The organism is Streptomyces cyaneofuscatus (assembly GCF_042718795.1).
In the GTDB taxonomy this organism is placed as follows: Bacteria; Actinomycetota; Actinomycetes; order Streptomycetales; family Streptomycetaceae; genus Streptomyces; species Streptomyces cyaneofuscatus_A.
This window is the reverse complement of sequence record NZ_JBHXOX010000004.1, coordinates 287,334-329,269: the sequence shown is the minus strand read 5'-3', so window position 1 is coordinate 329,269 and position 41,936 is coordinate 287,334. Positions and strand designations below refer to the sequence as shown.

35 protein-coding genes and 4 pseudogenes are annotated in these 41,936 nt (G+C 71.6%); 26 read left to right on the top strand and 13 right to left on the bottom strand.

What is annotated here, in order from left to right; genetic code table 11:
• Nucleotides 1-134 precede the first annotated feature (134 nt).
• Nucleotides 135-488, bottom strand: a complete 354-nt coding sequence (locus tag ACFWRT_RS06190) for a PRC-barrel domain-containing protein (protein WP_380951420.1) — start codon at nt 486-488, stop codon at nt 135-137.
• Nucleotides 489-850: 362 nt separating this feature from the next.
• On the opposite strand from ACFWRT_RS06190, the gene ACFWRT_RS06185 reads away from it, so the two are divergent.
• Entirely contained in the window at nt 851-1,432 is a 582-nt protein-coding gene (locus ACFWRT_RS06185) for a MarR family winged helix-turn-helix transcriptional regulator (RefSeq protein ID WP_380951419.1), read from the top strand.
• Nucleotides 1,433-1,596: 164 nt separating this feature from the next.
• On the top strand, nt 1,597-2,184 hold the full coding sequence (locus ACFWRT_RS06180; RefSeq protein WP_380951418.1) for a hypothetical protein: 588 nt from the start codon (nt 1,597-1,599) through the stop codon (nt 2,182-2,184).
• Between the two features lie 24 nt (nt 2,185-2,208).
• Here ACFWRT_RS06180 and ACFWRT_RS06175 read toward each other — a convergent pair.
• Nucleotides 2,209-2,358: pseudogene (locus ACFWRT_RS06175) on the bottom strand (DUF5713 family protein); the annotation flags it as partial.
• Nucleotides 2,359-2,607: 249 nt separating this feature from the next.
• On the opposite strand from ACFWRT_RS06175, the gene ACFWRT_RS06170 reads away from it, so the two are divergent.
• Genes ACFWRT_RS06170 through ACFWRT_RS06160 form a run of 3 tightly spaced genes read left to right on the top strand, consistent with a single transcriptional unit; the run spans nt 2,608 to nt 5,708 of the window.
• The gene (locus tag ACFWRT_RS06170; RefSeq protein WP_030574566.1) at nt 2,608-3,765 is read left to right on the top strand and encodes an acyl-CoA dehydrogenase family protein; all 1,158 of its coding nucleotides are present in this window, start codon (nt 2,608-2,610) and stop codon (nt 3,763-3,765) included.
• Between the two features lie 39 nt (nt 3,766-3,804).
• On the top strand, nt 3,805-4,692 hold the full coding sequence (locus ACFWRT_RS06165; protein ID WP_380951417.1) for an acyl-CoA thioesterase: 888 nt from the start codon (nt 3,805-3,807) through the stop codon (nt 4,690-4,692).
• 38 nt (nt 4,693-4,730) lie between these two features.
• Entirely contained in the window at nt 4,731-5,708 is a 978-nt protein-coding gene (locus ACFWRT_RS06160) for a cation diffusion facilitator family transporter (RefSeq protein WP_380951416.1), read from the top strand.
• Nucleotides 5,709-5,759: 51 nt separating this feature from the next.
• On the opposite strand, the gene ACFWRT_RS06155 is transcribed toward ACFWRT_RS06160, so the two are convergent.
• Together ACFWRT_RS06155 and ACFWRT_RS06150 are read right to left on the bottom strand one after the other, a co-directional pair.
• Nucleotides 5,760-5,921 carry a DUF1905 domain-containing protein gene (locus tag ACFWRT_RS06155; RefSeq protein ID WP_380951415.1) on the bottom strand — a complete coding sequence of 54 codons (162 nt, stop codon included), beginning with the start codon at nt 5,919-5,921 and terminating at the stop codon, nt 5,760-5,762.
• Between the two features lie 129 nt (nt 5,922-6,050).
• The gene (locus ACFWRT_RS06150) at nt 6,051-6,866 is read right to left on the bottom strand and encodes a phosphatase (protein WP_380951414.1); all 816 of its coding nucleotides are present in this window, start codon (nt 6,864-6,866) and stop codon (nt 6,051-6,053) included.
• A gap of 292 nt (nt 6,867-7,158) precedes the next feature.
• Between ACFWRT_RS06150 and ACFWRT_RS06145 the strand changes: the two genes are divergently transcribed.
• A complete protein-coding gene (locus tag ACFWRT_RS06145; protein WP_380951413.1) occupies nt 7,159-8,871 on the top strand; it encodes a glycosyltransferase family 2 protein in 1,713 nt (570 codons plus the stop codon).
• Nucleotides 8,872-8,895: 24 nt separating this feature from the next.
• Nucleotides 8,896-11,943, top strand: coding sequence for an acyltransferase family protein (locus tag ACFWRT_RS06140; RefSeq protein ID WP_380951412.1), 3,048 nt, complete (start codon nt 8,896-8,898; stop codon nt 11,941-11,943).
• A 41-nt stretch (nt 11,944-11,984) separates the two neighbouring features.
• Here the strand turns inward: ACFWRT_RS06140 and ACFWRT_RS06135 are convergent, their stop codons facing one another.
• Nucleotides 11,985-12,557: a TetR/AcrR family transcriptional regulator gene (locus tag ACFWRT_RS06135; protein ID WP_380951411.1), complete on the bottom strand. Its 573-nt coding sequence runs from the start codon at nt 12,555-12,557 to the stop codon at nt 11,985-11,987.
• Nucleotides 12,558-12,711: 154 nt separating this feature from the next.
• On the opposite strand from ACFWRT_RS06135, the gene ACFWRT_RS06130 reads away from it, so the two are divergent.
• Nucleotides 12,712-13,626, top strand: a complete 915-nt coding sequence (locus tag ACFWRT_RS06130) for an NmrA family NAD(P)-binding protein (RefSeq protein WP_380951410.1) — start codon at nt 12,712-12,714, stop codon at nt 13,624-13,626.
• Nucleotides 13,627-13,863: 237 nt separating this feature from the next.
• Here ACFWRT_RS06130 and ACFWRT_RS06125 read toward each other — a convergent pair whose 3' ends face one another.
• Entirely contained in the window at nt 13,864-14,457 is a 594-nt protein-coding gene (locus ACFWRT_RS06125; RefSeq protein WP_380951409.1) for a DUF418 domain-containing protein, read from the bottom strand.
• Between ACFWRT_RS06125 and ACFWRT_RS06120 the strand changes: the two genes are divergently transcribed.
• Entirely contained in the window at nt 14,438-14,947 is a 510-nt protein-coding gene (locus tag ACFWRT_RS06120) for a hypothetical protein (RefSeq protein WP_380951408.1), read from the top strand. The two genes, ACFWRT_RS06125 and ACFWRT_RS06120, sit on opposite strands and share 20 nt — an antisense overlap.
• A 212-nt stretch (nt 14,948-15,159) precedes the next feature.
• On the opposite strand, the gene ACFWRT_RS06115 is transcribed toward ACFWRT_RS06120, so the two are convergent.
• Both ACFWRT_RS06115 and ACFWRT_RS06110 read right to left on the bottom strand, forming a co-directional pair.
• On the bottom strand, nt 15,160-15,825 hold the full coding sequence (locus ACFWRT_RS06115; protein WP_380951435.1) for a GOLPH3/VPS74 family protein: 666 nt from the start codon (nt 15,823-15,825) through the stop codon (nt 15,160-15,162).
• 111 nt (nt 15,826-15,936) lie between these two features.
• On the bottom strand, nt 15,937-16,560 hold the full coding sequence (locus ACFWRT_RS06110; RefSeq protein WP_128844493.1) for an SACE_7040 family transcriptional regulator: 624 nt from the start codon (nt 16,558-16,560) through the stop codon (nt 15,937-15,939).
• 118 nt (nt 16,561-16,678) lie between these two features.
• Between ACFWRT_RS06110 and ACFWRT_RS06105 the strand changes: the two genes are divergently transcribed.
• The 6 genes and pseudogenes from ACFWRT_RS06105 to ACFWRT_RS06080 all read left to right on the top strand — a co-directional run bounded on the left by ACFWRT_RS06105 (nt 16,679) and on the right by ACFWRT_RS06080 (nt 24,274).
• The gene (locus ACFWRT_RS06105; protein WP_380951407.1) at nt 16,679-18,301 is read left to right on the top strand and encodes a carboxyl transferase domain-containing protein; all 1,623 of its coding nucleotides are present in this window, start codon (nt 16,679-16,681) and stop codon (nt 18,299-18,301) included.
• Between the two features lie 7 nt (nt 18,302-18,308).
• Nucleotides 18,309-20,255, top strand: a complete 1,947-nt coding sequence (locus ACFWRT_RS06100; RefSeq protein ID WP_380951406.1) for an acetyl-CoA carboxylase biotin carboxylase subunit — start codon at nt 18,309-18,311, stop codon at nt 20,253-20,255.
• Nucleotides 20,252-21,226 (top strand): hydroxymethylglutaryl-CoA lyase, encoded by a 975-nt coding sequence (locus tag ACFWRT_RS06095; RefSeq protein WP_380951405.1) that lies wholly within the window; start codon nt 20,252-20,254, stop codon nt 21,224-21,226. Before ACFWRT_RS06100 ends, ACFWRT_RS06095 begins: the two co-directional genes overlap by 4 nt.
• Nucleotides 21,227-21,233: 7 nt before the next feature.
• Nucleotides 21,234-22,400, top strand: a complete 1,167-nt coding sequence (locus ACFWRT_RS06090) for an acyl-CoA dehydrogenase family protein (protein ID WP_380951404.1) — start codon at nt 21,234-21,236, stop codon at nt 22,398-22,400.
• 144 nt (nt 22,401-22,544) lie between these two features.
• Nucleotides 22,545-22,747, top strand: a pseudogene (locus tag ACFWRT_RS06085) (YdcF family protein); the annotation flags it as partial.
• A 117-nt stretch (nt 22,748-22,864) separates the two neighbouring features.
• Entirely contained in the window at nt 22,865-24,274 is a 1,410-nt protein-coding gene (locus ACFWRT_RS06080; RefSeq protein WP_380951403.1) for an eCIS core domain-containing protein, read from the top strand.
• A 510-nt stretch (nt 24,275-24,784) separates the two neighbouring features.
• Here the strand turns inward: ACFWRT_RS06080 and ACFWRT_RS06075 are convergent.
• The 3 genes and pseudogenes from ACFWRT_RS06075 to ACFWRT_RS06065 all read right to left on the bottom strand — a co-directional run.
• Nucleotides 24,785-25,003 (bottom strand): annotated as a pseudogene (locus ACFWRT_RS06075) (fibronectin type III domain-containing protein); the annotation flags it as partial.
• 55 nt (nt 25,004-25,058) lie between these two features.
• Nucleotides 25,059-25,610 (bottom strand): DUF1707 SHOCT-like domain-containing protein, encoded by a 552-nt coding sequence (locus ACFWRT_RS06070; RefSeq protein WP_380951402.1) that lies wholly within the window; start codon nt 25,608-25,610, stop codon nt 25,059-25,061.
• Between the two features lie 100 nt (nt 25,611-25,710).
• Nucleotides 25,711-26,154 (bottom strand): winged helix-turn-helix transcriptional regulator, encoded by a 444-nt coding sequence (locus ACFWRT_RS06065; RefSeq protein WP_380951401.1) that lies wholly within the window; start codon nt 26,152-26,154, stop codon nt 25,711-25,713.
• A 191-nt stretch (nt 26,155-26,345) separates the two neighbouring features.
• Between ACFWRT_RS06065 and ACFWRT_RS06060 the strand changes: the two genes are divergently transcribed.
• From ACFWRT_RS06060 to ACFWRT_RS06025, 8 genes are all read left to right on the top strand, one after another.
• Complete coding sequence (locus tag ACFWRT_RS06060) at nt 26,346-27,788, top strand: MFS transporter (protein WP_380951400.1); 1,443 nt, start codon at nt 26,346-26,348, stop codon at nt 27,786-27,788.
• Entirely contained in the window at nt 27,785-28,426 is a 642-nt protein-coding gene (locus ACFWRT_RS06055) for a GNAT family N-acetyltransferase (protein ID WP_380951399.1), read from the top strand. The genes ACFWRT_RS06060 and ACFWRT_RS06055 overlap by 4 nt, the downstream gene beginning before the upstream one ends.
• Nucleotides 28,427-28,584: 158 nt before the next feature.
• Nucleotides 28,585-30,006, top strand: coding sequence for a VCBS repeat-containing protein (locus tag ACFWRT_RS06050; protein ID WP_380951398.1), 1,422 nt, complete (start codon nt 28,585-28,587; stop codon nt 30,004-30,006).
• A gap of 356 nt (nt 30,007-30,362) precedes the next feature.
• Nucleotides 30,363-31,250, top strand: a complete 888-nt coding sequence (locus ACFWRT_RS06045; protein WP_380951397.1) for a siderophore-interacting protein — start codon at nt 30,363-30,365, stop codon at nt 31,248-31,250.
• Between the two features lie 169 nt (nt 31,251-31,419).
• Nucleotides 31,420-32,868 carry a pyridoxal phosphate-dependent decarboxylase family protein gene (locus tag ACFWRT_RS06040; protein ID WP_380951396.1) on the top strand — a complete coding sequence of 483 codons (1,449 nt, stop codon included), beginning with the start codon at nt 31,420-31,422 and terminating at the stop codon, nt 32,866-32,868.
• Nucleotides 32,852-34,129 carry a lysine N(6)-hydroxylase/L-ornithine N(5)-oxygenase family protein gene (locus tag ACFWRT_RS06035; protein WP_380951395.1) on the top strand — a complete coding sequence of 426 codons (1,278 nt, stop codon included), beginning with the start codon at nt 32,852-32,854 and terminating at the stop codon, nt 34,127-34,129. Before ACFWRT_RS06040 ends, ACFWRT_RS06035 begins: the two co-directional genes overlap by 17 nt.
• Nucleotides 34,126-34,695, top strand: a complete 570-nt coding sequence (locus ACFWRT_RS06030) for a GNAT family N-acetyltransferase (protein ID WP_380951394.1) — start codon at nt 34,126-34,128, stop codon at nt 34,693-34,695. The genes ACFWRT_RS06035 and ACFWRT_RS06030 overlap by 4 nt, the downstream gene beginning before the upstream one ends.
• The gene (locus ACFWRT_RS06025) at nt 34,692-36,470 is read left to right on the top strand and encodes an IucA/IucC family protein (RefSeq protein ID WP_380951393.1); all 1,779 of its coding nucleotides are present in this window, start codon (nt 34,692-34,694) and stop codon (nt 36,468-36,470) included. The genes ACFWRT_RS06030 and ACFWRT_RS06025 overlap by 4 nt, the downstream gene beginning before the upstream one ends.
• 66 nt (nt 36,471-36,536) lie before the next feature.
• Here the strand turns inward: ACFWRT_RS06025 and ACFWRT_RS06020 are convergent.
• Nucleotides 36,537-37,892 (bottom strand): annotated as a pseudogene (locus ACFWRT_RS06020) (family 20 glycosylhydrolase); the annotation flags it as partial.
• A 183-nt stretch (nt 37,893-38,075) separates the two neighbouring features.
• Here ACFWRT_RS06020 and ACFWRT_RS06015 point away from each other — a divergent pair.
• The 3 genes from ACFWRT_RS06015 (at nt 38,076) to glmS (ending at nt 41,298) form a co-directional block, all read left to right on the top strand.
• Entirely contained in the window at nt 38,076-38,966 is an 891-nt protein-coding gene (locus tag ACFWRT_RS06015) for a DUF4429 domain-containing protein (RefSeq protein ID WP_380951392.1), read from the top strand.
• 141 nt (nt 38,967-39,107) lie between these two features.
• Nucleotides 39,108-39,383, top strand: a complete 276-nt coding sequence (locus tag ACFWRT_RS06010) for a hypothetical protein (RefSeq protein WP_003968990.1) — start codon at nt 39,108-39,110, stop codon at nt 39,381-39,383.
• Between the two features lie 85 nt (nt 39,384-39,468).
• Complete coding sequence (gene glmS, locus ACFWRT_RS06005; protein ID WP_380951391.1) at nt 39,469-41,298, top strand: glutamine--fructose-6-phosphate transaminase (isomerizing); 1,830 nt, start codon at nt 39,469-39,471, stop codon at nt 41,296-41,298.
• 107 nt (nt 41,299-41,405) lie between these two features.
• Here glmS and ACFWRT_RS06000 read toward each other — a convergent pair whose 3' ends face one another.
• Nucleotides 41,406-41,927 (bottom strand): universal stress protein, encoded by a 522-nt coding sequence (locus ACFWRT_RS06000; protein ID WP_030574663.1) that lies wholly within the window; start codon nt 41,925-41,927, stop codon nt 41,406-41,408.
• Nucleotides 41,928-41,936: the final 9 nt, after the last annotated feature.

Here is a 41,936-nt window from a genome sequence, read left to right as displayed (position 1 = left end):
CGCCCCGCGTCGGGTCCGCCGCCGCCCCCCCCGCCCGGCCGGCCCCCGGGACGGGCCGGGGCGGGCCCCGGGGGGGGGGGGGCCCCCCACCCTCCGCCCCCCCCCCCGCCCGTCTGCGTCTGTCGTTGTCAGGATCAGACGCGACGGTGGCGCCCGTAGTACTCGCCGGTCGTGTTGTGGAAGTCCGCGTCGCCGACGTGCTTGTCCTTGTCGAACTCCGGGGCGTCCTTGATCTGGTCCTTCGTGAGGTCGATGTAGACCTTCTGGTCGTCCGTGTCGATCCGGCTCACCGTGCCCGCCGGGAGCAGGACGTGCTTGCCGAAGATCCATACGCCGGTGTCGACCACCAGGTACGAGGACGTGACGTCGTCGGAGTGCTTGTCGACCTTGCCGATGCTGCCGTCGGTCGCCTCGACCTTGTAACCGATCAGGTCGGTGCCGACGGTGTGGCCGACGGCCGGCTGGTAGCCCCACAGGTTCTCAGACATAGAAAACTCCTTCGATCGCACCTGAATGAATTGCGTTCAGCGGACCGTGCACCCCCTGAAGAAGGCGCTCTTTCCGCCGTGCTCACTTCCTGAGCAACCGCTGACAGCCTCGTGCCCTGCGCCCTCGGCACCATGCCTGCGAACTCGTGCGTTTTTCGATCCATTTCGCGGGAATTCGATGTGCCCGCGTAGCGCCCCCGCGCAACCCAGGAAGAATCATGGGTTTCGGAACGGCTGGGGCGTCAACGCTAAGAAGAACATGCACGTAGGCGCGGACAGGGCCGTAGCTCGACCGAGGGTGTTCCAGCATGGGCGTAGAGCGTTCCGGCCCTGATCAGAGGCTCCGTGATGTGGCGCGGGCCATGCGTGGGGTCATCGAGCTGCTGGAGGTCTACTGGACGCGGGTTCCCGACGGGTTCTCGCCCGTCAGCGTGTCCGCGCCCCAGCTTCGGGTCATGTACGTGATCGAGCGTCGGGAGGGCATCAATCTGCGGCAGCTCAGTACGGAACTGGAGGCGGCACCGTCGTCGGTGAGCCGGTTGTGCGACCGGCTGGAGGCCATCGGCTTCGTACGGCGGTCCTCCAGCGCGGCCAGCCGACGTGAGGTCGAGCTGCGGCTGACCGCTCAGGGGCGGGTGCACCTGGACCGGCTGCGGGCCCGGCGGGAGGAGCGGCTGACGGCCGTTCTGGCGCGGGTGTCACCCGCCTCGCGGGCGCTCTTCATGGAGGCCGTGGAGGCCATCCGCGTCGCGCTCACCGCCGCCGTACGGACCGAGCCGGCCACACCGCCCGGATCGCCCGAACCGTCTGGCCGGTCCGGACCGGCCGCACGGCCCGGACCGGCCACACCGCCCGAGCCGCCCGACACCACCGGGGTGGAGCGGCCACCGGGCGACGGGCGACGGCGTGCCCCGGACGACGGGAGGGAGCGGCGGACCGGCTGACCGGCGCCGTGGCGCGGAGCAGAGCGGTGTGCGGGGTGACCGGAGGCGCAGCCCCGCCCTCCCCCTCGCGGGTGATGCGGAAGAGGGTGATCTCCCCCGCGCGGGTAGCGAACTCGGCTCTCCGGGGGGATTTCTCCGTGTGCCCGCGTCGCGACGATGGGGTCATGACGCTGAAGATCCTTCACCGGCCACCGCCCCCGTCCGCCCAGGACACCGAGCGGCCCGTGCCCCGCTGGGCCGTGCGCCTGGCCTACGCGCTGCCGCTGCTCCTGCTGCCGTCCTGCCTGTGGCGGCTGCCCTTCGCCCTGCACTTCGAGATGGGGCAGGTCCAGGAGGGCGGCATGCCGGCCTACTGGCTGAGCATCCCGTACGTCCTCGGGCTCAGCGTGCTGACGGAAGTCATCGCGGTCCTGACCATCGGGCTGGTCCGGGGGTGGGGCGAGGTGGCGCCCGTCTGGATACCGGTCATCGGCGGCAGACGCGTCCGGCCCTTGGCGGCCGTCGTTCCCGCGGTCCTCGGCGGTCTGGTTCTCACCCTCCTCTTCACCTCCGTCCCGATCGGTGAGGGTCGCCGGCTCACCCCGTTCGGCATCGCCGACAACGTCGGGTACAGCAACGACGCCTGGCAGGCACTGGCGACCGTGTGCATCCTCCCGCTCGCCGCGTGGGGGCCCGTCACCATCGCCCTCGCGATCGCCCACTACCGCCGCCGGGTCACCACCCGGGCTGACATATGCCGAGGCCGCCCCTGACGCTCACCACTCCCGGCCCGAGATCAGGTCCGCCGGCCGCTCCGCCTCGATTCGCTCGCACAGGCGCAGCAGCACCGCCCGGCCCCGGTCCAGGACGTGGTCCAGGTAGTAGTCGTCCTCGTACAGCGGGAGCAGAAACGCGTGCTCCGCCACCTGCCGGTTCGTGATCGTCACGATGGCCCCTCCCCATGTGCTGATCCCCACGTACTGATGCGCTCTCATCGATCGTGCACCACGCCACTGACAACGCCCCCGGCGCAGCCGCCCTCCCGCGTGCTCAGCATCACCCGGAACAGCTCCCCATCACCCTGGACAGCTCCGTGACCGACCGGTAACTTCGGAGGGGAATGAGCAAGCGCTTAGCCGTGTCCGGTGAGCGACTGCCCAGCCGAAGAAGACACCAGCCGATCAAGGAGGCACCCCGTGCGCCGTACGGTATTCAACGAGGACCACGAGGCGTTCCGGGAGACCATCCGCGCCTTCATCGCCGCCGAGGTCGTGCCGGTGTACGACGAGTGGTTCGCCGCGGGCGTCGTGCCGCGCGAGTTCTACCTCAAGCTCGGCGAGCTGGGCATCTTCGGCATCGAGGTCGACGAGGAGTACGGCGGCGCGGGCATCGACTCGCACAAGTACGAGGCCGTCATCTACGAGGAGACCGCCCGCGCCGGCGTCTCCTTCGGCGGCTCCGGCGTGCACACGCTGCTCGGCCTGCCCTACGTGAAGATGCTCGCCACCGACGAGCAGAAGAAGCGCTGGCTGCCGAAGTTCGCGACCGGCGAGGAGATGTGGGCGCTGGCGATGACCGAGCCGGGCACCGGCTCCGACGTCGCGGGCATGAAGACCACCGCCAAGCTCTCCGAGGACGGCACGCACTACGTCCTCAACGGCGCCAAGACCTTCATCACCGGTGGCGTCCACGCCGACCGCGTGATCGTCTGCGCCCGTACCGCCGCCCCGCGCGAGGACGACCGCCGCTTCGGCATCTCCCTCTTCGCCGTCGACACCAAGTCCGAGGGCTACTCGGTCGGCCGCAAGCTCGACAAGCTCGGCCTCAAGACCTCCGACACCGCCGAGCTGGCGTTCGTCGACGTCAAGGTCCCCGTCGAGGACCTCATGGGCGAGGAGAACAAGGGCTTCGGCTACCTCGGCACCAACCTGGCCTCCGAGCGCTGGGGCATCGCCTTCGGCGCGTACGCGCAGGCCGCCGCCGCCGTCCGGTTCGCCAAGGAGTACGTGCAGGAGCGCACGGTCTTCGGCAAGACCGTCGCCTCCTTCCAGAACACCAAGTTCGAGCTGGCCGCCTGCCAGGCCGAGGTGGACGCGGCCCAGGCCGTCGCCGACCGCGCGCTGGAGGCCCTGGACGCCGGTGAGCTGACGGCAGCCGAGGCGGCCTCCGCCAAGCTGTTCTGCACCGAGGTCGCGCACCGCGTGATCGACCGCTGCCTCCAGCTCCACGGCGGCTACGGGTTCATGAACGAGTACCCGATCGCCCGCCTGTACGCCGACAACCGCGTCAACCGCATCTACGGCGGCACCAGCGAGGTCATGAAGTCGATCATCGCCAAGTCCATGGGCCTGTAGAGAGCTCATAGCCGGTTCTGTAAGGACTACGTTCTCTCCATGAGCGCAGCACTCGATTCCCTGCTCGATCTGCTCGACCTGGAGCAGATCGACCGGGACATCTTCCGGGGCACGAGCCGCAGCGCGGTCGTGCCCCGGGTGTTCGGCGGGCAGGTCGCGGCCCAGGCGCTCGTCGCCGCCGGCCGGACCGTCCCCGCCGAGCGGGCCGCCCACTCCCTGCACGCGTACTTCCTGCGCGCCGGCGACCCGGGCGCGCCCATCGTCTACAGCGTCGACCGCATCCGCGACGGGAAGTCCTTCACCACCCGCCGGGTCGTCGCCGTGCAGCACGGGCAGCCGATCTTCCACCTCTCCGCGTCCTTCCAGACGTACGAGGACGGGCTGGAGCACCAGGCCGACATGCCTTCCTCCCCCGATCCTGAAACCCTGCCCACGGCCGCCGAGATGCTGCCCCGGTACGCGGACCGCTTCAGCGACCCGGGGATGGTGGACCGGCTGATCGAGGCGCGGACCGCCGTCGACCTGCGGTATGTGGACGCGCCGCCGTTCGGGACCGTGGGCGAGGCGCGTGAGCCGCGCTCGCAGGTCTGGTTCCGGACCAACGGCAAGCTCGCGGACGACCCGCTCCTGCACGTCTGCATGGCCACGTACGTCTCCGACATGACGCTGCTGGACTCGGTGCTCCTGGCCCACGGGCGGGGCGGCTGGGCGGTCGGGGACGTGGTCGGGGCGAGCCTGGACCACGCGATGTGGTTCCACCGGCCGTTCCGGGCGGACGAGTGGCTGCTGTACGACCAGGAGTCGCCGTCGGCCTCCGGCGGGCGGGGGCTGGGCCAGGCCCGGATCTACACCGCCGACGGGCGCCTGGCGATCACCGTCATCCAGGAAGGTGTCGTCCGGGTTCCCCGTGGACCTGCGGCGGGATGAGCCCCGCCTGAGGTGCTGTTTCGGACATACTCCCCATCATGAGCTCCAGGAGTGACGCGAAAGCCACGAGCGAAGCCGATGGCGGGGAGTCCACCTTCACCGTCATCGTGGCGGCCCTCGCCAACCTCGGCATCGCCGTCGCGAAAGCCGTCGCCGGGCTGATCAGCGGGTCCAGCGCGATGCTCTCCGAGGCGGCCCACTCGGTCGCGGACACCGTCACCGAGGTCATGCTCCTCGCCGCGCTCAAGCGGAGCGACAAGCCGGCCGACGAGGACCACCCTCTCGGTTACGGGCCCGAGCGCTACATCTGGGCCATGCTCGCCTCCATCGCCACCTTCGTCGGCGGTGCGGTCTTCTCGATCTACGACGGGGTGCACACCCTGATCGCGGGCGAGGAGCTGGGCGACCCCCTCGTCTCGTACATCGTCCTCGGCGTCGCCTTCCTGCTGGAGGGCTACTCGCTGCGCACCGGCGTCAAACAGGTGCGGCGCGAGGCGTCGCGGCTGCGGGTGCCGGACACGTACTACCTGCGTCACACCCCCGACACCGCCGTGAAGGCCGTCGTCATGGAGGACTCGGCGGCCCTGATCGGGCTGCTGCTGGCGGCGGGCGGGCTGCTCGGCGGGCAGCTCACGGGGTCGGGGGTCTGGGACGGGATCGCGTCCTGCCTGATCGGCCTGCTCCTCGTGTACGTGGCCTGGGTGCTCGGCCGGTCCAACGCGCAGCTCCTCATCGGGCGGCCGCTGCCTCCGGCGGTGCGGGCGGGGGTGCGGGAGGAGCTGAAATCCGTACCGCACATCGTCGACGTACTGGAGCTGACCACGCTCATCCAGGGGCCGGCCGAGATCCTGATCGCGGCGAAGGTCGACTTCCGGGACATGGCCACCGCCGAGGAGGTCGAGTGGGCCTGCGAGGAGGCGGAGGCGCAGTTGCGGGAGCGGTTTCCGTCCGTGCGGAGGGTGTATCTGGACCCGACGCCCGGGCGTGAGCAGCGGGAGCGGCGCGGCGGGGCATGAGCAGCGGGAAGGGCGCGGCGGGGCGTGAGCAGCGCGAGCGACGCCCCGGCCTTAGCGGCCGCCCATGGGGGCGATGGTCGAGCGGTACGCGTAACCGTTGACGGTCACGTTCACCGGCGGGCGCTTTCCGGCGCCGAGCGCCTCGACCACGTCCTCCGGCACCTCGATCCCGGTGTTGTTGCCGCTCAGGAACATCGTCGTGCTGAACTTCATGGCCCCGGTCCTCCGTCTGCGTCTCCGTCGGCCGCCTCCCGCCGAGGCGGCCGCTGTCCGTCCGTCTGCTGTCTGTCAGGGGAGACGGGCGCCGGGTCGGAAACTCATCGGAGCCGCCAGTTCCTGTTCCTACGCCGCCGGCTCCCGCGCGACCTCGGGCTCGTCCTCCAGCAGCCCCGCCGCGTGCAGCAGGTACTCCGTCATCGGGTCGTAGAAGCGCGGGTCGGTGACGTGGTCGTCCAGGGGGACGGTGACCTGGAGGGTGCCCTCCGCCTCGCCGAGGAAGAGGGCCGGGTCGTTGCAGTCCGCGTAACCGATCGCGTCCAGCCCGCGCTGGCCCGCGCACCCCGCCCAGCCGTGGTCCGCGACGACGAGGTCCGGCAGCGGGCGGCCCAGGTGCGCCATGGCGTCCAGGATGGCCGCCATCGGGGCCGGGGAGTGGGTGTGCCAGAGGGTGGCGCCGCGCTCCAGCATCGCGACATCGGCGAACTGGAAGACCATGCCCTCGTCCGCCATCAGCCCCGACGGGATGCGGACGATCTCGCAGCCCGCCCGGCGCAGGGCGTCCGCCGTCTGCCGGTGCACGTCCAGCATCCCGCCGGGGTGGCCGGTGGCGAAGAGGACGCGCTCCCGGCCGTCCGCCGCCTTGCGCAGGCGGGCCGCCATCCGCTCCAGGGCGTCGACCGTCAGCTCGGGGTCGATGGTGTCCTGGCCGGTCCGGTGCGCGGGGTCGTCGTTCACTCCGCAGCGCTCGGCCATCACCGCGAGCACGTCCTGCTCGTCGGTCCAGCGGTCGCCGAGCTCCAGGCCCAGCCAGTAGTGGCGGTCACCGTTGGCGAGCTTGCGGTAGTGGGAGAGGTTGTTGTCGCGAGGGGTGGCGACGTCCCCCGCGATACGCGAACGGACGAGGTGGTCGACGAGAGCGGCGCGGCTGGGTATCGGCATGCACCCATTGTGCCGCCCGGGGTGCGGGGCGTGCCCGGTGTCCCGTACGCCGGACGGGTCCGTCGCGGGCCCTTGAGTCTTCCGAGACTGTTCACCCCCGTGTGACCTGGCTCTTCCCCGGCCCGACGGGTGCGGCCCGTCGAATGGAACACCAAGAGGTCTGGACCAATTGAGTCACGCCAATCCGCTGTCTCATTTCCACCCCAGGCCTCTCTCTCGCGCAAGTGGTCTATACCTTTGGCACTAGGGTGGGCCACCTGAAACGGGTACATACGCAGCCGTGGGGGGCTTTATGACCGTGCATCACCTTCCGCAACCACCGTCCGACGACGAGCTCTACTGGTACTTCGGGCCGCAGCGCCGCTGGGTCCTGGTGAGCAGTTCGCTGGCGTTCGTCTTCACGGCGGCCACGATGTTCGCCTTCGCGTTACGGACCCCGGCCCTGTGGGCGTTCCTCGCGATCCTCGGGCTCAACGTCGTCGCGCTGGGGCTCTCCTCGGTCAACAGCCTGCGCCAGCGCCGGCTGACCCGGCCCTCGCACGAGGTCCTCGTCCACGCCTGGCAGCCCGCCGAACTGCCCACCGTCGACCTGTACTTGCCGACCTGCGGTGAACCCCTCCCCGTCCTCGACAACGCCTACCGCGCCGTCGCCGCCGTGGACTGGCCCGGCGCGCTGACCGTCTGGGTCCTGGACGACGGCGACCGGCCCGAGGTCGCGGCGCTGGCCGCCCGTTACGGCTACGCGTACGTCGTCCGGCCCGACCGGGGGCACCTGAAGAAGGCGGGCAACCTCAACCACGCCCTCTCGCTGAGCAGTTCTGAGTTCATCGCGATCCTGGACGCGGACTTCGCGCCCCGCCCGGACTTCCTGCGCCACCTCGTGCCGTATCTCGCCGACCCCGCCGTCGGCATCGTGCAGAGCCCCCAGTGCTTCGACACGGATGAGTCGATGGAGTGGATCCAGCGCGCCGCCGGTGCGGCCCAGGAGTGGTTCTTCCGCTGGATCCAGCCCTCCCGGGACGCCAGTGACGCCGCCATCTGCTGCGGCTCCAACGCCGTCTACCGGCGCAGCGCGATCGACCTCGCGGGCGGCTTCGCGCGGCTCGACCACAGCGAGGACCTGTACACCGGGCTCGCCCTGCACGAGCAGGGGTTCCGCACCCAGTACGTCCCCGTCCTGGTCGCCAAGGGCACCTCGCCCGACGCGGTCACCTCCTTCGTCAACCAGCAGTACCGGTGGGCGATGGGCAACCTCCACCTGCTCGGGACGCCCGTACTGAAGCGGATGCGGGCGCCCTGGCGGATGCGTCTCTGCTTCTACGAAGGCGTCGTCGGGTACCTCGCCACGGCCGTGAACACCTTCGCCGCGCCGCTGCCGCCGCTGGTGATGATGTTCTGGTACCCGGACCACATCCGGCCCTGGCACGTGCTGCCGCTGCTCGCCCCGCTCTGGCTCTGGCACGTGCTGCTGCCCCGGATCAGCCGCACCCGCTGGCGGGTGGAGGTGATCCGGGCCAACGTCCTCACCAGCGTGGCCGCCGCCACCGCGTTCTGGCACACCCTGCGGGGCCGCAGCGCCGCCTGGGTGCCCACCGGGGTGCGGGGCAAGGGGAGTTCGGGCTCGATGGCCCGCCGGGTGGTGGGCGTCTCGCTGGTCTGGCTGGTGCTGTCCAACGGGGCGGCGGCGGCCGGGATCGCGCTGGCCGTCGCCCGCAACGGCTGGGAGCCCAACTGGGGGCTGCTGCTCTATCTGTCGGTGCAGCTCCAGATCAATGTGCCGTTGATGCGCGACCTGTTGACCGAGCTGCGTCCGGGGGCGCGGGACGAGGTCGTCCCGAAGCCGTCACGTGGTGCGGGGGCCCGGGCCTTCCTGGTGAGCCTGCGCTCCCCGGCCGGCGTGCTGCCCCGCCGCTGGCCCGAGACACTCGCCGCCTCCGCCGTCCTCCTGCTCACCGGTCTGCTCGCCTCGGGGTGGGTCAACCCGATGCTCCCCTGGTCGAGCTGAGCCGTGCTGAAAGGCCGAACCACCATGCCCTTCCTCCTTGCTCCCGGGCCGCGCCGGAAGCCCTCCGCACCGCCGCTCGCACCGCCGCTCACACCGCCGCTCGCACCGCCGCTCACACCGCCGCTCGCACCGCCCCCGTCCGGCTCCGGCGGTGAGTCCGGACCCAGCCCGCACCGGTCCGCGTTCCGGCCCGACATCGAGGGACTGCGGGCCGTCGCCGTCCTCGCGGTCCTCGCCTTCCACGCCGAAATACCGGGCCTGGCAGGCGGGTTCGTCGGGGTGGACGTCTTCTTCGTCATCTCCGGCTACCTGATCACCGGCCTCCTGGTCCGTGAGGCCGTCAGCACCGGCCGGATCCGGCTCGGCGACTTCTTCTCCCGGCGGGCCCGGCGCCTGTTGCCCTCGGCCGCCGTGGTCCTCGCGGCGGTCGCGGTGGCCGGCGCCTGGCTGACCGTACCGCTGCGCCGCACCGACCTGGAGTACGACGTCCTCGCGGCGGCGCTCTCCGTCGCCAACTGGCGGTTCGTCTCCCAGCGGACCGACTACCTCGCCGCCGGGCACGACCAGAGCCCGCTGCTGCACTTCTGGTCGCTCGCCGTGGAGGAGCAGTTCTACCTGTTCTGGGCCCCGCTCCTCGCGGTGGTGGTGCTGTTCGTCGCCCGCGCGGTGCGGCGGGGGCGGGCCGTGCGGTCGGTCGTCGCGCTGGTGACCGGGGCGCTGGTCCTCGGCTCGTTCGCGCTGTCCCTGCACTGGACGGAGCACTCGGTCTCGCTCGCGTACCTCGGAACGCCGTCGCGTGTCTGGCAGTTCGGCGTGGGGGCGCTGCTCGCGCTGCTGCCGTGGCATCTGCTGCGCGGGCCGGTCCCGTTGCGGCTGCTGTGCGGCTGGGGCGGGGCGGCGGCGATCGGCTGGTGCGTGGTGGCGTACGACGCCTCTACGCCGTACCCGGGATACGCGGCGCTCGTCCCGACCCTGGCCACCGCCGCCGTGATCCTCGCGGCGATCCCGGGGCGGGGCGAGCGGAACGTCCAGGGCGCGTACGGGGTCGGGCGGGTGCTGGCCGGGCGCGCGCCCCGGGCGGTCGGGCGGCTCTCGTACACCCTGTACCTGTGGCACTGGCCGGTGCTCGTGCTCGCGGAGGCCCGGCTCGGTGCGCTCGGCTGGCCCGCGCGGACGGCGCTGACGCTGGCCGCCGTGCTACCCGCGCTCGCCACGATGCGCTGGGTGGAACAGCCGTTGCGCCGCAGCCGTACGGTCTCCGAACTCCCGCGCCGGGGGCTGGCGGTGGGCGTCTCGGCCGTCGTGCTGCCGGTCGCGCTGGCCCTGGTGGTGGGCACGGCGACGCTGCACCTGATGGGGCCCACCACTCCGGTGGACGTCAAGGGGCTGCCGCCGGGGGCCGCCTCCGGGCCGTCGCTGCTCGGGGCCCCCTCGGGAGACGGGCCGGTGGTGCCGAATCCGGCGCAGGCCCGCAAGGACTTCCCGCCGGACCGGAACTGCCAGGTCGCCCCGGAGGTGACCCGCAGCCCGGAGTGCCTGTTCGGGGCGGTGGACAGCCCGGACCGGATCGTGCTGCTCGGCGACTCGCACGCGGGGCAGTGGTTCTCGCCGATGCTGGCGCTGGCCTCCCAACGCGGCTGGGCACTTCAGGAGTTGGTCAAGCAAGGGTGCCCGCTGCCGCAGTTGGCGGTGGACAGCCCGCAACTGGGGCGCGCGTACCGGGAGTGCGACACCTGGCGTGCGGACGCCCTGGACCGCCTCCGTACGGGGCCCAAGCCCCGGCTCATCGTGATCGCCTCGCTCAACCGGTACACGGAGGAAGACCAACTCCTCGCCGCCGCCTGGGAGAAGACGCTGAAGCCGCTGCGGTCGATCGGCGCCCCGATCGTGTACGTCGAGGACACCCCCGTACCCGGGACGGACATCCCGGCGTGTGTCTCCGGCGCTGCGGACGGTGCGGCCGCCTGCGCGTTCGAGCGGGCGGAGGCGGTTCCGGCCGATCCGCTGGCCCGGCGGATCGCGGCGGGGGCCGTGCCGGGCGTACGGGTCATCGGCGTGAACCCGGTCCTCTGCCCGGGCGACGGCCCGACCTGCCCGGCCGTACGGGACCGCATCCTGCTCTACCGGGACGACGCCCACCTCACCAACGTGGCGGCCGTCGTGCTGACCCCGAGGCTGGAGCGGCTGCTGACGGACGCGGGGGCGCTGCCCGTCGCCACGGCGCCCGGTGCGCCGGTCGGCCACGGCTGGACCGAGCTGCTGCGGGACGACTTCGAGGGCCCGGCGGGCAGCCGCCCCTCCCCCGCGAACTGGCAGTACGACCTCGGCACCTGCTACCCCGGCTGCCCCGCCCCGCAGTGGGGCACCGGAGAGATCGAGACCATGACCGACTCGACGGACAACGTCCGCCTGGACGGGAAGGGCGCGCTGGAGATCGTGCCCACCAGGAAGGGCGACGCGTGGAGTTCGGGGCGGATCACGACCGTACGTTCCGACTTCGCACCGCCGCCCGGCGGAGTGCTGCGGATCGAGGCGTCGATCGCGCTGCCGGACGTGACCGGGCCGAAGGCGGCGGGGTACTGGCCCGCGTTCTGGACCCTGGGCGCCGAGCTGCGCGACGGCTACACGGGGTGGCCGGGCGTCGGGGAGCTGGACGTCATGGAGTCCGTCAACGGCCGGGACACCGTGTTCGGTTCGATGCACTGCGGGGTGCTGGAGGGCGGGCCGTGCGAGGAGCCGGTGGGGCTGACGTCGGGTCCGCAGGCGTGCGCGACCTGCCGTACGGAGTTCCACGCGTACGCCGTGGAGGTGGACCTCGGGGTGGGTGAGGTGCGCTGGTACCTGGACGGGCGGGTGTACCACCGGGTGAGCGCCGGGCGGATGGACGCCGGGACCTGGAAGCGGGCGGTGGACCACGGGGTGTTCCTGATCCTGAACGTGGCGATCGGCGGCAAGCTGCCGGCCGCGGACGGCGCGACGGCGGGGCCCGCTACCGAGCCGGGGCACCCGATGCGGGTCGATCAGGTCACGGTGAGAGTCAAGGGCGGGGCGGTCGGGGGCGGGGCGGGGTAGCGCGGTCAGGGCCGGGGGCCCGGGGCCGGGGCCGGTGCCGGTCAGCGGCTCGGGCTGAGCCCCTCGACGGTGAGGGTGAAGAGGCGGTCGGCCTGGATCGCCGGCTCGGTGTGGTGCTCGGTGGCCAGGGCGATGCCGACGGCGAGGGTGATCAGGTCGTGGAAGGTGACGCCCGGCCTGATCACCTCGTCGCGCAGGGCGCGGCGGAGCAGCGGGGTGGCCGCGGCTTCGAGCACCGCGCCGCAGGAGTGGCCCCCGGAGGGGTCGGCGGGGGCGTCGGTGGGGGGCTCGTAGGTGAGGGCGTCCGCGAGCCCCCGGGCGGAGACGGCGTACCGCACGAGGCCGTGGAGCCAGTCCAGCAGCGCGGCCCGGCTGTCGTCGGCGCGGGTCAGCTCGTCCGCGCGCTCGCAGAGGGCCTGGATGCGTTCCTGGAAGACGGCTTCGAGGAGGGCCTGGCGGGTGGGGAAGTGGCGGCGCACGGTGGCGGAGCCGACGCCGGCGGTACGGGCGACCTGCTCCAGGGAGGCGGCGGCACCGTGCCGGGCGACCTCCGCCTCGGCCACGGCCAGGATGCGGCTGTAGTTGCGGCGGGCGTCCGAACGCTGACCGGTCACGTGCTCTCCGTTCTCTGTCTCTTGCTTCTCTGCTTGCTCTGCTTGCTCTGCTTGCTAAGTGGTGGGCCCCGCCATATCGTAGCGAGGGCAAAACGGCGGGCCCCGCCGTTTTGTGCTCGCGGCCCCGTCAGCGCTCACCCGAGGAGACATAGCCATGGCATCACCCTCTGCCCCCGTACTGGTCACCGGCGCCACCGGGCGCCAGGGCGGGGCGGTCGCCCGAGCACTGCTGGCCGCCGGGGTGCCGGTGCGCGCGCTGGTGCGCGACCCGCACGCCCCGCGCGCGCGGGCCGTCGAGGCGCTGGGCGTCGAGCTGGTCACCGGAGACCTCTCCGACCGGTCCTCGCTGGACCCGGCCTGCGCGGGCGTCCGTGCCGTGTTCTCCGTACAGATGCCGCCGATGGACGAGAGCGGAGCCGACTTCGCCGCGGAGCTGGCGCAGGCGACCCATCTGATCGAGGCGGCGCGGGCTGCCGACGTGCCCCAGTTCGTCCAGTCCTCGACCAGCGGGGTCGGGCGGCACACGGAGACCCCGGGCTGGGCGGAGGGCCGCTGGGCGGCCATGGCGGGATACTTCGACACCAAGCAGGCGATCATGGAGAAGGTGCGCGGGGCGGGCTTCGCCCGCTGGACCGTGATCAAGCCCGCGTTCTTCATGGACAACCTGCCCCAACTGGCGCCCCACGGGCCCGAGGGCGGTCTGGCGACGGTCCTGTTGCCGGACACGCCCCTGGCGCTGGTGGCGACGGAGGACATCGGTGCGGCGGCCGCCCACGCCGTCCGGGAGCCGGACCGCTTCCACGAGGTGGAGCTGGAGCTCGCCGGCGAGGTGCTCACCATGACGGAGGTCGCCCGGACGCTGTCCACCGCGTGGGGCGTTCCGGTGGAGGCGCCCACGATGACCCTCGACGAGGCGCTCGCGGCGGGCATGCCCGCATGGGGCGCCGGGCACGTCTGGAGCAACGCCATCCTCCAGCCCGCCCGCCCCGAACTCGCCCTGGAGCTGGGGATTCCGGTGACCACGTTCGCCGCCTGGACGCAGGCGCACCTGACGGCGGCCTCTCGGTAGGGAACGGACAGCCGCGGCCGCCGAACCCTGCGGCGCACCGGCCACGCGCGGGTCCCTCCCCCGTTACCCGGGGACCCGCGCGAGCCGTCGTGCGGGCCGACCGGTCCTGCGACACGGTCGGCCGGGGCCCGGAGCCGCACCTGGGTGCGGGCCTTTCCGGGCACCGGAAGTATCGCCTTTCGTACGCGGGCGGGGCGAACGCTTTTCCGGCGCAATCCCCGCCGAGGAGAAGCCTGTTCAGGCGCGAGGAGTGGGCCGCCCCCACAACGTGACCGTGCGCAGCAGCCGTTCGACCGGGCCGAGCCGGTGGCGCCTCATCAGCCGGGCGGAGGCGGCGAGTTGGCACCCGTAGAAGAGAAGTGCCCCGCCCAGCACGGCCGCCGCGCCGACCCGGCCGTACAGGGCGGCCCCGTAACCGGTGAGGACGAGGGCCATCACCAGGGACTGCGCCAGGTAGTTGGTGAGGGCCATGCGTCCGGCCGGGGCCAGCCGGGCGGCGAGGCGGGCGCCGCGCGGGGTGGTGAACCAGAGGAGCAGGCCGCTCGCGTACGCGGCACTGAGCGCCGGTGCGGTCAGCATGCCGAGGATGAACGCCGGGATCTGCCAGCGGGCGCCCAGCGGCCCCACCGTGCCCGCCGCCATGAGCGCGCCGCCGGGCAGCCCGACGACCAGGCCCCAGAAGCAGATCCGGCGCAGCCGGGCCGCGCGGGCCGGGCTGTCGGCGGGCGCCAGGAGGCGGCGCCTGCCCGCGACGAACCCGGCCAGGAAAGCGGCGACGACCATGCCGCCCATCATGAGGAGCCCGGCCAGGATGTCGCTCCAGGCGTCCATGTTGGCGCGGACCACGTCCGCCGGCCCGCCCCGGTACGCGGCGGTCAGCTCGGCTGCGGAGGGCCGTGGAGGCCGCGAGGCCCTCATCGCCCTCGCCCGTGTCCGCCAGCGCCACGGCCAGCCCGAGGAGCAGGTAGAGCGCGGCCACGACCCCGTACACCCACAGCGCGGCACGCCACATCCTGGCCGGATCGACGGCACGGGCGGCGAAGAGGATCAGGCCGAGGACGGCGTACGTGGTGAGGATGTCGCCCGGGTACAGCAGGACCGCGTGCAGCGCGCCGAGCACGAACAGACCGAGGAGGCGGCGCAGCATCCTGGGTGCGAAGGGGGCACCGTCGCGCTCGGCCGCGTCCATCTGGAGGGTGAAGCTGTAGCCGAAGAGGAAGGAGAACAGCAGGTAGAACTTGGTCTGCACGAGCGCCACGACGAGCCAGTGCGCCAATTGGTCCAGACCATTGGCGGTTGGCCCGGCGGTGCCGTCGCGTAGTCCGTCGATGCCGGCCATCACCAGGACGTTGGCGAGGAAGATGCCGCAGAGCGCGAACCCGCGCAGCGCGTCGACCTCGATGATGCGGCGGGGCCGGGGCACCACGGCCGCAGCCCCGGCGCCCGCCCCGGCCTCAGCCCCGGCGCTCGCCCCGGTCGCAGCCCCGGCCGGTGCAGCCGTAACGGGTACGGATTCGACGGCTTCCGGGCGCTTCACGGGACCACGGAGAGGACCGTCACCACGGTCACCGTGGAGATCGCGGCATGGAGGTTGCGGATCGCCTCCCCGACGCTCACGCCCGCCCAGTGGCCGTCGGCGATCTCCTCCAAGCGCGGGGTCACCTGCTTCTTCGGCAGGCCGGGGAAGGCCTGCGGGTGCATGCCGGTGGAGTGCACCAGGGCGACCAGCGCACTCGTACGGGCGTCCGGTTCGGCCCCGTCCAGCACCACCGCGGCCAGCCGGTCCCGCAGCTCACGCTCGACGGAGCCGTCGGCCTCCGGGTAGCGGCGCACCGGGAAGACGCCGAGGGCCCGGTGCCGCTCCTCGGTCACCAGGCCGCGGGCGCAGAGGCTGTCCACGACGTCCTGCGAGCCCTTCACGTGCTCCCGGGTCAGCCACTCGACCACCTTGCGGCTGCTGGAGGCCCCGTGGACCCAGCGCACCAGCCGGTCGAGCCGTCCATCCAGGAGGGCGTCGCCGGTCGGGGTCGGGTCGAAGACCTCGACGCGGCCGCCCTTCACCGTGACGCGGCCGGCCATGACCAGCTCCAGGAGCATGCCCGCGGCCACGCCCCAGCGCGCCGCCGACTCCCCCTTCGCCGCGCCGGTCGTGTCGTCCAGCGACAGCAGCATGATCTCTTCGCCCAGCGAGACGGCCATGGTCAGGCTCCCCCGTACTTTCTTCGTCCCCATCGGTTTCCTGGTCCTGATCGGTCAGACGTGAAGTACGCGACCGGGGTTGCCCGACGACGGAAACACCTGCTCAGACGCTCAGACAGGGTGCGCGGCCGCCGCGGCGAACGCCCCGCGCGCCAGTCGGTGCAGCAGCGCGGCGGTGGCCTCGCGGCCGGGTCGGGCCTCCGGGCGGGCCAGGTGCGGGGTGGAGTTCAGCAGGCCGAAGACTGCGTGCACGGTGACGCGGGCCTCGTTCTCGGGCAGGCCGGGGTAGAGGGCGCGGACGACGCCCACCCAGACCTCCACGTACTCGCGCTGGAGCCGCCGCACCCGCTTGCGGTCCGTGTCGCGCAGCCGGTCCAGCTCGCGGTCATGGAGGGTGATGAGGGGGCGGTCGTCGAGGGCGAAGTCGATGTGGCCCTCGATGAGCGCGTCCAGGAGCGCTTCCGGGGAGCCGTCGCCCCGGGACGCGTCCTCCGACACCCGCAGGCGGCCGCCGTCCAGCAGCCGCTCGCTGATCCCGACCAGCAGTTCGGCGAGCATCGCGTCCTTGCCGGGGAAGTGGCGGTAGAGGCCGGGGCCGCTGATACCGACCGCGGCGCCTATCTCGTCGACGCCGACACCGTGGAAGCCGCGCTCGGCGAAGAGGCGCGCGGCCTCCCGCAGGATCTGCTCGCGGCGGGTGGGGGCCGCGACGCGGGCGGCGGCATGGGTGCTCATGAGGATTCATTCTAGACAGGGTCGTTAGCGGTCGTTAACCTGAGGGAAACGCGTTAACGCTCATTAACAGCACGTCAACGCTTTCACCACTGCGGTACGGGCAAGGGGGCTCGACACGATGCAGCAGGCACCGGTCCTGGCGAGCGCGGCCGATCCCGCCTCGGAGGCCTGGCAGGCCAACGAGGCGGCGCATCACGCGCTCGCCGACGAGCTGGCGGCACGGCTCGCCACGGCACGGCTGGGCGGGGGTGAGAAGGCGCGGGCCCGCCACGAGGCGCGCGGCAAGCTGCTCCCCCGGGACCGGGTGGACACCCTCCTCGACCCGGGTTCGCCGTTCCTGGAGCTGGCCCCGCTGGCGGCGAACGGGATGTACGGGGACCAGGCCCCCGCCGCCGGCGTCATCGCGGGCATCGGGCGAGTCTCCGGCCGTGAGTGCGTGATCGTCGCCAATGACGCGACCGTCAAGGGCGGCACGTACTACCCGCTGACCGTGAAGAAGCACCTGCGCGCGCAGGAGGTGGCGCTGGAGAACCGGCTCCCCTGCCTCTACCTGGTCGACTCGGGCGGCGCCTTCCTGCCGATGCAGGACGAGGTGTTCCCCGACCGGGACCACTTCGGGCGGATCTTCTACAACCAGGCCCGCCTGTCGGCGGCCGGCATTCCGCAGATCGCGGCGGTGCTGGGCTCCTGCACGGCGGGCGGGGCGTATGTCCCGGCGATGAGCGACGAGGCCGTCATCGTCCGCGACCAGGGCACGATCTTCCTCGGCGGCCCGCCGCTGGTGAAGGCCGCGACCGGTGAGGTCGTCACGGCGGAGGAGCTGGGCGGCGGCGAGGTCCACTCCCGTATCTCCGGCGTCACCGACCACCTCGCGGAGGACGACGCGCACGCTCTGCGTATCGTCCGCAACATCGTCGCGACCCTCCCGGACCGCGCCCCGCTCCCCTGGTCGGTCGAGCCGGCCGAGGAGCCGAAAGTGGACCCGGCGGGTCTGTACGGCGCGGTGCCGGTCGATTCCCGGACGCCGTACGACGTACGCGAGGTCATCGCCCGGGTGGTCGACGGCTCGCGCTTCCAGGAGTTCAAGGCGGAGTACGGTGCGACGCTGATCACCGGCTTCGCCCGCATCCACGGCCACCCCGTCGGCATCGTCGCGAACAACGGCATCCTCTTCGCCGAGTCCGCCCAGAAGGGCGCGCACTTCATCGAGCTGTGCGACCAGCGCGGCATCCCGCTCGTCTTCCTCCAGAACATCTCCGGCTTCATGGTCGGCAAGGACTACGAGCACGGCGGCATCGCCAAGCACGGCGCCAAGATGGTCACCGCGGTCGCCACGACCCGCGTGCCGAAGCTGACGGTCGTGGTCGGCGGCTCGTACGGGGCGGGCAACTACTCGATGTGCGGCCGGGCCTACAGCCCCCGCTTCCTGTGGATGTGGCCCAACGCCAAGATCTCCGTCATGGGCGGCGAGCAGGCGGCCTCCGTGCTGGCCACCGTCAAGCGCGACCAGCTCGGCGACGAGTGGAGCGCCGAGGACGAGGAAACGTTCAAGGCCCCGATCCGCGCCCAGTACGAGAGTCAGGGCAACGCGTACTACGCCTCCGCCCGCCTCTGGGACGACGGCGTGATCGACCCCGTGGACACCCGCCAGGTGCTGGGCCTCGCCCTCACGGCCTGCGCCAACGCCCCGCTGCCGCAGAAGGACCCGGCCGGTCCCGGCTTCGGCGTCTTCCGGATGTGAGGAACAGATGACGACGATGTTCGACACCGTGCTGGTCGCCAACCGCGGCGAGATCGCCGTCCGGGTGATCCGGACCCTGCGGGAGCTGGGGGTGCGCTCGGTCGCGGTCTTCAGCGACGCGGACGCGGACGCCCGGCACGTACGGGAGGCGGACACGGCGGTACGGATCGGCCCGCCGCCGGCCGCCGAGAGCTACTTGAACGTGCCCGCGCTCCTGGAGGCGGCCCGCCGCACGGGCGCGCAGGCCGTCCACCCCGGCTACGGATTCCTCGCGGAGAACGCGGAGTTCGCCGCCGCCTGCACGGAGGCGGGGCTGGTCTTCATCGGCCCGCCCGCCTCCGCGATCTCGCTGATGGGCGACAAGATCCGGGCGAAGGAGACGGTCGCGGCCTACGGGGTCCCGGTCGTCCCGGGTTCGTCCGGCAGTGGCCTCACCGACGCCCAACTGGAGTCGGCGGCACACGAGATCGGCACCCCGGTCCTGCTGAAGCCCTCCGCGGGCGGCGGCGGCAAGGGCATGCGCCTGGTCCGGGACGCGGCGGTGCTGGCGGAGGAGATCGCGGCGGCGCGACGCGAGGCCAGGGCCTCCTTCGGCGACGACACCCTCCTCGTCGAGCGGTGGATCGACCGCCCGCGCCACATCGAGATCCAGGTCCTGGCCGACGCCCACGGCAACGTGATCCACCTCGGTGAGCGCGAGTGCTCGCTCCAGCGCCGCCACCAGAAGATCATCGAGGAGGCGCCGTCCGTCCTCCTCACTCCACAGACCCGGGCGGCGATGGGCGAGGCGGCCGTGCAGGCGGCACGTAGTTGCGGCTATGTCGGCGCGGGGACCGTGGAGTTCATCGTCCCGGGCAACGACCCGGCCTCGTACTACTTCATGGAGATGAACACCCGCCTCCAGGTCGAGCACCCGGTCACCGAGCTGATCACGGGCCTGGACCTGGTGGAGTGGCAGCTACGGGTGGCGTCGGGCGAGCAACTCCCGTACGCACAGAAGGACATCACGCTCACTGGCTGGGCGATCGAGGCCCGGGTCTGCGCCGAGGACCCCTCCCGGGGCTTCCTGCCGTCCGGCGGTACGGTGCTGGCGCTGCGCGAGCCGCAGGGCGGCGGGGTGCGGACGGACTCGGGGCTCAGCGAGGGCGTGCCGGTGGGCAGCCTGTACGACCCGATGCTGTCGAAGGTGATCGCGTACGGCCCCGACCGCGCGACCGCCATCCGCAAGCTGCGGGCGGCGCTCGCGGACACGGTGATCCTGGGCGTCCCGACCAACGCGGGTTTCCTGCGCCGCCTGTTGGCCCACCCGGACGTGGTCTCCGGCAGCCTGGACACGGGGTTGGTGGAGCGCGAGGCGGAGGGCCTGGTGCCGGACGGCGTACCGGACGAGGTGTACGCGGCGGCTGCGGCGGTGCGGGGTGAGGCGCTGGCGCCCCGGCCGGACGCGGGGGGCTGGACGGACCCGTTCTCGGTGCCGAGCGGATGGCGCACGGGGGGTGTGCGGGTGCCGTTGGCGTTCCCGCTGCGGGTGTCGGGCGCGGACCCGGTGACGTACGAAGCTCCTGCGGGCGCGACGGTGACGGCCGACCGGGTCACGGTCGAACTCGACGGCACGGTCGGCCACTTCCACCGCTCCGGCGACTGGCTCGGCCGGGACGGCGACACCTGGCACGTCCAGGACCACGACCCGGTGGAGGCGTCCCTGAGCGGCGCGGGCCGGAGCGGGGCGGACACGCTGGCGGCGCCGATGCCGGGCACGGTCACGGTGGTGAAGGTGGCCGTCGGGGACGAGGTCGAGGCGGGCCAGAGCCTGCTCGTGGTGGAGGCGATGAAGATGGAGCACGTGATCTCCGCGCCGCACGCGGGTACGGTCACGGAACTGGACGTCACGGCGGGGGCGACGGTGGCGATGGACCAGATCCTGGCGGTAGTGGCCCCTCGGGAGGACTCATGACCACGCGTCCACTCCCCATGAAGATCCCGGCCCCCGGTCTGCCGGCCCGGGTCCGGATCCACGAGGTCGGGGCCCGGGACGGCCTGCAGAACGAGAAGGAGACCGTCCCGACGGCGGTGAAGGCGGAGTTCATCCGCCGCCTGGCGGTGGCGGGCCTGACGACCATCGAGGCGACGAGCTTCGTGCACCCGAAGTGGGTGCCCCAACTGGCCGACGCCGAAGCCCTGTTCCCCCTCCTCGGGGACATCGCGGACGTGGGCGACGTCTCCCTCCCGGTCCTCGTGCCGAACGAACGCGGCCTGGACCGGGCGCTGGCGCTCGGGGCCCGCTCGATCGCGGTGTTCGGCTCGGCCACGGAGACGTTCGCGGCCCGCAACCTGAACCGTACGGTCGACGAGTCGCTGGCCATGTTCGCGCCGGTGGTGGCCCGGGCGAAGGCGGAGAAGGTGCACGTGCGCGGGTACCTGTCGATGTGCTTCGGCGACCCGTGGGAGGGCGCGGTGGAGGTCGCGCAGGTGGTCAGGGTCGCGAAGGCGCTGATGGACCTGGGCTGCGACGAGCTGTCGCTGGGCGACACGATCGGGGTGGCGACGCCGGGCCACGTAACGGCGCTGCTGACAGCCCTGAACGATTCCGCCGTCCCCACCGAGTCGATCGGCGTCCACTTCCACGACACGTACGGCCAGGCGCTGTCCAACACCCTGGCCGCGCTCCAACACGGGGTGACCACGGTCGACGCCTCGGCCGGCGGCCTGGGCGGCTGCCCGTACGCGAAGAGCGCCACGGGCAATCTCGCCACCGAGGACCTGGTCTGGATGCTCGACGGCCTGGGCATCGAGACGGGCGTCGACCTGTCCGAACTGACGGCCACCAGTGCCTGGCTGGCCGGACACCTGGGCCGACCGAGCCCATCCCGCACGGTCCGCGCCCTGACCCCTCCCCCTTCTTCTTCCACCTCCCACAAGGAGTGACTCACCCATGTCCCTGGATCACCGGCTGACCGCCGAGCACGAGGAACTGCGGCGCACGGTCGAGGCGTTCGCGCACGACGTGGTCGCGCCGAAGATCGGCGACTTCTACGAGCGCCATGAATTCCCGTACGAGATCGTGCGCGAGATGGGCCGGATGGGCCTGTTCGGCCTGCCGTTCCCGGAGGAGTACGGCGGCATGGGCGGCGACTACCTCGCGCTCGGGATCGCCCTGGAGGAGCTGGCCCGGGTCGACTCCTCGGTGGCGATCACCCTGGAGGCCGGGGTCTCCCTGGGCGCGATGCCGCTCCACCTCTTCGGCACGGAGGAGCAGAAGCGCCAGTGGCTGCCGAAGCTCTGCGCGGGCGAGGCGCTGGGCGCGTTCGGCCTGACCGAGCCGGACGGCGGCTCGGACGCGGGCGGCACGCGGACGACGGCGGTGCTGGACGAGGCGAGTGACGAGTGGGTGATCAACGGCTCGAAGTGCTTCATCACCAACTCGGGAACGGACATCACGGAGTTGGTCACGGTGACGGCGGTGACCGGCCGCAAGGAGGACGGCCGCCCGCTGATCTCCGCGATCATCGTCCCCTCCGGCACCCCCGGCTTCACGGTCGCGGCCCCCTACTCCAAGGTCGGCTGGAACGCCTCGGACACCCGCGAGCTGTCCTTCACGGACGTCCGCGTCCCGGCGGCGAACCTCCTGGGCGAACAGGGCCGGGGCTACGCCCAGTTCCTCCGCATCCTGGACGAGGGCCGCATCGCGATCTCGGCCCTGGCCACGGGCCTGGCGCAGGGCTGCGTGGACGAGTCGGTGAAGTACGCCGCCGAGCGCCACGCCTTCGGCAGGCCGATCGGCGCCAACCAGGCGATCCAGTTCAAGATCGCCGACATGGAGATGCGCGCCCACATGGCCCGCGTGGGCTGGCGCGACGCGGCCTCCCGCCTGGTGGCGGGCGAACCCTTCAAGAAGGAGGCGGCCATCGCGAAGCTGTACTCCTCGACGGTCGCGGTGGACAACGCCCGGGACGCGACGCAGATCCACGGCGGGTACGGCTTCATGAACGAGTACCCGGTGGCGCGGATGTGGCGCGACTCGAAGATCCTGGAGATCGGCGAGGGGACGAGCGAGGTCCAGCGGATGCTGATCGCCCGTGAGTTGGGGCTGCCGGGCTGAGCCCCACGGTGATCTGACCACCGCCCCGGTTGCCGTGGATGTGCTCACTGCGCCCGGGGCGGAGGCTTCAGCCGATGATCAAAGGTTCCGGTGGACGTACGACTTCGCGGTGCCGGACTCGGCACGGAGCAAGGGCAAGCCGTCATGATCACTCCCCAGTCCTGGTCGGACGCCCGGCAGGTGTGGGACCACCACCTGATGCACCACACCCCCGCCCCTGCTCCGTCATCGTCGGGCTCGGCAGCCACGATCCGGGGGTGGCCGACGTAGCGGCGGGGTTCTACCTGCGCGGACCGGCGCCCGCCATCGTGTTCACCGGCGCGACCAGCCCCACCACCCGCGAGCGGAGCAAGACTGCCCGGCCAGGCGGCCGGTGCTGCCCTTTCGGTACTTCCATGGGCGCGCTCCGGTGAGGTAGGCAGGAGAGAAGCCTTGATCAACCGCACAGAACAGAAAGGCCCTTGATGCGCGCTCAGGACTCGGACAGGACTGCCGGGCCGGCAAAGGCCCGCCGTACGGGAGCAGGCTCCGCCGCGCCGCAGGGAAGCGTGCCCGGGGCCCCGCTCGCGGCGCTGCAGCGCGCCCTCGGCAACGCCGCCGTCAGCCGGCTGATCGGGGAGGCCCGGCACCAGCACGGCGCGGACTGCGGGCACCAGCAGGACACCGCTCCCGTGCAGCGCTCCACCGTCCACGACGTGCTGCGGGGCTCGGGGCAGCCCATGGCAGGGCCGTTGCGGCAGGAGATGGAGGCGCGCCTCGGCGCGGACTTCTCCGATGTACGCCTGCACACCGGCGCGACCGCCCGGCGCTCGGCCGGTGAGATCGGCGCCCGCGCCTACACCTCGGGCAGCAACATCGTCGTCGGCGACGGCGGCGCCGACAAGCACACCCTGGCCCACGAGCTCACCCACGTCATCCAGCAGCGCCAGGGACCGGTGGCCGGGACCGCCACGGGCGACGGGCTGCGCGTCAGCGATCCTTCCGACCGGTTCGAGCGGGAGGCGGAGGCGACGGCGAACCGCGTGATGTCCGCGCCCGCCCCGTCCGCCGCGCGGGCCGCGGAACCGGCCCCCGGTCAGCAGTCGGCGGCGGCCGGGGACGGCGCGGTCCAGCGCGCTCTGGTGACGGAGGACATCGACCGGTGGAGGGAGCGGCTGGGACTGGCGGGCGCACCCATGGTGGTCGAGGTGCCCGCGGGCATGTCCGCGGCGACTCCGTTCTCCGAGTATCCGGCGGAGTGCCGCGTGAACCTCACTCCCGAGGCCCTGACCTTGAACGTGAATACGGTGACCGGCATGGACGGCACCGACGCCGGACAGATCGTCTCCTCGGCCGGCGGGGGCGCCTACATGGAAGAGCACCGGATCCTTCTGGTCAACCACGAGGTGACGGGTGACTACACGAAGAATCAGACGATCATGCACGAGCTCGGCCACCAGAAGCAGCAGGAGGGAGGCATCGACATCAACCAGCAGAGGAACAGCAAGGCACTGGTCGAGTACCACAACATCATCATCAACGAGAACGTCCTGACCCACGCGGAGGACGACCAGGCGAAGCCCCGCTTCTTCTATTCGGGGCGAGGCGACTCCTCCCCCTCCACGGAGACGAGGGAAGCCATGAAAGAGGCCGGCTGGGTCCCCGCCGCAAACAACTGGAACCTCATGCAGCAGCATGTCGATGCCGTGGGGAACGCCAACGAGAAGAGGCTGCTGCAGGAGATCACGGCAGCCCTGGACAGTGAGGAGACCGCTGCCCGCTACGCCGAGAAGACAGGGAACAAGTTCTCCAAGAGCTACAAGGACGCGATCAAGGCCAACCTCGCGGGGCTCTACTTCACCGGGAAGTTCGCGCCGACTCCGGCGACGACCTGACACACCCCTGGCGGGGGCCTCCCGGCTGCCGGCAGCCGGGAGGCCCTGGTCCTCTAGCGGCGCCCCGGCACCGCCACCCCGTCCTCCGTCACGTACTTCACGCCCGCGTCGCGCGGGGAGAGCTCGTAGTACTTCGGGCACGCCATCGCGACCGCGTACACCGGGCCAGCGGGCCTGGAGGTCCGGCCAGAGCTTCTGCGAGTCCGGGCAACCGGTCGAGCAGGGCGGCAGGTCGGGCGGGGTCATCAGCTCACGGGCGTCGTGCGTGCTCGCGTTGAGGGTGATGAAGCGCACGTTCTGGTAGTCCGTGTAGTACGCCGTCTCCGCCAGGGACTTCGCCATGTGCGTTTCGTACGCCGCCCGTTGGCGTTCCGCCGGAGTGTCGTCCTTCGCGGGGGCGGGCGTCGGTCCGTTCACCGGGTACGCGAACGTCGACTTCCACGTCTTCAGGAACAGGTCCGCGTTGTACTCGTGGTTGCCCGGTGCCGCGATCACGTTCGTCGTCCCCGGCTTCAGGCCCTCCAGCACCGCCGAGTGCGTGCGCGTCGGGACGCCGCTGCTCAGCAACTCCTCGTTCGTCGTCGCCTTCGCCTTCTTCCAGGCCGAGTTGGAGCCCTCCGGGCGGAACTGCGCCTCGCCCTGCGTCGTGCCGCTGCCGGTCCGCCATGTCACCGCCTGGGAGGTGGAGGGCGTGGCGGTCGGCGTGAGGACGATGCGCTCCGGGGTCACCCCCGGCGCCTCCAGGTCCGGGTTCGTCGTCAGCGCCACGTCGAAGATGTGCGCCTCAGCGCCAGGCGTGGCGGACCCTCAGCCGCCCGTACCCCATCGCTCCCGAGATCCGGATGACCGGCCCGCCGGGGCGGGAGGGCTGCCGGGGCCGGTAGCGCAGGTCCTTCCACCCGGTCTGCAGGCCGTCCAGGTCCACGGTCGCGTCCCGGGGCACGATGATCGTCGCCCTGCCGGTACCGAGGCGCAGTTCGATGTCGACGGCGGGGTAATCCAAGAGGGCCCGGGACAGATCCAGGCGGACCCGCCCGAAGGCTGACTCGACCGTGAGGAACCGGGGCACCCGCCACGCTCCGCGCCGCCGGATCCGTCCGCCGGCCGCGGCGATCGTCGCCGTGGTCTCCGGCTTTCCGGGCTTCTCCGGAGGGAGCGCGTCCAGGACGGACGCGAGCTCGCCGTGCCGGGTGGCGGAGAGGACCTGGCCGAGGCGCTCGTCCATCTCCGCGTGCGTGATCGCCTCCTCGGCGTACGCCTCCCGCAGGCGCCGTACGGCACTCTCGCGGGCCTCCTCATCCACCAACGGCCCGGCGTTTCCCTGAGGAGTGGTCACCCCGTCACTCTAGCGGCGGGCCTTCCTGGAGGACATGCCTTCCTGGAGGACGTGGCGGAGGCGCACGCCTCCGGCGGCCGACCCGAACTCCCCTGCCCCCTCAGGCGACAGGCGCCTCCGCCTCCTGGCGGCTGTCGTACTCCGCGCGCGCCCTGGCGATCTCCTGCTGGTGCCCCTCGGTCCAGTCGACCAGGGAGCGGATCGTCGTGTGCAGGGTCGCGCCCATCGGCGTGAGCTCGTACTCCACGCGCGGCGGGACGACCGGATAGACCGTGCGCCGCACCAGACCGTCGCGTTCGAGCTGGCGCAGCGTCACCGTCAGCATGCGCTGGCTGATGCCGTCGATCAGCCGGCGCAGCTCGGAGAAGCGCAGCGTCCGGCGCTCCAGGTGCGCTATGGCGAGCAGCGACCACTTGTCCGCGACGCGGTCGAGGATCTGCCGCACCTCGCAGCCCTCGCGGACATCCCAGTTGCTGATGTCGAAGTCCTGCTCAACCCCGGTATGGCCGCAGTTACTCGGTGACTTCAAAGTGCCTTCTTCCATGGTTCCCCAGCGTGCCGCATGCTTCGAATGGTTACAAGAGAGAACCGACCAGCACTTCGGTAACTCCCCTCCTTCCCTCCCAAGAACCGCTGTTGCGGCGGTTCGTCATGCCCGCTTCCGTATCCCTTCCCCTCTCCAGGAGATGTCCCGTGTCCCCATCACCACCCCTTTCGAGCAGCGGCACCGTCCGTATGACCGGGCGCGCGTGGGGCGTGCTGCTCGTGCTCTGCGGCGCGATCTTCCTCGAAGGCATCGACGTGGCCATGCTGAACGTGGCCATGCCCGCCATCCGCGCCGACCTGGGGCTCTCCACCGGCACCCTCCAGTGGGTGATGAGCGCGTACGTCCTCGGCTACGGCGGCTTCATGCTGCTGGGCGGCCGGGCGGCCGACCTGTTCGGGCGCCGGCGGATGTTCATCGGCTGGCTCGTGGTCTTCCTGCTCTTCTCCGGTCTCGGCGGGCTGGCCACCGAAGGGTGGATGCTGATCCTCGCCCGGTTCGTGACGGGTGTCTCCGCCGCCTTCATGACCCCGGCCGGCCTGTCGATCATCACCACCGGCTTCCCGGAGGGGCCGCAGCGCAACAAGGCCCTGCTCGTCTACTCCGGCACCGCGGCGGGCGGCTTCTCCGTCGGCCTGGTCGTCGGCGGCCTGCTCTCCGCGATCGACTGGCGCTGGGTGTTCTTCGCCCCGGTCATCCTCTCCTCGCTCATCCTCGTCGCCGCGCTGCGGCTCGTCCCGAAGTCGCCGCGCCCGGACCGCACCGGGCGGGGTATCGACCTGGCCGGAGCGGTCACCGTCACCGGAGGCATCCTGCTCCTGGTCTTCGGCGTCGAGCGGGTCACGCACGCCTCGGCCGCCTGGACGACCGGCACGATCGGCGCCGCGCTCCTGCTCTTCCTCGCCTTCGTCCTCATCGAACGCCGCTCGGCCTCACCGCTGGTGCGCCTGGGCCTCTTCCGCAGCGGGTCGCTGGTCCGCGCCAATGTGTCGGGGCTGCTCTTCGCCGCGGGCTTCTTCGGGTTCCAGTTCATCGCCGTGCTCTATCTCCAGGAGCTGCGGGGCTGGTCGTCCCTCCAGACGAGCTTCGCCCTGATCGTCATCGGTGTGGACGCGATCCTGTCCCCGCTCCTCACCCCGAGGCTGGTGGCCCGGTTCGGCAACGCGCGCGTCATCTTCGGCGGGCTGCTCCTCGCCTCCCTGGCGTACGCGCTGTTCCTGCCGCTCACCGCGGACTGGACCTACCTCGCGATGCTCCCGAGCCTGGTCCTGCTGGGTGTGTCCTTCTCGCTGGCGTACGGTCCGCTGACGATCACGGCCACCGACGGCATCGCGGAGGAGGAGCAGGGCGTCGCGGGCGGGCTGCTCTACACCTCCTTCCAGTTCGGTGCCGCGCTCGGCCTGTCCTCGGTGTCCGCCGTCAACATCGGGGCGACGGACGGCACTTCGGCGGCGGCTCTCCTCGACGGCTACCGGGCGGCGCTCGTCGTCCCGCTCGCCGCCGCCCTGATCGCCACCGCCGTCAGCGCCTTCGGACTGCGGCGACGGTCCGGCTCCCCGTCCGATGGCACCTCCGCCGTCACCGCGGAATCCGTTCGACAAGCCGACCAGCCGTCCGGCAAAGTCCCTGCATGAGCCACCGATACTGGCCCCTCCACGGCCTCCGGATCCGTACACCCCGCCTCGAACTGCGCCTGCCCGACGAGGCGCTCCTCGACGAGCTGGCCGCGGTCGGCTCCGGCGGGGTGCACGCCCCGGACCGGATGCCGTTCACCGTGCCGTGGACCGACGGCGAGCCCGACGAGGTCGCCCGGGCCACCTACCAGCACGTGCTGAGCACGATCGCCGGGTGGACGGCCCAGGACTGGCACCTCTCCCTGGTCGTCCTCCACGAGGGCGAGGTCGTGGGGCGGCAGGACGTGATGGGCCGGAAGTTCGGCGTGCGGCGGGAAGTGGTGACCGGGTCGTGGCTCGGCCTCCCCCATCAGGGGCGGGGCATCGGCACGGAGATGCGGGCCGCCGCCCTCCACCTGGCCTTCGAGGGGCTCGGCGCCCGGTACGCCGTCTCCGAGGCCAGGACGGACAACGCCGGTTCGCTCGGCGTCTCGCGGCGCCTCGGGTACGAGCCCGACGGCGTCCAGGTCCAGGTGATCCGCGGGGAGGCCGTGACCTTGCAGCGGCTGCGGCTGGAGCGGGCCGGGTGGGAGAAGCACCGGAGCGTGGACGTCACCGTGGAGGGACTCGACGCCTGCCGGGCCGACTTCGGGGTGTAGGACCTGTCATACCTACGCGCCGGGGGCGAAGCGCCGCACGGACGGAGTTCCGACCTCCGTACAACCCTTCGCCCCCGGCGCACGTCTTGGGTGTGTCGTCGGCAGCCCCGTCCCCTTCTTCCGGGACGCGGCCCTGAACCGCAGGAGCTCCAGCCTTCATGAACCACCTCCCCCGCGCCTCCCGTGCGCGGCGCCTCCGTCTCCGTACGACGTCGATCGCCGTGGGCGTCGCGCTCGCCGCCGGCCCGGTGCCGCTCCTCACCGCCGCGCCGGCCTCGGCCGCCGCTGCCAAGCACTACGACGACTTCAACGGGGACGGGTACCGGGACCTGGCCGTCCCGTACGCGTACAGCGCCATGCGGGACGGATCGGTCTCCTTCTCCGGCGGTGCCGTGCTCGTCACCTACGGCGGTCCGAAGGGGCTGACCGCAAAGAAGCAGCTCATCCACCAGGGCTCGCCGGGGATCCCCGGTGGCGGTGAGGAGAACGACCAGTTCGGCGCCGCGCTGGCCAGTGCCGACCTGAACCGGGACGGCTACGCGGACCTCGTCGTCGGCAACCCGACCGAGGAGGCGGGGCGGACCCGCGTCGGCTCGGTCACCCTCGTGTGGGGCTCGGCCAAGGGGCTCAAGGGCGGAACGGCGCTGCCCCGCAAGGCCACCAACGGCTACGGAACCTTCGGCGCCGACCTCGCCACCGGGGACTTCAACGGGGACGGCCGCCCCGACATCGCGACGGTCAACGGCGGAGACGTCCATCTCTACCGGGGCGGCTTCACCAAGTCCGGCGGCCTGGGCAAGGTCAGCAGGTACGACCGGGAGGGCCAGGGCTGGTCCAGCGACACCATCGCCGCCGGCAAGGTCAACGGCGACGGGAAGGCGGACCTGATCGTCACGGGCGTGCGCGGCATCGGCAGCACGTTCCGCACCGAGGCCTGGTTCCTGAAGGGCACGGCCGGCGGCCTGGTCTCCGGTCCGGCCAAGGTGGTCGACGGCAAGAAGCAGCACGAGCGGCTGGACGCGGCCATCGGCGACTTCGACCGGGACGGTTACGGGGACATCGTCGTCGGCAACCCGTACGCGAGCGGCAGCCGGGGCGCGGTCACCGTCTGGTACGGCTCCTCCGCCGGGCCGGGCAAGCGGACCGTCACGCTCAGCCAGGCGACGGCCGGCGTGCCGGGCGCCTCGGAGGCGGGGGACGAGTTCGGCGTGTCGCTGTCGGCGGGGGACGCCGATGGCGACGGGTACGCGGACCTCGCGGTCGGTGTGCCGTTCGAGAAGGTCGGGACCAAGGCACACGCGGGCGGCGCCTATCTGTTCCGCGGCGGCAAGGGCGGGCTCAAGGGGTCGCGCTCGGCCGGGCTCGGCAAGTCGCTTCCAGGGGTGGCCGGGGCCACGGCGGCCCAGGACTCCTTCGGCTACGACCTGCGGCTGCGCGACCTCGACCGCGACGGGCGCGCCGACCTGGCGATCTCGGTGCCGGGCGAGTCCGCCGTACGCATCCTGCCGGGGGCGAAGGGCGGGGTGACGGGGGCCGGTTCGTCGGTCCTGCGGGAGGTCGGGGCCGACCTGCCGGAGTAGCGGCGGGGGCAGGCCCGTTGGGCTGCCAAAGTGGCGGCGGGGCAGACCGCCGGAGTGGCGGCGAGTGGGACAGGGGCGGGTGCCGTGCGGTCGGGCGCCCGTCCCTGGCGCGTCGCCGGGGGTGACAGGCCGGGCCCCTTCCCGACCGCGACATGCCGGGCCCGGCAAACACGGGCCAGGCCCGACTCCCGGGCCGCCACATGCCGGGGCCCATTCCCCGCCAGGGCCGACACCCCCCCGAACCCGCCCGACACCGTGACCGCCCAGCAAGGTTAGGCTAACCTTCCTTCGGACCGCCCTCGCCGGAGCCGGGCCCGTCCGTCCACCGCTCCTGGCCCGTCCCGGAGGAGCCCTCGTTGACGACGACTGCCGCCGTTCCCCAAGTAGCCCCGTTCCGGTTCTTCGACCTCACCGTCCTGCGGGTCAGGCGCCTCGGCCCCTCCATGCTCCGGATCACGCTCGGCGGTCCCGGGGCGGAAGGGTTCCGGGCCGGGGGGCGCGACCAGAGCCTGTCGATCTTCCTGCCGCACCCGGGGCAGAGCGAGGCCGTGGTGCCGGAGGGGGAGGACGGGGCCTGGTACGCGAAGTGGCGGGCGCTGCCCGAGGACGTACGGGCGGTGATGCGGTCGTACACCGTGCGGGCCCAGCGCGTGAAGGCCGACGGCTCCACCGAGGTGGACATCGACTTCGCGCTCCACGGTGACGGCGGACCGGCCTCCCGCTGGGCGCTCATGGCCACGGCGGGCGACCCGCTCAAGGTGCTGGGGCCGGCGGTCCGGGACAACACCTCCGTGCGTTTCCGGCCACCGGAGGACACCGACTGGGTGCTCATCTGGGCGGATGAGACCGCCCTGCCCGCCGCCTCCGCCGCCCTGGAGTGGCTGCCCGCCGGGATGCCCACGCGGGCCTGGCTGGAGGTGCCGAAGACCGAGGACCGGCAGGCCCTCAACACCGCCGCCAAGGCCCGGATCAGCTGGCTCGTCCGGAGCGAGGGCGCCGTGCCCGCCGTGGAGGCCGTGCGCGCCGCCGAGCTGCCGGAGGGCACCCCGTACGTCTGGATCGCGGGCGAGTCGTCCGAGGTGCGGGCGCTCCGCCGCCACCTGGTCCAGGAGCGCGGCTTCGACCGCAAGCGGGTCACCTTCGTCGGGTACTGGCGGCGCGGGCTCAGCGAGGAGCAGTTGCGGGCGGAGACGATCGCGCGAGCCGAAGCCGGGGCCGGAGCCACGGCCGGAGCCCTGAAGTAGTCAAACCAGAACCAAAGCGGACAACTCCCGCACCCATCAGGGGCAAGGGATGACCGGTGATCGAGTTAGGTTAGGCTAACCTCACTTCGACATCGCGCCCCTCGTCCCCCCTTTTCTCTCCTGCCCGGAGGGACGCGATGAAGTTCCCCTCACCCGGGAGGACCCCTTCATGCGTTCGCACCTGCTCAACCACACCACTGCGGAGCAGTACCGACGTACCGTCACCGCAGGAGTGGAACGGGTCGCGGCCAAACTCGCCGCCACCGAGCGCCCCTTCAGCGGGGTCGGTGTCGACGAGCTCTCCCCCGTCGTCGACGCGATCGACCTCGACCGGCCGCTGGGCGACGCCACCGCCGCCCTCGACGAGCTCGGCGAGGTCTACCTCCGCGACGCCGTCTACTTCCACCACCCCCGCTACCTGGGCCACCTCAACTGCCCGGTCGTCATCCCCGCCGTCCTCGGCGAGGCCGTGCTCTCCGCGATCAACTCCTCCCTGGACACCTGGGACCAGAGCGCGGGCGGCACCCTCATCGAGCGCCGGCTGATCGACTGGACCACCGAGCGGATCGGCCTCGGACCGGCCGCCGACGGCATCTTCACCAGCGGCGGCACGCAGTCCAACCTCCAGGCCCTGCTGCTGGCCCGCGAGGAGGCGAAGATCCGGCCCGAGCACTACACCCGGCTGCGGATCTTCACCTCCGAGTGCAGCCACTTCAGCGTGCAGAAGTCCGCCAAACTCCTCGGCCTCGGCCCGGACGCGGTCGTCTCCGTCCCGGTCGACAGCAACAAGCGCATGCAGACCGTGGCCCTCGCCCGTGCCCTGGAGAGCTGCGTCGCCGAAGGCGCCGTGCCGATGGCCGTCGTCGCGACCTCCGGCACCACGGACTTCGGCTCCATCGACCCGCTGCCCGAGATCGCCGCCCTGTGCGAGCAGTTCGCCACCTGGATGCATGTGGACGCCGCCTACGGCTGCGGCCTGCTGGCCTCCCGCGAGCGGCGCGGTCTCCTCGAGGGCATCGAGCACGCCGACTCGGTGACCGTCGACTACCACAAGTCCTTCTTCCAGCCGGTGAGTTCTTCGGCGATCCTGGTCCGCGACCGGGCGACCCTGCGCCACGCCACGTACCACGCGGAGTATCTGAACCCGCGCCGGATGGCGGAGGAGCGGATACCCAACCAGGTCGACAAGTCCCTCCAGACGACCCGCCGGTTCGACGCGCTCAAGCTGTGGATGACGCTGCGCGTCATGGGCGCCGACGGCATCGGCGAGCTGTTCGACGAGGTCTGCGACCTGGCCGCCGAGGGGTGGAAGCTGCTCGCCGCCGACCCGCGCTTCGACGTCGTGGTCCAGCCGCAGCTCTCCACGCTCGTCTTCCGCCACATCCCGTCCGGTGTCACCTCTCCGGAAGAGATCGACCGCGCCAACCTCCATGCGCGCAAGGCCCTGTTCGCCTCCGGCGAGGCGATCGTCGCGGGCACCAAGGTCGGCGACCGCCAGTACCTGAAGTTCACCCTCCTCAACCCCGAAACGACCGTGGCCGACATCGCCGCGGTCCTCGACCTGATCGCCGGCCACGCCGAGCAGTACCTGGGAGACTCCCTTGTCCGCGCTTCCTGACCCCCACGACTTCATCGGGATCGGGCTCGGCCCGTTCAATCTCGGCCTTGCCTGCCTGACCGAGCCGATCGACGAACTGAACGGTGTCTTCCTGGAGTCCAAGCCGGACTTCGAGTGGCACTCCGGGATGTTCCTCGAAGGGGCCCATCTCCAGACGCCGTTCATGTCGGACCTGGTCACCATGGCCGACCCGACCTCGCCGTACTCGTTCCTCAACTACCTCAAAGAGCGCGGGCGGCTCTACTCGTTCTACATCCGGGAGAACTTCTACCCGCTGCGGACCGAGTACAACGACTACTGCCGCTGGGCCGCCGCCAAACTGAGCAGCATCCGGTTCGACGAGACCGTGGAGGCGGTGACGTACGACGAGGGCGAGGCGCTCTACACCGTCACCACCGCTGCCGGGACCGTCCTGCGCTCCCGCCACCTCGTCCTCGGCACCGGGACCCCGCCGTACATCCCCGAGGCGTGCCACGGTCTCGGCGGGGACTTCCTGCACAACTCCCGTTATCTGGAGGGGAAAGCCGAGCTCCAGAAGAAGAAGTCGATCACCCTGGTCGGCAGCGGGCAGAGCGCGGCGGAGATCTACTACGACCTGCTCTCCGAGATCGACACCTACGGCTACCGGCTCAACTGGGTGACGCGCTCCCCGCGGTTCTTCCCGCTGGAGTACACCAAGCTCACGCTGGAGATGACCTCCCCGGAGTACATCGACTACTTCCACGCGCTGCCCGAGGAGACCCGCTACCGGCTGGAGACCGGGCAGAAGGGGCTGTTCAAGGGCATCGACGGGGAGCTGATCGACGCGATCTTCGACCTGCTCTACCAGAAGAACCTGCCCGGCCCGGCCCCGACCCGGCTGCTCACCAACTCGGCCCTGCTCAGCGCGCGTTACGACGAGGAGGGCGGCGCGTACAGCCTGGGGCTGCGCCAGGAGGAGCAGGGCAAGGAGTACGAGCTCACCACCGAGGGGCTCATCCTCGCCACCGGCTACCGCTACGAGGCGCCCGCCTTCCTGGCGCCGGTCACCGGCCGGCTGCGCCACGACAGCCGGGGCCGCTTCGACGTGGCCCGCAACTACAGCATCGACACCACCGGGCGCGGGATCTTCCTGCAGAACGCCGGGGTGCACACCCACTCGATCACCTCGCCCGACCTGGGCATGGGTGCCTACCGCAACGCGTACATCATCGGCGAACTGCTCGGCCGTGAGTACTACCCGGTCGAGAAGTCCATCGCCTTCCAGGAGTTCGCCATATGAACCACCCGTACAGCAACCCTCCCGGCAAACTCGGCACACTCACCGTCCGCCCGCTCGACCCGGCCTCGGACGCCGAGCTGGTGCACGGCTGGGTGACCCACCCCAAAGCCGCCTTCTGGCTGATGGGCGAGGCGGAACTCCCGGACGTGGAGCGGGAGTACCGGGCGATCGCCGCTCACCCGCACCACGACGCGTTCATCGGCCTGCACGACGGCGAGCCCGCGTTCCTGATCGAGCGGTACGACCCCACCGAGGTCGAGCTGAAGGGGCTGTACGAGGCGGAGCCCGGCGATGTCGGGATGCACTTCCTGGTCGCGCCGACCGACACCCCGGTGCACGGCTTCACCCGGGCCGTGATCACCGCCGTGATGGAGTTCCTCTTCGCCGACCCGTCGGTACGCCGGGTCGTCGTCGAACCCGATGTGACCAACAGCGCCGTCCAGGCCCTCAACAAGGCCGTCGGCTTCGAGGTCCTGCGGGAGATCGCCAAACCGGAGAAGGACGCACTGCTCAGCGCCTGCACCCGCGAGCAGTTCGAAGCAGCAACCGGAGGAACCGACCGATGACGACCGCCCTCACCGACAGCGTCGCCCACCTCTCCCCCGGCCGCTGGGCCACCGCAAACCGACTGCTGGTCCGCAAAGCACTGGCGGAATTCAGCCACGAACGGCTGCTGACCCCCGTTCCGCTCGGCGAGGACCGCTACACCCTCCGTAGCGACGACGCGGGGACGGAGTACCGTTTCACCGCACGCCTCTTCGCCCTGGACCACTGGCAGGTCGAGGCCGAGTCGATCATCCGGCACCGGCACGGGGCCGAAGTTCCGCTCGACGCGCTGGAGTTCTTCATCGAGCTGCGGGTGGCGCTCGGGCTGACCGAGGAGATCCTGCCGGTCTACCTGGAAGAGGTCTCCTCCACCCTGGCCGGAACCGCCTACAAACTCACCAAGGAACCGGCCACCTCCGGCCAGCTCGTCGCCGCCGGTTTCCAGGCCATCGAGACCGGGATGACCGAGGGCCACCCCTGCTTCGTGGCCAACAACGGCCGGCTCGGCTTCGGGGTGGACGAGTACCGCGCGTACGCCCCCGAGGCCGCCTCCCCGATCCGGCTGGTCTGGCTCGCCGCCCGCCGCGACCGGGCCACCTTCACCGCGGGCGCCGGTCTCGACTACGACTCACTCGTCGCGGCCGAGCTGAGCGAGGCGACCCGGGAGCGGTTCGCCGCCACCCTGCGCTCGCTCGGCCTGGACCCGGAGGCGTACTTCCTGCTGCCCGTCCACCCCTGGCAGTGGTGGAACAAGCTCGCCGTCACCTTCGCCGGTGAGCTGGCCGAACGCCATCTGGTCGTGCTCGGGGAGGGCGAGGACGCCTACCTGGCCCAGCAGTCGATCCGTACGTTCTTCAACACCGACCACCCCGAGAAGCACTACGTCAAAACGGCCCTGTCCGTCCTCAACATGGGCTTCATGCGCGGCCTCTCCGCCGCCTACATGGAGGCCACGCCCGCCATCAACGACTGGCTGGCCGGGCTCATCGAGCGCGACAGCCTGCTGACCGCCGCCCGGTTCTCGATCATCCGGGAGCGGGCCGCGATCGGCTACCACCACCGGGGCTACGAGGCGGCCACCACCAAGGGCTCCCCCTACCTGAAGATGCTGGCCGCCCTCTGGCGCGAGAGCCCCGTCGCCGGTCTGGCACCGGGCGAGCGGGTCGCCACCATGGCTTCCCTGGTCCACACCGACCACGAGGGCCGCTCGGTGGCCTCGGCGCTCATCGAGGAGTCCGGGCTCGACCCGCAGGTGTGGCTGCGGCACTACCTGGACGCCTACCTGGTGCCGGTGCTGCACAGCTTCTACGCCTACGACCTGGTCTACATGCCGCACGGCGAGAACGTGATCCTGGTCGTCGAGGACGGGGTCGTCACCCGGACGATCTTCAAGGACATCGCCGAGGAGATCGCGGTCATGGACCCGGACGCGGTGCTGCCGCCGAAGGTCGACCGGATCCGGGCCGAGGTCCCCGAGGACATGAAGCTGCTGTCGGTCTTCACCGACGTCTTCGACTGCTACTTCCGCTTCCTGGCCGCGGGCCTGGCCACCGAAGGGGTCCTGGACGAGGACACCTTCTGGCGGACGGTCGCGGAGTGCGTACGCGCCTACCAGAAGTCGGTGCCGTATCTCGCGGAGAAGTTCGCGCAGTACGACCTGTTCGAGCCGGAGTTCGCGCTCTCCTGCCTCAACCGCCTCCAGTTGCGCAACAACCAGCAGATGGTCGACCTCAACGACCCCGCTGGCGCGCTCCAGTTGGTCGGCCGCCTGAGGAACCCGATCGCGAAGTTCTGAGTTCTGAGCGGTCCGCATGAACCGGTGAGCGCCCGGGGACGGTCCCCCGGGCGCTCACCTCTTCCCTCACCGACCCCAGTCCACCTGCGGGGAGCGGTAGAAGTCGATGCCCAGCGCGGTCAGCCGCGGCCCCTGGGCGGCGAGGCGCACCCTGTACGTCTCCCAGTCCCGGGCCGCCGCGGGTGACCAGCCGATCTCGGCGGCGCCCAGCAGCCTGGGGAAGGCCATCGCCTCGATCTCCGTGCTGTCCGTCAGCGTCTCGGTCCAGATCGGCGCCTCGACCCCGAGGACGGCCTCCTGCGGGGCGCCTTCCAGGTAGGTCGCCGGGTCCCAGTCGTACGAGCGCTCCACCTCGACCAGTCCGGCCCAACTCAGCCCGAGCGGGGTCTCCTTGGTGTACTTCATGTCGAGGTACACCCGGTCGGCCGGCGAGAGCACCAGCTTGGTTCCGCCCTTGGCCGCGTCGGCCACCTGCTTGCGCTCGGCGGCGCCCGTGCGGTCGTAGCCCCAGTACTGCGCCACCGCCCCCTTCACCGGCACCGCGCCGGTCAGTTGGTGCCAGCCCATCACCGTCTTGCCGTACTTCCCGACGACCGCCTGGGCCTTCGCCATGAACGTCACGTAGTCCTCATGGCTGGTGGCGTGCGCCTCGTCGCCCCCGATGTGGAGGTACTTCCCCGGGATGAGCGCCGCCACCTCGCGCAGCACGTCGTCCACGAAGTCGTACGTCACCGGCTCGGGCACACAGAGCGAGCTGAAGCCGACCGTGGTGCCGGTGTAGAGCGGCGGGGCGACCCCGTCGCAGTTCAGCTCGGCGTAGGAGGCGAGGGCGGCGTTGGTGTGGCCGGGCAGGTGGATCTCCGGGACGACCTCCAGATAGCGGGAGGCGGCGTACCGGACGATCTCGCGGTACCGCGCCTTCGTGTAGTACCCGCCGGGCCCGCCGCCGACCTCGGTGGAGCCGCCGTACGTGGCGAGCCGGGGCCAGGAGTCGATGGCGATCCGCCAGCCCTGGTCGTCGGAGAGGTGGAGGTGCAGCTTGTCGACCTTGTAGAGGGCGGGCTGGTCGATGCAGCGCTTGACCTCGGCGACGGAGAAGAAGTGGCGCGAGACGTCCAGCATCGCGCCCCGGTAGCCGTAGCGCGGGGCGTCCGTGATGGTGCCCCCCGCGACCTTCCAGGGCCCCTTCTGCCGACTGTCGGCCTCGATCCGGTCCGGGAGGAGCTGGCGCAGGGTCTGGACGCCGTGGAAGAGCCCGGCCGGGGCGCGGGCGGTGATGGTGAGCGCGCCGGGCGTGGAGCGCAGCCGGTACCCCTCCTCGCCCAGGCTCCGGTCCCGGTCCCGGTCCCGGTCGCCCAGCTCCAGCCGGATGCCGCCGGGGCCGGGCCGGTCGGTGACCGGGAGTGCGTAGCCGGTGGCGGGGCCTTCGGGGTCGTACGCCGGGCCTTCCCGATCGGACGTCGCTGTCGCACAAGCCTGTCCCTTCGACGGGTCCTACCTGTGGATCTCGGGGCAACCGAACGCGCCGACCATGCGTATCGCGGAGCGGTGCACGGGTCAAGGACCAGGCCACCTCCCCGATGCCCGGCTGGCAGAATCGCGGGCATGGCAGAAATCATCCAGCGCGACGGAACGTGGACGTTCGACGGGGAGACGGTACGCATCGTGCCGGGGGGCAGGGCGCATCCGGTCCGGCTGGCGCTGGGTGAACTCGCCGTCCCTGTCGAGGCTTTGGCGGGTATCTCGTTCGAGCCGGACCGCAAGGGCGGCCGGCTGCGGCTCCGGCTGCGCGGGGGCGCCTGCCCGGTGCTGCGGGCCGCAGACGGGCGCCTGAAGGACGGCGCGGACCCGTACGCGCTGGCCGTGGAGAGGGACCGCACGGGCGTGGCGGAGTACTTCGTCGACGAGGTCCGCAACGCGCTGCTGATCGAGCAGGTCCCCGAAGGGCCGGTGGACCGCTTCCTGCTGCCGGGGCCCGCACTGCCGGTCTCCGGCGGGGGCAGCGACGGTACGGCGTCCTTCGACGGCGAGACGGTCCGGCTCACCTGGAACTGGAAGGCCGAGGAGTCCAAGACCGCGGGCGGTCCGGTGTCCTTCCCGCTGTCGCGGATCGCGGGGGTGCGCTGGCTCCCCTCGATGGGCCTGGAGAACGGTTCGCTGCGGTTCGAGCCGGTCGAGGGGCCGGTCTCGGCCCCTCCGAAGTACGACACGTACTCCCTGGAGCTGTGGGGGATGTCCAAGAAGGAGTACACGGCGGTCCTGGTCGCGGCGGCGGTGCTGGCCCGGCTTCCGCAGGCCCGTACGGCCGTGGACGCGCCCGCCGGGCCCCCGGCACTCACCAAGGCGCCCGGGCCCGCGCCCGCCGCCGTACCGCCCGCAGACGATCACGACGTGCTGCTGCGGCGGCTGCGGGAGCTGGGCGAGCTGCACCGGGCCGGGGTCCTCACGGATGAGGAGTTCAGCACGGCGAAGCAGGCGATCCTGAGCCGGATGTGAGCCGGAAGTGAGCCGGAAGTGAGCCATGCGCGAGCCGCACGTGCGCCGCATGTGACCGATTCGAGCATCCTCCCAGCCCCCTCCTGCCCGATATCGGGCAGATTTCTTGCGTAAGAGCGTCCCGGCACGCAATATCGACGGGTGCTTGAACGCCGCTCGTCGCACGACGACCTCATCGACCACCTCGTCCGCTCCACCGCGCTCCAGCGCGGTGAGGCGGCCCGGGTGATCCTCGACGTGCTGGCGTACTTCGACGAGAGCACCGACGACTTCGTCCGCCGCCGCCACCGCGAACTGCAGTCCGGCGGCCTGGTCAACACGGAGATCTTCGAGCGGATCGCGGCCGAGCTGCCGCACCGCGCCGTGGCGCCGCCGGAGCTCTCGCTCCGCCAGTTGCGCCGCATCGTCTACGGCTGATCACGCTGCGGCGGATCACCGGGCGCCCGTGCGGGGCGCCGAGCGCATGCATGTACGTGTACGTCGAGGAGGGGCAGAGAATCTCATGTGCGGGATCGTCGGATACATCGGGAAGCGTGACGTGGCACCGCTGCTGCTGGAAGGCCTGCAGCGGCTGGAGTACCGGGGGTACGACTCCGCCGGCATCGTCATCACCAGCAGGACGGCGGCGGGCAAGCCCGGCACGCTGAAGATGGTCAAGGCCAAGGGCCGGGTCCGCGAGCTGGAGGCCAAGGTCCCCAAGCGGTTCGCCGGCACCACCGGCATCGCGCACACCCGCTGGGCCACCCACGGCGCCCCCAGCGACGAGAACGCCCACCCGCACCTGGACGCCGACAACAAGGTCGCCGTCGTCCACAACGGGATCATCGACAACGCCTCCGAGCTGCGCGCCAAGCTCACCGCGGACGGCATCGTCTTCCTCTCCGAGACCGATACCGAGGTGCTCACCCACCTGATCGCCCGCGCCCAGGCGGGCACCCTGGAGGAGAAGGTCCGCGAGGCGCTGCGCCACGTCGAGGGCACGTACGGCATCGCCGTGATGCACGCCGACTTCAACGACCGCATCGTGGTCGCCCGCAACGGCTCCCCGGTCGTCCTCGGCATCGGCGAGAAGGAGATGTTCGTCGCCTCCGACGTCGCCGCCCTGGTCGCCCACACCCGTCAGGTCGTCACGCTGGACGACGGCGAGATGGCCACCCTGAAGGCCGACGACTTCCGTACGTACACGACGGAGGGCTCGACCACGACGGCGACGCCGACCACCGTGGAGTGGGAGGCCGAGTCGTACGACATGGGCGGCCACGACACGTACATGCACAAGGAGATCTTCGAGCAGGCCGACGCCGTGGACCGGGTGCTGCGCGGCCGGATCGACGACCGGTTCTCCACCGTGCACCTGGGCGGCCTCAACCTGGACGCCCGCCAGGCGCGCGGGGTTCGCCGGATCAAGATCCTCGGCTGCGGCACCTCCTACCACGCGGGCCAGATCGGCGCGCAGCTCATCGAGGAGCTCGCCCGCATCCCCGCCGACGCCGAGCCGGCCTCCGAGTTCCGCTACCGCAACCCGGTCGTGGACCCCGACACCCTGTACGTGGCGGTCTCCCAGTCGGGTGAGACGTACGACGTGCTGGCCGCCGTCCAGGAGCTGAAGCGCAAGGGCGCCCGCGTCCTGGGCGTGGTCAACGTGGTCGGCTCCGCCATCGCCCGGGAGGCCGACGGCGGTACGTACGTCCACGCGGGCCCCGAGGTCTGCGTGGTCTCCACCAAGTGCTTCACCAACACCGTGGTCGCCTTCGCGCTGCTCGCGCTGCACCTGGGCCGCATCCGGGACCTGTCGGTCGCCGACGGCAAGCGGATCATCGACGGGCTGCGCCGGCTGCCGCAGCAGATCAGCGAGATCCTGGCGGGCGAGGACGAGATCAAGCGGCTGGCCGCCGAGTACGCGGACGCCAAGTCGATGATGTTCATCGGCCGGGTGCGGGGCTACCCGGTGGCCCGTGAGGCGTCGTTGAAGCTGAAGGAGGTCTCGTACATCCACGCCGAGGCCTACCCGGCATCCGAGCTGAAGCACGGCCCGCTCGCGCTGATCGAGCCCGCGATGCCGACCGTGGCGATTGTGCCGGACGACGACCTGCTGGAGAAGAACCGGGCCGCGATGGAGGAGATCAAGGCGCGCAGCGGCCGGATCCTCGCCGTCGCGCACCAGGCCCAGGAGAAGGCCGACCACACCATCGTCGTACCGAAGAACGAGAACGAGCTGGACCCGATCCTGATGGGCATCCCGCTCCAGCTCTTCGCGTACCACACGGCGTTGGCCATGGGCCGGGACATCGACAAGCCGCGGAACCTGGCGAAGTCGGTCACGGTCGAGTAGTGGTGCGGTAGTTCGGGCGTGAGTTGGGCCCCGCACCGTCGTATCGCGACGGTGCGGGGCCCAACTCGTCGCGTGACGGCCCTTCCTGGCCGGCCGTCAGCGGATGTTCAGGGAATGACGATGACCGGGCGCTGGGCGCGGCGGGCGAGGCGGCCCGCCACCGAGCCGAAGATGCGGCCGACGATGCCGTGCGTGGAGCCGACGACGATGGCGTCGGCGGAATACTCGCGGCCGACCTCCTCCAGCTCGTGGCAGATGTCGCCGCCGCGCTCCACCAGCACCCACGGCACGTCGGAGAGGTAGTCCGCGCAGGCCAGCTCCAGGCCGAGGACCTCGGTGCGGTGGTCGGGGACGTCGACGAAGACGGGGGGCTCGCACCCCGCCCAGACCGTCGTCGGGAGCCGGTTGGCCACGTGGACGATGATCAGGCCCGAGCCCGATCTGCCGGCCATGCCGATCGCGTAGGCGAGGGCCCGCTCGCTGGAGGTGGAGCCGTCGAAACCGACCACGACTCCGTGCCGGAAGGCGGGATCGCACGCAGGGCGTGCTTCTTCGACCGTCCGCGGCTCCGACCGGGGGTCGGCTACCTGCTTGCGGTCTTTGGGTTCAGGGATTTCGTGACCGGCCATCGGTGTCTC

What these genes read in the sequence shown, in the direction of transcription:
- ACFWRT_RS06120 (WP_380951408.1), top strand. Translation starts at nt 14,438, where the DNA reads ATGTCGCTCCAGGCGTCCATGTTGGCGCGGACCACGTCCGCCGGCCCG.
- ACFWRT_RS06065 (WP_380951401.1), bottom strand. Translation starts at nt 26,154, where the DNA reads ATGGAAGAAGGCACTTTGAAGTCACCGAGTAACTGCGGCCATACCGGG.
- ACFWRT_RS06040 (WP_380951396.1), top strand. Translation starts at nt 31,420, where the DNA reads ATGCGTTCGCACCTGCTCAACCACACCACTGCGGAGCAGTACCGACGT.
- ACFWRT_RS06060 (WP_380951400.1), top strand. Translation starts at nt 26,346, where the DNA reads ATGACCGGGCGCGCGTGGGGCGTGCTGCTCGTGCTCTGCGGCGCGATC.
- glmS (WP_380951391.1), top strand. Translation starts at nt 39,469, where the DNA reads ATGTGCGGGATCGTCGGATACATCGGGAAGCGTGACGTGGCACCGCTG.
- ACFWRT_RS06145 (WP_380951413.1), top strand. Translation starts at nt 7,159, where the DNA reads ATGACCGTGCATCACCTTCCGCAACCACCGTCCGACGACGAGCTCTAC.
- ACFWRT_RS06125 (WP_380951409.1), bottom strand. Translation starts at nt 14,457, where the DNA reads ATGGACGCCTGGAGCGACATCCTGGCCGGGCTCCTCATGATGGGCGGC.
- ACFWRT_RS06165 (WP_380951417.1), top strand. Translation starts at nt 3,805, where the DNA reads ATGAGCGCAGCACTCGATTCCCTGCTCGATCTGCTCGACCTGGAGCAG.
- ACFWRT_RS06050 (WP_380951398.1), top strand. Translation starts at nt 28,585, where the DNA reads ATGAACCACCTCCCCCGCGCCTCCCGTGCGCGGCGCCTCCGTCTCCGT.
- ACFWRT_RS06025 (WP_380951393.1), top strand. Translation starts at nt 34,692, where the DNA reads ATGACGACCGCCCTCACCGACAGCGTCGCCCACCTCTCCCCCGGCCGC.
- ACFWRT_RS06080 (WP_380951403.1), top strand. Translation starts at nt 22,865, where the DNA reads ATGCGCGCTCAGGACTCGGACAGGACTGCCGGGCCGGCAAAGGCCCGC.
- ACFWRT_RS06180 (WP_380951418.1), top strand. Translation starts at nt 1,597, where the DNA reads ATGACGCTGAAGATCCTTCACCGGCCACCGCCCCCGTCCGCCCAGGAC.
- ACFWRT_RS06105 (WP_380951407.1), top strand. Translation starts at nt 16,679, where the DNA reads ATGCAGCAGGCACCGGTCCTGGCGAGCGCGGCCGATCCCGCCTCGGAG.
- ACFWRT_RS06140 (WP_380951412.1), top strand. Translation starts at nt 8,896, where the DNA reads ATGCCCTTCCTCCTTGCTCCCGGGCCGCGCCGGAAGCCCTCCGCACCG.
- ACFWRT_RS06110 (WP_128844493.1), bottom strand. Translation starts at nt 16,560, where the DNA reads ATGAGCACCCATGCCGCCGCCCGCGTCGCGGCCCCCACCCGCCGCGAG.
- ACFWRT_RS06160 (WP_380951416.1), top strand. Translation starts at nt 4,731, where the DNA reads ATGAGCTCCAGGAGTGACGCGAAAGCCACGAGCGAAGCCGATGGCGGG.
- ACFWRT_RS06100 (WP_380951406.1), top strand. Translation starts at nt 18,309, where the DNA reads ATGACGACGATGTTCGACACCGTGCTGGTCGCCAACCGCGGCGAGATC.
- ACFWRT_RS06015 (WP_380951392.1), top strand. Translation starts at nt 38,076, where the DNA reads ATGGCAGAAATCATCCAGCGCGACGGAACGTGGACGTTCGACGGGGAG.
- ACFWRT_RS06130 (WP_380951410.1), top strand. Translation starts at nt 12,712, where the DNA reads ATGGCATCACCCTCTGCCCCCGTACTGGTCACCGGCGCCACCGGGCGC.
- ACFWRT_RS06150 (WP_380951414.1), bottom strand. Translation starts at nt 6,866, where the DNA reads ATGCCGATACCCAGCCGCGCCGCTCTCGTCGACCACCTCGTCCGTTCG.
- ACFWRT_RS06190 (WP_380951420.1), bottom strand. Translation starts at nt 488, where the DNA reads ATGTCTGAGAACCTGTGGGGCTACCAGCCGGCCGTCGGCCACACCGTC.
- ACFWRT_RS06115 (WP_380951435.1), bottom strand. Translation starts at nt 15,825, where the DNA reads ATGGCCGTCTCGCTGGGCGAAGAGATCATGCTGCTGTCGCTGGACGAC.
- ACFWRT_RS06155 (WP_380951415.1), bottom strand. Translation starts at nt 5,921, where the DNA reads ATGAAGTTCAGCACGACGATGTTCCTGAGCGGCAACAACACCGGGATC.
- ACFWRT_RS06055 (WP_380951399.1), top strand. Translation starts at nt 27,785, where the DNA reads ATGAGCCACCGATACTGGCCCCTCCACGGCCTCCGGATCCGTACACCC.
- ACFWRT_RS06090 (WP_380951404.1), top strand. Translation starts at nt 21,234, where the DNA reads ATGTCCCTGGATCACCGGCTGACCGCCGAGCACGAGGAACTGCGGCGC.
- ACFWRT_RS06030 (WP_380951394.1), top strand. Translation starts at nt 34,126, where the DNA reads ATGAACCACCCGTACAGCAACCCTCCCGGCAAACTCGGCACACTCACC.
- ACFWRT_RS06000 (WP_030574663.1), bottom strand. Translation starts at nt 41,927, where the DNA reads ATGGCCGGTCACGAAATCCCTGAACCCAAAGACCGCAAGCAGGTAGCC.
- ACFWRT_RS06185 (WP_380951419.1), top strand. Translation starts at nt 851, where the DNA reads ATGCGTGGGGTCATCGAGCTGCTGGAGGTCTACTGGACGCGGGTTCCC.
- ACFWRT_RS06095 (WP_380951405.1), top strand. Translation starts at nt 20,252, where the DNA reads ATGACCACGCGTCCACTCCCCATGAAGATCCCGGCCCCCGGTCTGCCG.